49 protein-coding genes and 5 pseudogenes (1 of these 54 cut by a window edge) are annotated in these 56,932 nt (G+C 63.0%); 28 read left to right on the top strand and 26 right to left on the bottom strand.

The features are described from left to right. Both ACIPVK_RS03710 and ACIPVK_RS03705 read left to right on the top strand, forming a co-directional pair. Window positions 1-1,099 carry the 3' portion of an IS1634 family transposase gene (locus ACIPVK_RS03710; protein WP_407610631.1) on the top strand. It extends 656 nt beyond the left edge of the window, so the window shows 1,099 of its 1,755 coding nt (coding positions 657-1,755); its start codon lies off the left edge, out of view; its stop codon occupies window positions 1,097-1,099. A gap of 174 nt (window positions 1,100-1,273) precedes the next feature. Further along, window positions 1,274-2,751 (top strand): annotated as a pseudogene (locus ACIPVK_RS03705) (IS1182 family transposase). A gap of 181 nt (window positions 2,752-2,932) precedes the next feature. Here ACIPVK_RS03705 and ACIPVK_RS03700 read toward each other — a convergent pair. Next, a complete protein-coding gene (locus ACIPVK_RS03700; protein ID WP_407610630.1) occupies window positions 2,933-4,219 on the bottom strand; it encodes an SLC13 family permease in 1,287 nt (428 codons plus the stop codon). A gap of 1 nt (window position 4,220) precedes the next feature. Further along, on the bottom strand, window positions 4,221-4,970 hold the full coding sequence (locus tag ACIPVK_RS03695; protein ID WP_407610629.1) for a GntR family transcriptional regulator: 750 nt from the start codon (window positions 4,968-4,970) through the stop codon (window positions 4,221-4,223). Between the two features lie 73 nt (window positions 4,971-5,043). Between ACIPVK_RS03695 and ACIPVK_RS03690 the strand changes: the two genes are divergently transcribed. The 4 genes from ACIPVK_RS03690 (at window position 5,044) to ACIPVK_RS03675 (ending at window position 6,962) form a co-directional block, all read left to right on the top strand. After that, window positions 5,044-5,847 (top strand): amidohydrolase family protein, encoded by an 804-nt coding sequence (locus ACIPVK_RS03690; protein ID WP_407610628.1) that lies wholly within the window; start codon window positions 5,044-5,046, stop codon window positions 5,845-5,847. A gap of 43 nt (window positions 5,848-5,890) precedes the next feature. Continuing rightward, window positions 5,891-6,436, top strand: coding sequence for a DUF4230 domain-containing protein (locus ACIPVK_RS03685; RefSeq protein WP_407610627.1), 546 nt, complete (start codon window positions 5,891-5,893; stop codon window positions 6,434-6,436). A 113-nt stretch (window positions 6,437-6,549) separates the two neighbouring features. Beyond that, window positions 6,550-6,771, top strand: a complete 222-nt coding sequence (locus ACIPVK_RS03680) for a hypothetical protein (RefSeq protein ID WP_407610626.1) — start codon at window positions 6,550-6,552, stop codon at window positions 6,769-6,771. Further along, complete coding sequence (locus ACIPVK_RS03675) at window positions 6,732-6,962, top strand: hypothetical protein (protein ID WP_407610625.1); 231 nt, start codon at window positions 6,732-6,734, stop codon at window positions 6,960-6,962. Before ACIPVK_RS03680 ends, ACIPVK_RS03675 begins: the two co-directional genes overlap by 40 nt. A 548-nt stretch (window positions 6,963-7,510) precedes the next feature. Here ACIPVK_RS03675 and ACIPVK_RS03670 read toward each other — a convergent pair. From ACIPVK_RS03670 to ACIPVK_RS03645, 6 genes and pseudogenes are all read right to left on the bottom strand, one after another. Next, window positions 7,511-8,230: a maleylpyruvate isomerase family mycothiol-dependent enzyme gene (locus ACIPVK_RS03670; protein ID WP_407610624.1), complete on the bottom strand. Its 720-nt coding sequence runs from the start codon at window positions 8,228-8,230 to the stop codon at window positions 7,511-7,513. After that, on the bottom strand, window positions 8,230-9,054 hold the full coding sequence (locus tag ACIPVK_RS03665) for a fumarylacetoacetate hydrolase family protein (RefSeq protein ID WP_407610623.1): 825 nt from the start codon (window positions 9,052-9,054) through the stop codon (window positions 8,230-8,232). The genes ACIPVK_RS03670 and ACIPVK_RS03665 overlap by 1 nt, the downstream gene beginning before the upstream one ends. Next, entirely contained in the window at window positions 9,051-10,175 is a 1,125-nt protein-coding gene (locus tag ACIPVK_RS03660) for a cupin domain-containing protein (RefSeq protein WP_407610622.1), read from the bottom strand. Before ACIPVK_RS03660 ends, ACIPVK_RS03665 begins: the two co-directional genes overlap by 4 nt. 43 nt (window positions 10,176-10,218) lie before the next feature. Further along, window positions 10,219-11,562 (bottom strand): MFS transporter, encoded by a 1,344-nt coding sequence (locus ACIPVK_RS03655; protein WP_407610621.1) that lies wholly within the window; start codon window positions 11,560-11,562, stop codon window positions 10,219-10,221. Window positions 11,563-11,565: 3 nt separating this feature from the next. After that, window positions 11,566-12,213, bottom strand: coding sequence for an MBL fold metallo-hydrolase (locus tag ACIPVK_RS03650; RefSeq protein WP_407610713.1), 648 nt, complete (start codon window positions 12,211-12,213; stop codon window positions 11,566-11,568). A 168-nt stretch (window positions 12,214-12,381) separates the two neighbouring features. After that, a pseudogene (locus tag ACIPVK_RS03645) lies at window positions 12,382-12,621 on the bottom strand (MBL fold metallo-hydrolase); the annotation flags it as partial. Between the two features lie 135 nt (window positions 12,622-12,756). On the opposite strand from ACIPVK_RS03645, the gene ACIPVK_RS03640 reads away from it, so the two are divergent. Beyond that, on the top strand, window positions 12,757-13,689 hold the full coding sequence (locus ACIPVK_RS03640; RefSeq protein WP_407610620.1) for a LysR family transcriptional regulator: 933 nt from the start codon (window positions 12,757-12,759) through the stop codon (window positions 13,687-13,689). Between the two features lie 65 nt (window positions 13,690-13,754). Here the strand turns inward: ACIPVK_RS03640 and ACIPVK_RS03635 are convergent. From ACIPVK_RS03635 to ACIPVK_RS03620, 4 genes and pseudogenes are all read right to left on the bottom strand, one after another. After that, a pseudogene (locus ACIPVK_RS03635) lies at window positions 13,755-14,548 on the bottom strand (IS630 family transposase); the annotation flags it as partial. A 22-nt stretch (window positions 14,549-14,570) separates the two neighbouring features. Continuing rightward, on the bottom strand, window positions 14,571-16,103 hold the full coding sequence (locus ACIPVK_RS03630) for a carotenoid oxygenase family protein (protein ID WP_407610619.1): 1,533 nt from the start codon (window positions 16,101-16,103) through the stop codon (window positions 14,571-14,573). Between the two features lie 245 nt (window positions 16,104-16,348). After that, a complete protein-coding gene (locus ACIPVK_RS03625; RefSeq protein ID WP_407610618.1) occupies window positions 16,349-17,062 on the bottom strand; it encodes an alpha/beta fold hydrolase in 714 nt (237 codons plus the stop codon). A gap of 186 nt (window positions 17,063-17,248) precedes the next feature. Beyond that, window positions 17,249-18,151, bottom strand: coding sequence for a LysR family transcriptional regulator (locus ACIPVK_RS03620; protein ID WP_407610617.1), 903 nt, complete (start codon window positions 18,149-18,151; stop codon window positions 17,249-17,251). Between the two features lie 268 nt (window positions 18,152-18,419). Here ACIPVK_RS03620 and ACIPVK_RS03615 point away from each other — a divergent pair, with 268 nt between their 5' ends. The 7 genes from ACIPVK_RS03615 (at window position 18,420) to ACIPVK_RS03585 (ending at window position 25,738) form a co-directional block, all read left to right on the top strand. Then, a complete protein-coding gene (locus tag ACIPVK_RS03615; protein WP_407610712.1) occupies window positions 18,420-19,604 on the top strand; it encodes a CaiB/BaiF CoA transferase family protein in 1,185 nt (394 codons plus the stop codon). Beyond that, complete coding sequence (locus tag ACIPVK_RS03610; RefSeq protein WP_407610616.1) at window positions 19,601-20,806, top strand: acyl-CoA dehydrogenase family protein; 1,206 nt, start codon at window positions 19,601-19,603, stop codon at window positions 20,804-20,806. The genes ACIPVK_RS03615 and ACIPVK_RS03610 overlap by 4 nt, the downstream gene beginning before the upstream one ends. 161 nt (window positions 20,807-20,967) lie before the next feature. Then, on the top strand, window positions 20,968-21,783 hold the full coding sequence (locus tag ACIPVK_RS03605) for a 3-hydroxyacyl-CoA dehydrogenase family protein (protein WP_407610711.1): 816 nt from the start codon (window positions 20,968-20,970) through the stop codon (window positions 21,781-21,783). Between the two features lie 404 nt (window positions 21,784-22,187). Further along, window positions 22,188-23,057, top strand: coding sequence for an alpha/beta fold hydrolase (locus ACIPVK_RS03600; protein WP_407610615.1), 870 nt, complete (start codon window positions 22,188-22,190; stop codon window positions 23,055-23,057). Between the two features lie 29 nt (window positions 23,058-23,086). After that, entirely contained in the window at window positions 23,087-23,881 is a 795-nt protein-coding gene (locus tag ACIPVK_RS03595) for an ABC transporter permease (protein WP_407610614.1), read from the top strand. Next, entirely contained in the window at window positions 23,878-24,654 is a 777-nt protein-coding gene (locus tag ACIPVK_RS03590; RefSeq protein WP_407610613.1) for an ABC transporter ATP-binding protein, read from the top strand. Before ACIPVK_RS03595 ends, ACIPVK_RS03590 begins: the two co-directional genes overlap by 4 nt. Window positions 24,655-24,754: 100 nt before the next feature. After that, complete coding sequence (locus ACIPVK_RS03585; RefSeq protein ID WP_407610612.1) at window positions 24,755-25,738, top strand: ABC transporter substrate-binding protein; 984 nt, start codon at window positions 24,755-24,757, stop codon at window positions 25,736-25,738. A gap of 142 nt (window positions 25,739-25,880) precedes the next feature. Here the strand turns inward: ACIPVK_RS03585 and ACIPVK_RS03580 are convergent, their stop codons facing one another. Beyond that, window positions 25,881-26,582, bottom strand: a complete 702-nt coding sequence (locus ACIPVK_RS03580; protein WP_407610611.1) for a FadR/GntR family transcriptional regulator — start codon at window positions 26,580-26,582, stop codon at window positions 25,881-25,883. Window positions 26,583-26,880: 298 nt separating this feature from the next. Between ACIPVK_RS03580 and ACIPVK_RS03575 the strand changes: the two genes are divergently transcribed. From ACIPVK_RS03575 to ACIPVK_RS03565, 3 genes are all read left to right on the top strand, one after another. Next, a complete protein-coding gene (locus tag ACIPVK_RS03575) occupies window positions 26,881-27,675 on the top strand; it encodes an SDR family NAD(P)-dependent oxidoreductase (protein WP_407610610.1) in 795 nt (264 codons plus the stop codon). Next, window positions 27,672-29,093, top strand: a complete 1,422-nt coding sequence (locus ACIPVK_RS03570; protein ID WP_407610609.1) for an aldehyde dehydrogenase family protein — start codon at window positions 27,672-27,674, stop codon at window positions 29,091-29,093. The genes ACIPVK_RS03575 and ACIPVK_RS03570 overlap by 4 nt, the downstream gene beginning before the upstream one ends. A gap of 106 nt (window positions 29,094-29,199) precedes the next feature. Next, window positions 29,200-29,322: a hypothetical protein gene (locus ACIPVK_RS03565; protein WP_407610608.1), complete on the top strand. Its 123-nt coding sequence runs from the start codon at window positions 29,200-29,202 to the stop codon at window positions 29,320-29,322. Here the strand turns inward: ACIPVK_RS03565 and ACIPVK_RS03560 are convergent. The 5 genes from ACIPVK_RS03560 to ACIPVK_RS03540 form a co-directional block, all read right to left on the bottom strand. After that, complete coding sequence (locus tag ACIPVK_RS03560) at window positions 29,317-29,943, bottom strand: hypothetical protein (RefSeq protein ID WP_407610607.1); 627 nt, start codon at window positions 29,941-29,943, stop codon at window positions 29,317-29,319. The genes ACIPVK_RS03565 and ACIPVK_RS03560 overlap by 6 nt on opposite strands. A gap of 298 nt (window positions 29,944-30,241) precedes the next feature. Then, entirely contained in the window at window positions 30,242-30,691 is a 450-nt protein-coding gene (locus ACIPVK_RS03555) for a transposase (protein ID WP_407610606.1), read from the bottom strand. A 751-nt stretch (window positions 30,692-31,442) separates the two neighbouring features. Continuing rightward, entirely contained in the window at window positions 31,443-32,222 is a 780-nt protein-coding gene (locus ACIPVK_RS03550; protein ID WP_407610605.1) for a carbon-nitrogen hydrolase family protein, read from the bottom strand. Window positions 32,223-32,257: 35 nt separating this feature from the next. Next, complete coding sequence (locus tag ACIPVK_RS03545; RefSeq protein ID WP_407610604.1) at window positions 32,258-33,610, bottom strand: APC family permease; 1,353 nt, start codon at window positions 33,608-33,610, stop codon at window positions 32,258-32,260. Window positions 33,611-33,620: 10 nt separating this feature from the next. Further along, on the bottom strand, window positions 33,621-34,499 hold the full coding sequence (locus ACIPVK_RS03540; protein ID WP_407610603.1) for a carbon-nitrogen hydrolase family protein: 879 nt from the start codon (window positions 34,497-34,499) through the stop codon (window positions 33,621-33,623). 117 nt (window positions 34,500-34,616) lie between these two features. Between ACIPVK_RS03540 and ACIPVK_RS03535 the strand changes: the two genes are divergently transcribed. Then, window positions 34,617-35,363 (top strand): FadR/GntR family transcriptional regulator, encoded by a 747-nt coding sequence (locus tag ACIPVK_RS03535; RefSeq protein ID WP_407610602.1) that lies wholly within the window; start codon window positions 34,617-34,619, stop codon window positions 35,361-35,363. A 762-nt stretch (window positions 35,364-36,125) separates the two neighbouring features. Here ACIPVK_RS03535 and ACIPVK_RS03530 read toward each other — a convergent pair. Continuing rightward, window positions 36,126-37,784 (bottom strand): PLP-dependent aminotransferase family protein, encoded by a 1,659-nt coding sequence (locus ACIPVK_RS03530; RefSeq protein ID WP_407610601.1) that lies wholly within the window; start codon window positions 37,782-37,784, stop codon window positions 36,126-36,128. A 182-nt stretch (window positions 37,785-37,966) separates the two neighbouring features. Here ACIPVK_RS03530 and ACIPVK_RS03525 point away from each other — a divergent pair, with 182 nt between their 5' ends. Genes ACIPVK_RS03525 through ACIPVK_RS03495 form a run of 7 tightly spaced genes read left to right on the top strand, consistent with a single transcriptional unit; the run spans window position 37,967 to window position 46,174 of the window. Next, window positions 37,967-38,914 (top strand): ABC transporter permease, encoded by a 948-nt coding sequence (locus tag ACIPVK_RS03525; RefSeq protein ID WP_407610600.1) that lies wholly within the window; start codon window positions 37,967-37,969, stop codon window positions 38,912-38,914. Between the two features lies 1 nt (window position 38,915). Next, entirely contained in the window at window positions 38,916-39,911 is a 996-nt protein-coding gene (locus ACIPVK_RS03520; RefSeq protein WP_407610599.1) for an ABC transporter permease, read from the top strand. Further along, window positions 39,908-41,476, top strand: a complete 1,569-nt coding sequence (locus ACIPVK_RS03515) for an ABC transporter substrate-binding protein (RefSeq protein ID WP_407610598.1) — start codon at window positions 39,908-39,910, stop codon at window positions 41,474-41,476. Before ACIPVK_RS03520 ends, ACIPVK_RS03515 begins: the two co-directional genes overlap by 4 nt. Then, the gene (locus ACIPVK_RS03510) at window positions 41,473-42,504 is read left to right on the top strand and encodes an ABC transporter ATP-binding protein (protein ID WP_407610597.1); all 1,032 of its coding nucleotides are present in this window, start codon (window positions 41,473-41,475) and stop codon (window positions 42,502-42,504) included. Before ACIPVK_RS03515 ends, ACIPVK_RS03510 begins: the two co-directional genes overlap by 4 nt. After that, window positions 42,501-43,502 carry an ABC transporter ATP-binding protein gene (locus ACIPVK_RS03505; protein ID WP_407610596.1) on the top strand — a complete coding sequence of 334 codons (1,002 nt, stop codon included), beginning with the start codon at window positions 42,501-42,503 and terminating at the stop codon, window positions 43,500-43,502. Before ACIPVK_RS03510 ends, ACIPVK_RS03505 begins: the two co-directional genes overlap by 4 nt. A gap of 39 nt (window positions 43,503-43,541) precedes the next feature. Next, window positions 43,542-45,221 carry an amidohydrolase gene (locus ACIPVK_RS03500; RefSeq protein ID WP_407610595.1) on the top strand — a complete coding sequence of 560 codons (1,680 nt, stop codon included), beginning with the start codon at window positions 43,542-43,544 and terminating at the stop codon, window positions 45,219-45,221. Then, window positions 45,218-46,174, top strand: coding sequence for a CobW family GTP-binding protein (locus tag ACIPVK_RS03495; RefSeq protein ID WP_407610594.1), 957 nt, complete (start codon window positions 45,218-45,220; stop codon window positions 46,172-46,174). The genes ACIPVK_RS03500 and ACIPVK_RS03495 overlap by 4 nt, the downstream gene beginning before the upstream one ends. A gap of 20 nt (window positions 46,175-46,194) precedes the next feature. On the opposite strand, the gene ACIPVK_RS03490 is transcribed toward ACIPVK_RS03495, so the two are convergent. The 7 genes and pseudogenes from ACIPVK_RS03490 to ACIPVK_RS03460 all read right to left on the bottom strand — a co-directional run bounded on the left by ACIPVK_RS03490 (window position 46,195) and on the right by ACIPVK_RS03460 (window position 54,065). Then, window positions 46,195-47,103, bottom strand: coding sequence for an IS982 family transposase (locus ACIPVK_RS03490; protein ID WP_407610593.1), 909 nt, complete (start codon window positions 47,101-47,103; stop codon window positions 46,195-46,197). Between the two features lie 28 nt (window positions 47,104-47,131). Further along, window positions 47,132-47,467 (bottom strand): annotated as a pseudogene (locus ACIPVK_RS03485) (transposase); the annotation flags it as partial. A gap of 439 nt (window positions 47,468-47,906) precedes the next feature. Next, on the bottom strand, window positions 47,907-50,417 hold the full coding sequence (locus ACIPVK_RS03480; RefSeq protein ID WP_407610592.1) for a tyrosine-type recombinase/integrase: 2,511 nt from the start codon (window positions 50,415-50,417) through the stop codon (window positions 47,907-47,909). Next, window positions 50,414-50,977 (bottom strand): tyrosine-type recombinase/integrase, encoded by a 564-nt coding sequence (locus ACIPVK_RS03475; protein WP_407610591.1) that lies wholly within the window; start codon window positions 50,975-50,977, stop codon window positions 50,414-50,416. Before ACIPVK_RS03475 ends, ACIPVK_RS03480 begins: the two co-directional genes overlap by 4 nt. Next, window positions 50,893-51,711 carry a site-specific integrase gene (locus ACIPVK_RS03470; protein WP_407610590.1) on the bottom strand — a complete coding sequence of 273 codons (819 nt, stop codon included), beginning with the start codon at window positions 51,709-51,711 and terminating at the stop codon, window positions 50,893-50,895. Before ACIPVK_RS03470 ends, ACIPVK_RS03475 begins: the two co-directional genes overlap by 85 nt. A gap of 76 nt (window positions 51,712-51,787) precedes the next feature. Beyond that, window positions 51,788-52,099 (bottom strand): annotated as a pseudogene (locus tag ACIPVK_RS03465) (transposase); the annotation flags it as partial. Window positions 52,100-52,880: 781 nt separating this feature from the next. Then, entirely contained in the window at window positions 52,881-54,065 is a 1,185-nt protein-coding gene (locus tag ACIPVK_RS03460) for an acyl-CoA dehydrogenase family protein (RefSeq protein WP_407610589.1), read from the bottom strand. A gap of 228 nt (window positions 54,066-54,293) precedes the next feature. Between ACIPVK_RS03460 and ACIPVK_RS03455 the strand changes: the two genes are divergently transcribed. Genes ACIPVK_RS03455 through ACIPVK_RS03445 form a run of 3 tightly spaced genes read left to right on the top strand, consistent with a single transcriptional unit; the run spans window position 54,294 to window position 56,894 of the window. Beyond that, a complete protein-coding gene (locus ACIPVK_RS03455; protein ID WP_407610588.1) occupies window positions 54,294-54,845 on the top strand; it encodes a MaoC family dehydratase in 552 nt (183 codons plus the stop codon). 1 nt (window position 54,846) lies between these two features. Continuing rightward, window positions 54,847-55,740: an HpcH/HpaI aldolase/citrate lyase family protein gene (locus ACIPVK_RS03450; protein ID WP_407610587.1), complete on the top strand. Its 894-nt coding sequence runs from the start codon at window positions 54,847-54,849 to the stop codon at window positions 55,738-55,740. Beyond that, the gene (locus ACIPVK_RS03445; protein WP_407610586.1) at window positions 55,737-56,894 is read left to right on the top strand and encodes a CaiB/BaiF CoA transferase family protein; all 1,158 of its coding nucleotides are present in this window, start codon (window positions 55,737-55,739) and stop codon (window positions 56,892-56,894) included. The genes ACIPVK_RS03450 and ACIPVK_RS03445 overlap by 4 nt, the downstream gene beginning before the upstream one ends. Window positions 56,895-56,932 lie beyond the last annotated feature (38 nt).

Genomic DNA, 56,932 nt, shown 5'->3' with positions numbered 1-56,932 from the left:
CGGCATGCTCGCCACCCGCGCCGGCCTGCCCATCGCGGTGCGTGTCTTGCCCGGCAACACCTCCGACCCGGCCGCATTCATCCAGATCGCCGAAGAAATCCAGGACCTCTCCGGCGTCCAGGACCTGGTCATGGTCGGAGACCGCGGCATGGTCACCAACGCCCGGGTCGAAGACCTCAAGAAAGACACCGACTTCTCGTGGGTCACCGCCCTGCGCAACACCGCCATCCAACAGCTCGCCGAGGACGACGGACCCCTGCAGGTGAGCCTGTTCGACGAACAGAACCTCGCCGAAATCACCCACCCCGACTACCCGCACGAACGCCTCATCGCCTGCCGCAACCCGCCCCTGGCCGCCAAGCGCGCCCACCAGCGCGAAGAGCTGCTCACCGCCACCGAGGAAAAACTCGAGGCCGTCAAGAAGGCGGTGGAAGCAGGGCGCCTGAAAACCGCCGGGGCCACCGGGGTGCGGGTCGGGAAAATCGTGGGCACCTACAAGATGCAAAAGCACTTCCACCTGGTCATCGCCGACAAGAAGTTCACCTACGAACGCAACCAGGACTCCATCAAGCGCGAGGCCGACCTCGACGGCATCTATGTCATCCGCACCAACGTCCCGCAAGGCACCATGGACGCCCCCGAAGCGGTGCGGACCTACAAGTCCCTGGCCAACGTCGAGAAGATCTTCAAGACCCTCAAGACCCGGGACCTGGGCATCCGCCCCATCCGCCACTACACCGCCGAACGCACCCGCGCCCACGTGTTCCTCTGCATGCTCGCAGCCCACCTCACCTGGCACCTGCGCACCGCCCTGGCGCCGCTGACGTTCACCGACGAAAACCGCCCCGTTCCCGAGGAACCGGTCGCCAAGGTCCAACGCTCGGCCGCCGCCGCACACAAGGCCAGCACCCGGAAACTCGACGACGGGCGCACCGCCACCAGCTACCAGGACCTGCTCGCCCACCTGGGAACCCGGACCCGGAACACCACCCGCGTCCCGGGCACCGAGAAGACCTTCGAACTGCTTTCAATGCCCACGCCCCGCCAACACAAAGCCATGGACCTCATCGACCACCACATCCGTACCTACAGAAAGTAGCCAGAGAGCCCGGAGCACTGACGCCAGGAACCCCGACAAACCGCGGCTCCTGGCGTTTCAGCTACGTAACTTCTAGGTGCGGGGGTCAGTAACCGGCAAACGGTGATTCGAGGAATCCTTAAAACGCCGGAGGATTAACCGGGGTTCCGCGCCGGCACTGGGATAATTGGGGGCATGGATACCTCTTCTTCGTTGCCGCAGGATGGTTTGTTTGACGAGTCCTTGGTGGAGCGGATCGAGGTCCCGGCCGATGACCGGATCGATCTGAACGGCGGGGCGAGGAAGCGGTTCAGGGCCTTCGATTCGGATGCGGTGATGCTGGTGCCGCCGTCCCTGGACGAATGGCTGCCCGAGGGCCACCTGGCACGGTTCCTGGCCGAGCTGGTGGAGAACGAGCTGGATCTGGACCGGTTCCATGCCTCGTATGCGAAGGCGAAGGGACAGCCTCCGTATGATCCGCGGTTGATGTTGCGGATCCTGCTCTACGGCTACTGCACCGGGGTCCGGTCCTCCCGCGAGCTTGGGCGGGCCTGCACCGATGTGGTGTCGTTCAGGTGGCTGTCGGCGCAGCAGGCCCCGGATTTCCGGTCCATCGCCCGCTTTTCGCGAACGCCACCTGGCGGCCTTCGCCAACGTGTTCCTGCAGGCCCTGGAACTCTGCCGGGCCGCGGGGATGGTGAAGCTGGGGAAGGTGGCCCTGGACGGGACGAAGGTGCGGGCGAACGCCTCGAGGCACAAGGCGATGTCCTATGCCCGGCTCACGGAGAAGCAGAAGGTCCTGGCCCGGGAAGTCAGCGACCTGCTGGCCGAGGCCAAGACCGTTGATGCCAGCGAGGACGCGAAGTTCGGGCCGGGCAAGCGCGGGGACGAGCTGCCGGTGGAGTTGGCGAACCGGCAGGCGCGGTCCCGGGCGATGGCCATTGCGAGGGCCTCCATCGAGGAGGAGGCCCTCGGCCAGGGCGCGGGCGGAGGCCGAGGAGAAGGCGGCCGGGCGCGGGGACGACGATGACGACGTGACCGCCGCCGGGGACAAGGCCGCCAAGGATGCGGTGCCCAGGCCCAAGGCGCAGCGGAACTTCACGGACCCGGATGTGCGGATCATGAAGCAGGCCTCCGGCGCCTTTTCCTATTGCTACAACGGCCAGGCCGTCGTGGATGAATACCGGCAGGTCATTGTCGCCGCGGAGCTGAACCAGGCGGCCAACGACTACGGACAGCTGGTTCCGATGGTCGAGAAGGCCCTGGAAAACCTGGGGCGGATGCCCCAGAAGTGGTTGGCGGACACCGGCTACTGCTCGAAGGCGAACCTCGAGATTGCGCGGGACCTGGAGGCTGAGCATGGCACCAAGTTCTTCATTTCCGCCGGGCGCATGAAGCACTCCACCCCGATCCCGGAGGCACCCAGGGGCAGGATCCCTGCCAACGCCACCGATGGCGAGCGGATGGCCCGGAAGCTGAAGACGAAGATCGGGAAGAAGGTCTATTCCCGGCGCAAGGTCATCGTGGAACCGGTCTTCGGGCAGATCCACACCCGGCAGGGCAAGCACCTGTTGTTGCGCGGGCTGGAAAAGGCGGCCCTCGAGTGGAAGCTGCTCGCTGCCTGCCACAACCTGATGAAGCTGCACAGCTACCGGGTCGCATCGGCTGCGTAGCGGCAACGTTGGTGGGGGCATGCGCTGCGCGCAGGCCCCCACCAGACCCCGGTCTGGTCCCAAGGAACCCCGAAACCCGGAATTCGTCACCTCCGGTCGGCAGGCGCCCTAATCAAGCCATCCGTGGCCAGGTTTCCCGAAGACACGGTGCCGACCGTCAAAGCGATACTGACCCACGCACCTAGAGGACCACGAAGAAGAACCAGGCCAGCAACGGTGCGGCGAGGATCATCAGCATGCCCCAGAGCATCATTCCCTTGAACGTCTTGTCGCGCAGATCCTCTTCCGTGTTGGCGACGACCAATGCCCCGCCGGTGGAGAAAGGGCTGGAATCCACCGCGGAGGCGGCAATGCACAGGGCGATGATGAAGCCCATGGGTTCCAGGGCTCCGCTGACCAGCAGTGGTGCCGCCAGCGGAACCAGGACCACGAACATGGCGTTGGTCGATGCGAAGGCCGAGACGACGCCGGCGACGACCAGCATCAACAGCCCTGCAAGCAGCGGCGTGCCGATACCCGCTACGGAATTGGCCAAGCCGTCGATGACCCCGGCGGTGTCGAGCATGCTGATGTAGGTGACGATCCCACCGATCAACAGGATCACGCCCCAGCCGATGTGGCTGACACCTTCCTTCGAGTCCTGGGGATACAGTGCCGAGAGGATGACGGCCGCCCCGAGGGCAAGGAATCCCACGTCGAGCTTGAAGCCCAGCCCGCCCACCAAGACCCCCACCATCAGCAGGACCGTAACCACTTGTGGGAGGGCCCAGGTCTTGGCCTTGGTTTCGACCGCCATGGCGGTCGAACCGGAACCACCGGAGAGGTCATCGAGTGTATCGCGGTATGCGTCTGTCTCACGGGCGCGCCGCATTAATTCGCGTCCGCCGAGAAGGAAGAAGGCCACTGCGTTGATCAGCAGGTTCGCAATGAAGGTCCAGAGGAAAAGCTGTCCGGCATCGATGCTCACGCCGATCTTGTCCAGCACGCCGTCGACAATGCTGAAGTACACGGCAATCGGGGAGAATCCACCGGCATTGGTGCCGTTGATGATGGACAGCCCGATGAGCAGGGGATTGATGCGGTAGCGGTTGGCGAAGGCGAGCCCTACAGGGATCAGGATAGCGTTGGTTGCCGCCGAGAGAGCACCGGAACCGGTAATGATGGCGGCCAGGACGAAGAAGACCCACGGTACCAGCGCCACCCGGCCGCGGACGGCGCCGACTGCCCCGCTGACGATTCGATCGACGGTGCCGTTGGCACGCGCCATGCCAAAGAGGTAGGTGACACCCAACAGGGTGATCAGGAGACCTCCGGGGAACCCGGAGGCGATCTCGGAGGCGCTTTGGCCGTAATACGCGATGCCAAGCACGAAGGCCACCACGAGGGCAACCGCGCCCATGTTGATATTGCGCCACATGGCCACGCCGAAGATCAGGATCAGGCCGAATACGGCCACAAGTTCTTGCATATTAGCTAATCTCTACTCGATATCGGAAGGAATTCGCGACCCCGTGGGATTCCCGGTATTCCATGATTTCACCGGCATGTGTCAGCGCAGATCGACTGATCCGCACCAGCGCCGTGTCCGGTGCCACGGACAGCAACGCGGCCTGTGTCGCGGTGGCGGCCACCACCGAAAGCTCCTCGGTGGCGCTTCCGACGACGACGCACGCCAGGCGTTCATAGGCCGGATACAGTAGGGGCCCTAGATCCGACAAGTCGGCTTGTGCGACCGCGTCGAATCGCGGTAGGGGCAGCCAGATGTCTTCTATCAGGAAGGGATGCTCGTTCCACAGCCTGAGCCGACGCATGTGCAGCAGCCCGGAACCAAGACGCACATTGAGTGCGGCTGCAAGGACCGAATCGGCAGTTTCCGGAGTGCGGGAAAGAATGCGGCTTAGCGGCGTCTGCCCTTCTTGCCCCTGGACGCGGAAAAAGCGATAGAGCGAATTCTGGAAGGAAGCCCGGCGCACGAACGTGCCGCGTCCCTGCTGACGTTCCAGGATCCCCTCGGTCGCCAGTTCACCTAGGACGCGGCGCAACGTGCCGATTGAAATTTCATAGCTATCAGCGAGCGAGGATTCGGGCGGTAGCGGGGTTGTTCCGTTCCACTCGCCTGCCCGGATGCGCCGAAGCAGGTCGTCCTTGATCCTGGCGTGGAGCGGGAGCCTGGGGTCAGGGCCGACCCCGGGCCCGGGGTCCTCTTCTATCGATTTCATGTGACCCACAGTACATCCCATTCCTGTATAGGTCTATTCCTTTGAAGGTTTAGAGGTCATCTAGGATGGATGGATGCCTGAGACTAGTTTTCTGACCACGGACACCCATGCCCACGTATTTCAACCGGGACTGCCGGTGACGAGCCATGCCCGCTACACACCCGATTACGAGGCCACCGTCGAACAGTACCTCGAGGTGCTGAACGAGAATGGAATGGACCGGGGCGTGTTGGTCCAGCCCAGCTTCCTGGGACATGATAATTCCTACCTGATCGGAGCTATGGCGAAGGCACCGGACCGTCTGCGTGGGGTCATCGTCATTGACGCAACCAGACCCGACCTCGAGCTGTCGCGCGGGAATGTTGCCGGGCTCGATGCCGCCGGCATCCGCGGAGTCCGGCTGAACCTGCTCGGAGTGCCGCTACCGGACCTGTGCTCGCCCGACTGGCAGACTGCCGCATTGGAGCTCGCGCGACAGGAATGGCACCTGGAGATCCAAGCCTCGGGAGCCCAGTGGATGCAGTTGGCTGATCAGCTCAGGACCTGGCCGTCGAAGGTGGTGATCGACCATCTTGGGCTGACCTCGAGCACAGAGCCCGAGGCCACGGCCCTGCTGCTTGAGCTGGCGGCCCTCGGGCATGTGTGGATCAAGGTCTCAGGCCCCTATCGTTCGGAAGCCGGCGAAGCCACGGCCATGGTTCGAAAGCTCAAGGAAGCAGGGACCACGCAACGACTCGTGTTCGGCAGCGACTGGCCATTCACCCGCCACGAAGACCAAGCCTATGCCTCGCTCAAGGACTGGGCAGCGCAACAGCTGGGCACCGAGCTGGCATCCCAGGCTTTCACCCTCAATGCGGCACGGCTCTTCGGCTGGTAACACGCCTAAGCCTTGATCTCCCCTTGGCTACGTACCACTTGGTGTGGCTGGCGCGTTTGGGGTCAATCTGCTCCCATGGCAACAGAATGAACGGAACCGGCCCGCGCTGCTGAAGTCGATCCAGAACATCAGCCAGTTCCACGGTGCGGTCGGCCACTTCGAAGTGGTGGTTGATGACGGGGGAGAAGACAACGGGTGGGTACCTGATGTCATCTTGGGACGCCGGACGCTTGTTGTGGCACAGGGCACCGTCAACGCATATGTTGAGATGTCCGGTTTCGCCGACGAAGACCTGACGCTGTCTGAGGACGGCAGGTCGTTAAAGGTCAGGTTGCCTGATGCTCAGCTCGACAAACCGAACATCAACCACGAAAAGTCCTACGTAGCCAGCCAGGAGCGGGGCGCGGTTGAACGGATCAAGGATGCGCTGGAGACGCCGAAGCAAGAAAAGTTCTATCAGGATGCCGAGAAGAAGATAACGGCTGCAGCGAAGGAATCAGGGCCGCGGAAGAGGGCGCTCGAGAACACCAAATCCATGCTGACAGGGATGTCAGGTTCACTCGAAATTGAAGTCACCTTCGTCGAGTAGCCCGCCGGGCCTCGACAGGCTCGGCCAGCGCGGCTTCGAGCAGGATCAAGAAGCCTGCCGCCGCGCTGCCGCCTGCAGTGGTTTCAACAACGGACCAACGAAAGGATGCGGCAATGGCAAACACCACCTTCAGCAAAGAGGAAAAGGCTGCAATGCGGGCCGTGGCGACCGAGGTGAAAGTAGCCAAGGCGGGCGCCGACATGGAGGCCGCCTGCCTCGCCGCCATCACTGAAATGAGCGGCACGGACCAGGAACTGGCGCAAACCTGCACGATCTCGTCAAGGAAAACACCACCTTGGGTGCCAAGGCCTGGTACGGCATGCCGGCGTACATGAACGCCGACGGCAAGGTGGTGGTGTTCTTCCAGGTCGCCGCCACGTTCAAGTACCGGAACGCCACAATCGGATTCCAGGAGGACGCGAAGCTTGACGACGGCAACACTTGTCCCAGCTCCTTCGCCGTGACCAAGCCAGACGCCGCCGACAAGAAGCAACTGGTGGCGCTGCTGAAGAAGGCCGTCGGGTAACCGAGGGCACAGTGGGCTACTGGCCGCTCGCCCGCTGTAGGCCGAGCGCCCCGCTATACCCCGGGCGCTGGACTCAGCGTTGGAAACTAACAGGTAGATTTGCGACGGCGTGCCAAGGCTGGCAATGCTTCCTCCAGCTTTCCGCTTCGAGCGGCATCGCAAGTGAATTTTTGTCGATCACAAATGTAGAATTCTCAGAGTTGCCCGCACTTTTGTCAACGACGAGGCGTCCCGGCAGCCAGCCGAAAAGCTCTTCAAGCTTGTTAGCGAGACGAGTTTTCAGTCGCAGTTAAACGCGAGTTTCCTCAAAGGCGAGGTGTGCACACTGACATTGGCTACCCTTGTAGCGAAGGACAAGGACGCCTGCCCCATGAAGGCTGATTCCGACTCGATTACCGTATGGACACCCTTGCGTCAGGACCACAACCAATAAACCACAAAGTGGAAATCCCGGTGCCTCCCGACATTTGGGTGGCGCCAGGATTTCTATTTTGGGCCCGGTCACTGTTCCAGCTGCAACGAAGCCGAACCCGTTCAGGAAACTGCGCCTAGATCCAGACGGGTGCCGGCAGTGTTGCGTCGATGCCGCTGCGGCCGGCGGCCCAGGCGGTTATTTCGGCCAGTGTGCCTGTGATGGTCGCGGCGTCCGGGTTGGAAACGTCCCCGAAGCCCCTTTCGCTTCCCCTGGGGGCTATAACGAGTCCGTTGTCGGTGCCGCGGGTTTTCCAGGCTGCGGTGATGTCGTCCAGCAGCCGTTCCAGGATCGGTGCCGGGATGTCGTTGAAGCCGGCTCCGTTGTTGAGGTCGACGGCGTGGAGCCAGACTTCGCGGGTGCGCATCCACACGGTTTCGGAGGCGGGGACGGTGCGGCCTTGGGCGGTTTTGACGTGGTTGGACCAGCTCGCGTCGGGCAGGTCGCGCCATTCCACGTTCAGGTGCACGGAGGAGTGGTCAAAGAGGTTGCGCAGGGCAATGGGGCTGAGCGTGGCGCCGAAGTCGATTTCCTGGTTGCGTGCTTGGGGGGAGGGGTACATGGGTGTTTCCACCCCTGTGGCGGCCCATTCAACGAGCCGGGCAATCGCGCGGGCGTTGTAGCCGACATGGGCAGCGACGTGGCGGCGGGTCCAGCCGGGCAAGAGGGAATCGCCGTCGAGCTCGTCGTCGCTGAGTTCGTTGAGTTTGCGGGCGAAGAACGCGGTGCCGCGCCGCGCCTGCAGGAGTGCGTCCTGCAGGCGCGGATCGCTCGTCAGATCCTGGCGGGCAACCATCAGGCTTCCCTGACCACTTTGTTGCTCAGTTTGCCGAGCCCCTCGATGGTGGTGACCAGAAGCTGACCCTCGGCCAAGTACACCTGTGGCTCGCGGGCGTGGCCCACACCGCCCGGGGTGCCGGTGGCGATGACGTCGCCGGGGTTGAGGGTGATGATGGTGGAGATGTAGTGGACCAGGAATTCCGGGGTGAAGACGAGGTCTCCGGTCGGGGTCGACTGCATGATTTCTCCGTCAACGGCGGAGGTCATGAGCGGGCCGGCGCTGAACTCATCGCTCGTGACGAGGGCCGGGCCGAAGGGGGTGCTGCTTTCCCAGGTTTTTCCCTGGAGCCACTGGATGGTGCGGAACTGGTAGTCGCGCATGGAAACGTCGTTCAGCACGGCGTAGCCGGCGATGTGCTCGGCCGCGTCGGCTTCGGCGATGCGGCGTCCGGGCTTGCCGATGATCACGGCGAGTTCGGCTTCCCAGTCCACGGCGTCTGATTCCGGTGGAAGGGCCAGGTCGTCGGTGGGGCCGATCAGGGATTCGGCGTACTTGGCGAACAAGGCCGGGTGGGTGGGGATTTCCCGGCCCATTTCCTTGATGTGGTTGCGGTAGTTGTGGCCCACGCAGATGATTTTGCCGGGAGCGGGGATGACGGCGGCGAGGTCGGCGCCCTCGTAGGGGTGGGTTGCGCCGGTGGCGGCTGCCGCAACGGTTTTCCAGTCCGGGGTCTGCAGGAGATCCCCGATGCTGGCGTAGCCGTCGATTTCGGTGAGGGTGTCGTCGTCCTGGCGTACTGCCTTCATGCCATTCGGGGTCCGGAGAGTGAGAAGCTTCATGAGTTGTTGCGTCCTTCGATGTAGGTGCGGTTCAGGTTGAGGCGTTCAATGATGGGCTGGTCGCCGAACTGGAAAAGGTCGAATTCAGTTTCAGCTTCCAGAGACCAGGCTGCCCAGGACGGGACCACGATCAAGTCACCCTTTTCCAACAGGTTGCGTTCGCCGTTGATCACGATCGCACCACGGCCCTCGAAGACCTGGTAGACACTGGAGCCGACCTCGCGGACGGTCTCGGTGGATGCCCCGGCGCGCAGGCGGTGAAACTGGGCGCGGATGGTTGACATGACATCCCCTCCGGTCGTCGGGTTGACGAAGCGGACGGCGGCGTGTCCCTGGGAAACGGTGGCCGGGTTCCCCTCATCCTCCAACAAGAGCTGCTCCCGCAGTGCCCGGTCGGTGTGTTGCCAGCGGTAGGCGCCGATGGGGGAGGAGATCGTGTTTTGCAGTCCGGAGAGCGGACGCAGGCCCGGATTCGCCCACAGCCGCTCGGAGCGGGAGATGTCGGGAGTGGATTCGTCGGTGACGCGCTCGGTGCCGAATTCAAAGAAAGCCGTGTCGGTGTAGTGCACGAACGGGATGTCCAAGCCGTCGATCCACGCCATGGACTGATCGGTCTCATTGTGGTGGCCGTGGAAGTTCCAGCCCGGGGTGAGCAGGAAATCACCGCGTGACATCCGGACCGGGTCGCCATTGACAACGGTCCAGACTCCTTCGCCCTCCACCACAAAACGGAACGCGTTCTGCGAATGGCGGTGTTCCGGTGCGGTCTCGTGTCCGCCCAGGTACTGGATGGCAGCCCAAAGGGTCGGCGTCACGTAGGGCTTTCCGCCCAGACCCGGGTTCGCCAGGGCGATGGCGCGGCGTTCCCCGCCGCGGCCCACGGGCACCAGGTCACCGGAACGCTCAGCCAATGGCAGGAGCGTGTTCCACCGCCACACGTGCGGGACGGCTTTCGGCGTCGGCACCATGGGCATCAGGTCGGCGATCTGCGTCCACAACGGAATGAGGTTCTCCTGCTCGAAGTCCTGGTACAGGACTTCCAAAGCCGCAGTCTCTTCCGGGGTCGCCTCGGGCACGGCCATTCCGGCAGCGATGGATTCATGCGTTGGGTTCTGTGTCATGGTGTCGCTTTCAACTATTTGAGGCCGTTGTGCTGGTGCGGTGCTACTTGATCTCTTGGAGTTCAAGCTTTCGTCCCTCCGGAGCAAAAACGAGGGCAAGCAGGGAAATCGCCAGTGCCCCAATCCAAACCGCGCCAAGGGTGACGATGCTGCCGCCGGTTGCGAGAACGATGGCTGCTGCCACCATCGGCGTCAGTCCGGCGCCTATGGTGGAAGCTCCTTGGAAGGCAACTGATGCGCCGGTGAAACGGACTCGGGTCGGAAAAAGTTCGGCCAGGAACGCGGCCAGCGGGCCGAGGATGATGCCTTGGATTCCCTGTGCAACCATGACCGCTATTGTGAAGTTAGCGACGGTGCCGGTTTGCACAAGTAACAGCATTGGGTAGGCGAAGATCATTGCCGCAGCGATTCCGACGGCGATGATGGGTTTGCGGCCGTACCTGTCACAGAGCTTGGCGCTGATAAGGGTCATGATAAGCATTACGGCGGCGGCGAAGGCCTTGGCGGATAGTACGCCGGTTTTGTCGGCACCGTGTTCAATTGCAAAGTTCACGGCCCAAACGGTGGCGATGCCGGCGATCATCAGTTGACTCATGCCGACGAGAATGCCTAGGGATAGATTCTTTGGGTAATTGGTGAGCACATCCATGATGGGAAGGCGTCGCGTTTCAGCTTCCTTTTCGAACTCCTGAAAGAGAGGACTTTCAGTAACCTTCAAGCGCACCACCATGCCGATGAAGACCAGAACGATGCTGAATAGGAACGGCACGCGCCAGCCCCAAGAGAAGAATTGTTCATCCGGGAGCGTGGTTGCCAGTGCCATGGCAATGGCACCCAAGATGGCTCCAGCTGGCGCACCTAGGTTCGCGAAGCTGGCAGCAAATCCGCGCTTACCACCAGGGGCATGCTCGAGGGCGATCAGCATGGCGCCACCCCATTCTCCGCCGATGGCCAGACCTTGGATAATCCGGATGCTAACCAGAATGACGGGTGCCAAGACGCCGATCTGTGCGGCGGTCGGCAGCAAACCGATGACTGTGGTGCAAATACCCATGGCCAACATAGAGACCACCAGTACCCCCTTGCGCCCTAGCCGGTCGCCGAAGTGGCCAAAGATCACGGCGCCGAGCGGTCGTGCAACGTACCCTGCGGCCAATGTTGCGAAAGAGGCGAAGGTGGCCATTGCTGGGCTCATGGAGATGAAGAAGATCTTGTTAAAGACTACGGCGGCGGCTGTTGCGTAGAGCAAGAAATCGTAGAATTCGATCATCGTGCCCAGGAAACTGGAGGCAAGGATACGCCGCATCATGGGCGTGTTGATTGATTCTTGAAGAAGTTCCATGTCTCTCCGGTTTGAACTTGGTGGAACACCGTGTGTTGCAGTCATGGTTCACGCCCTTTCAGCGACGAGTGAGGAGCGGAGATTTGAGTTGGCAAAGCTGATGACATCAAGATCTTCGGGAACATAGAATGGTCCGCTGTAGCTTTCGCGGGCACTCTGCCAGGCTTCCGGGGCCGCGTTTCCAGGCACCAGATGGTGGAGAGCAAGTCGGCGTGCCCCGGCAAGGGTGGCGATTTCACCGGCTTGAACAGGCGAGGTATGCGATTTGCGGTGGTGGTCCATAGTGGCGGCGGCCGTGACCGGATCCTCTCCGACATAAGCTTGCTGAATACTGTCGAAGTCGATGGCCTCATGCAGCAACAGGTCGGTGTCACGGGCCAGCCGAACAAGGTTGCCGCACGGGGCTGTGTCACCAGAAATCGTCACCGAGCCGCCAGCTGTGTCAAAGCGGAATGCAAAAGCCGGGGCCACAGGTGGGTGCTCCACAAGGGTGGCCGTGACCGTGACAAGATCGTCAGAATAAACTTCAAAGGGCTCCATACCTGTGGGGGTCGGGTTCTCGTTGGGATGGTAACCGCTAGAACCCGGGACGGAGATGTCTTGGGGGGCAAAGAAGTCATACACGCTTGGGCGCAGCGAATCTAGCATCCGGTCAGCCACGTCCGTTGAGTACGCCTGCACCAGTGAATCGAACATGGAGCGTGTCCCGGGAGTCGCGTTTTCGGGGAATGGGAGGCTGGGCGCACTGCTGGCCCGAGGCGAAAGTGGGGGAAGCATGCTGCGATCGCCAGGGCCCATTATCGCGATCTGTTCCCTGTTGGGGGATTTGAGGTTCATGAAGCCAAAAATGGTCAAAGCGGCCAAATCGATGACGTGGTCCGAGTGTAGGTGAGTGAGGAAAATCCCTCGGAGGGAACTCATCGGAATACCCGAACGAGATAGTTGCGAGCCAGTGCTCTGCCCACAGTCCACGAGGTAAACAGCTTCGCCTACGACGACCGCCGTCGAGATTCCGGCACGTTGACTACCAGAAGCACCCCGCCACCACCGCGGTCCGCCAGCCGTGCCCAACGTAACTACGTAAGGCTTATTCTGTGGGTTCATTGCACTTCACTCCTCTTTAAGACTGGGTATCGGCAGTCCTCCAGTGGGGAGTGACGGCGATCTCCAACTACTATGACCGACGTCACCGTATTCAGTAAATGTAAAAGAGCTACAGTATAAGTTTAGAATTACAGAATGACTGACTTTACACTGCGACAACTTGAGTACTTCATTGCGGTGGCCGAAGAAGGCTCGGTGACCGCTGCCGCCCACCGATTGCACATATCGGCCGGTGCCGTTAGCCAAGCAGTTACTGACTTGGAAGTGGCATTGGGTGTGCAATTAACGATCAGACGCCCTGCCAAAGGGGTGTCCATGACCCCGGCGGGCCGCTCCGCCGCTATCCAGGTCCGAAACATTCTAGAAAAAGTGAGGGACCTGCATGACTTCACTCGCGGTATGAGGAGCGAACTCCACGGCTCCCTGCGTCTTGGCTGCTTCTCGACACTGTCACCTTGGGTCCTGCCGCCGATCGCCGCACATTTCACTGACAAGTCACCTGCCATCACCTTGGATTTTATTGAGGGTCCCTCGGACGAGTTGCAAGAAGGGGTCCTTGATGGAACTTTAGATGCAGCCCTCGTCCTCTTTCGGCACGTGCATCCAGGGCTGGAAGCGATCGAAATCGTACCCTTGCGTTTGCAACTGCTGTTGGCAGCGAATCACCCACTTGCATCATTGGAAGCGGTTCCGCTAAAGCGCCTACACGACGAACCAGCCATACTTATCGATCTGCGCCCTGCCCGAGGGCTTGTGGAGGAATTACTCCGAGGAGCCGGGTTTGAGCCAAAGGTGAAATGGCGGTTTAAGAATGTCGAGACTATTCGATCCATGGTTGCTAGGGGGTTGGGATACTCGGCGATCATGGGGCGGCCTGTCGGGGATCGTTCCTACGACGGTATGCCATTGGCCTATCGTCGAATCGCTGACGAAATCCCGCACAATGGGCTCACCCTCGTCTACCCGAAGCACTCACAACCAAGTGCCAAGTTGCGCTTTTTGCTGGACTTCTGCCGTGCTGAATTTATTGGGCAGGACGGTCAATTGTCAACGTGGGGGCCTGAATGATCCGACGGTTCGTAGCGGGATTAAGCCCGCATGCGTGAGCTACCGGGTGTTACTAGTGTAGTGTCTCAGTTTTGCTTTGTGGCTTGGAGGGCTATGCGGGCCCGGCGGACTTTTTCGATGATTGAGTCGGCGGTCGCAGTCCAAGTCAACGGCTTGGGGTTCTCGTTGTTGACTCGGATGCAGTCTTCGATCTTCTCGATCAAGTCCGGCACCGAGTGGAAGACCCCACGGCGCAGTGCTCTCTCCGTGAGATCCCTGAACCAGCGCTCCACCAGGTTCAGCCAGGAGGAGGATGTTGGGGTGAAATGCAGGTGAAACCGCGGGTTCTTCTCCAGCCAAGTTTCCACATTCGAATGCTTATGGGTCGCGTAGTTGTCCACCATGAGGTGGATTTGAAGGCCCTTGGGGGACCTCCTTCTCGATGGTTTTCAGAAACCCCAGGAATTCATCGTGACGGTGCTTGGGGACGCAGGATCCCAGAACCTTCCCGTGGTGACCTCGAAGGCAGCGAAGAGCGTGGCCGTTTCGTTGCGCTTGTAGTCATGTGTCACCGTCTCGGACCGGCCCCTGACCATCGGCAGGGACGGTTGGGAACGGTCAAGAGCCTGGATCGAGGTCTTTTCGTCCATGCAGAAATCTATCGCGTTGTTCGGCGGATTCAAATACAGCCTGCACACGTCAATGAGCTTCTCATCAAAGTTCGGATCCGTGGAGAGCTTGAACGTCTTGATCAAATGCGGCTTCAGCCCCGTGCCGCCCAAATCCGCCGTACCTGCGCCGGGGACACCCCGACCCGTGCGGCCATGATCCGTACCGACCAATGCATCTGACCCTCGGGTTTGGAATTCTGCGTCAATTCGTAACCGTTCTCTAGCCCCCTGTCATTCGCCTTCACAGACACTGATTTCCCAGTAGTTGCCCGCCAGCTGGCGGTTTTCTCCGTCAATGCGGTCGGCCTCGATCCAGCAGGCATGCGTGCCGGCAGAGATGCGTTCTGGCAGGACAATGGTGCAAATGGGGCCCGCAGCGAGGTCCGCCGCTTCGAAGATCACGCACTCGGAGCGGTCCTGGTTCATGTCGTTGACGAAGGTAATGATGTAGGCGTCGTCCTCCTTGACGAACCCGTCCTTCATGGCGACACAGACTTCGCTGCCAAAACGACCGGGACCGTATTCGTGGCGGGTGCTCGTGTTCGACAGCAGGTCGTAGCGCTTCACCCCGTCCATGACCCAGTCATGGCCCGAGAAGATCGAGTTGTAGCTGTAGCGGTTCTTCAACCCGATGAAATCGTTGGAGACTATGGGGAACTCGGTGACCTCGTCGTCGATCGGGAATTCCTTGACTTCCCCGGTGCGCATGTTGAACATCCAGCGGTACATGTGGGTATGTGTGCTCTGCTTGTCCAACTGGCGAGCGATCTTGGCATAGACGTCATTCGGGTCGCCGACAGGCGGCTTGACAGGGTTGTCCCAGATGCAGCCGTCTTGGACGACCCAGTCCCCGTCCTCGAAGCAGTTGGACAGGTGCATGACCCAGCACGCCTCGGCCTCAAACCAGCGCACGTCCTCGCTGCGCCCGAACCGCGGAATGATACCGAAGCGGGACGGCATTTCCTTGTGGAATTCGAGCTTGCGGGATCCGGCCTTGAGCATGTCGGGGTTGTAGAAGTAGGGCAGGTCGTGCAGGATCGAATAGTTCTTCGTCATGCCGATGTCGTGGGGCCAGCGCGCGCCGGGCAACTCGATGGGCACGTAGTGGACCATCTTGTCTTCCCTATTGATCACGCCGTAGTTCATGAACGGCGCCTTCTCCGGGTAGTTGAAGAAGATCATGTCGCCGGTGACGTTGTCGACCTTGGAGTGCGAGGCGACTCCGTCCGGGACCATGCTGGCCCAGTTCTTGTTCACGCCAAAGGTTTCCAGTGTCGTCGGGCTCAGGTTCCAAGGCTCGGAACCTTGCGACATGGTCGCCATGACATTTCCCGCATGCGCCATGACGTCGGTTCCCGCGTTGTCCTTCATGACGCCCATGGAACCCCAGCCGCGTCGCTGGTAATTCTGTGGCTGCAGGATGCCTGGCCAGAGCGACTTCTGGGCACCCTGTTCCGCGAGGAAGCCGGTGGTGCGCACGAACTTGTTGCGGTATTCGATTTTTCCGGCGTCGAAACGCATGGCGTGGAGCATGCCATCGCCATCAAAGGGGTGGTAGATCCCCATGGGCATCTGCGCATTGTTGTGCGAGTTGCGGATGTAGATGCCGTTCAGGTCCGAGGGGATTTTGCCGATGACCTTGAGGTGCTCGCCGCTGACGCTGTATTCGCGCCCTTGGGGACGGAACGCACCCTTGAGCCAGGGGTTGTCGGTTTCATCTTCTGTCGGAACGCTGATGAACAGCGTGTCATTTACCTCGTACATTGTTCCCCTCCGGGGCATTCGGCGCCTGTACGCACAGCAACGTCCCGAAGCGGGAAAGTGCAAGGCATGGCGGACTTTGAACGGGTCCCGTCACCGGGCGGGATGGTGGGGTCCAGCCCAAAGTGGTTGAACCAATTTGTGGTTTAAGGCTACCTTTGGCGCGTGGCCTCGTCAATGGCCCGCGTTGACTCACCGGTGGCGCTCATCAAAACGAGGTCGCTGTCGCCGCGCGGGGCTCCGGTCGCTCAGTTGCAGTCGTCGATTTCGGCGACCCATCCAAGAATCACCCTCGCCAGGGCTTCCGGTTGCTCGGAGGGAAGCATGTGCCCCGCCCCGGAAAGCGCGTGGAACTGCGCATCCACACTCTCTGCCATCAGCCGCTGCTTCTCGGCGGCAATCACCGCATCGTCCTTGGCGGCCACGACGCAGAGCGGCACGCGGGACCGGAGAAGCATGTCCCGGCGGTCGGGCCGGCGCGCCGAGGCCTCCTGGTGCGCGCTAAACCGCTCCGCCCCGTACTCCGCCAACGCCGCTTCACGCTGCGCCATCAGATCGTCCCGGTGGGCGTTGTCCGGGTGGTAGGTCTTGGCCGTCGACGCTCGCGCGATATCGCCGTAGGCGCCCTGTGCGGCCTGTTGCGCTTTCACGCGCCGCCCCGCGGCGGCAACGTCCGTATCGGCGTTGTCCAGGCTGTTGACCAGTACCAGGGCCCGGATGCGATCCGGGTACCGCTCCAGCATCGACAGGGCGACGTATCCGCCGAATGAATGCCCAACCAAGATGAATCGGGGTGGCAGGTCCGCCAGGAGCGTGGCGGCAATGCTGTCGACGTCATCCAGCGCGGGCAGTGCCGGGGTCAGGATGTGGGAGTCCTGCGGGAACGCTGCCCGCAGCGAGCCCCAGCTGCTCGGAGAGTTGTTGATGCCATGCAGCAGAACGTAGGTTGGGTCGTTGTTCATGGTGGGTATGCTCCTAGGGTTTGATTCCGGCGGCCCCGGCTGGCGCCTCGCGGTTGGCATTCTTCGACGCGGGGGCGGCTGCGTGAACGGTTGGTGGGGGTGTATCTGCGGAACCGGGATATTGGTTCAACCACTGGAGTCTACGTCCATCGCCGGCGAATCAACAGGGGGCTGGCGGCGCTGAAGTCATCCCACGCTGGGTGTCGGGATGACCCCTTCCGCAATGCGCAGGACCTCGGTGAGTGCGGGGCTGGGATCGCGCGCCTTCCAGGCCATGCGCAACAGGATCGGCTCCGTCCGATCCCGGAGCTCGACAAAGGAAACGTCGGGATTGATGACGTTCTCGGCCACGGAGGACAGGGTCAGGGAGCAGCCGATTTCCGCGGCGACCAGCGAGATGACTGTCCAGGAGTCCGGAGCCACCTGGACGATGTTCGGCGCGAAGCCGGCTCCGGCGCAGAGGCGACGGAGTCGGTCTTCCAATACCGCGCCGGGGTGTGGCGGCAGCGCCACGAAGGGCTCGTCACGCAGCTGCTCCATGGAGATTTCCCTTTCGCGGGCAAGCCGGTGCCGCGCGGGCAGGGCCAGCACCAACCGCTCGCGCGCAACGACGCGCGTCGCAACTCCCGCAGGCAACACGTCCCACCTGCCGAAGCCGATTTCCATCGCCCCGCTCATGACCTTGTCCATGGCGGGGGTGGCGTAATTCGAGCTATACAGTTCGAACTGAATGGCCGGGTGGGTAACGCGGACGACCTTGGCTAGTTGGCCGACCATTGCATGGGTGGATGCTCCCGCGAACGCAACCCTCACCAGCCCGGTCTCCCCGCGACCTGCCGCGATGACGGAGCGCTTCGCCCGGTCCACGGCCTTGAGTACGTCGCGGGCGGGTTCCACGAGGGCTGCGCCCTCGGGCGTAAGTTCAACGTTTCTCGTGTTGCGCGCAAAGAGACGGGCACCCAGATCTGCCTCCAGGCTCCGGATCGTGCGGCTAAGTACAGGTTGGGCAACGTGTAGTTGCTGGGCTGCGCGCCCGAAGTGCAGTTCGCCGGCAACGGCCAGGAACGCGGTGAGCCGAAAGAAGTCCATGGCTCATTATTCCATCAAAAACATCAATGATCGCCTCCTGCGAGCCTCAACCAAATGCTGGCGCGGATTCCCGGCCCGGGCATGGCATCGGGAGATCGGTGGCTATGCAACGGATTTCCCGGGGCAACGACTCGACTATTGTCAAGATTGTAATAATGGGACCGTAAATAGGTATTGGACGAACAAATATGCGCTCTGTCACACTGGAATGAATAGCACCATGAGAAGGAAAACTATGACTGCCCCCAGGGACCCGCACTTGGACAACATGCTTGGCCGGAACGCCACCGGGCCGCTCAGCGGCATCATCGTGGCCGATTTCAGCCGGGTGCTCGCGGGCCCCTACTGCACCATGCTGCTCGCAGACATGGGCGCCACCGTCCTGAAGATCGAGGGCCCCGGCGGAGACGACACTCGTACGTGGAAACCGCCAGTACGGGACGACCAGGCAACCTACTTCCTCTCCGTCAACAGGAACAAGCGGTCCATTGCGCTGGATTTCCGGGATCCGCAGGACCTCGCCACCGCTCAGGCCCTTGCTGCACGGGCCGACGTCATGGTCGAGAACTTCAAGCCTGAGGGGCTGGCCGGATTCGATCTGGACTACGGCAGCGTTGCGGCGTTGAACCCGTCTATCATCTACGCGTCGATCACCGGATTTGGCACCGGCGGCGGCGCCAAGCTGCCGGGCTACGACCTGCTCGTGCAGGCGATATCGGGCATGATGAGCCTTACTGGCCACCCCTCGGGGGAACCGTTTCGCTCCGGCGTCGCGGTGTTTGACGTCATGACCGGCTTGCATGCTTCCGTGGGCATCCTCGCCGCGCTGGCTCACCGCACGGCCACCGGAGAAGGGCAGCTGATCGAGGTCAATCTGCTCTCCTCTGCTCTCTCCGGCATGGTCAACCAGACCGCGGCCTATGTGACGGGGGGCGTCGTGCCCCAACGTATGGGAAACGAGCATCCAAGCCTCTACCCGTATGAACCGATGGAAACCGGCGAGGGGGAGCTCATCATCGCCATTGGCAATGATGCGCAGTTCGACCGCCTGTGCGTGGCCCTGGGCGTTCCGGCGCTTTCGGCGGATGAGCGATTTGCCACCATGCCCCGGCGCAACCTCAACCGTGATCAACTACGAATCCTGTTGCAGGACCGGCTGTCCGCACATTCTGCCGCCGAATGGTTCGACACGCTTACCGAAGTTGGCTTGCCCTGCGCGCCCATCCAGGATGTGCGCGGAGGCATCAACATGGCAACGAAACTCGGCCTGTCACCGGTGGCGATGACCGGAACGGGAAGCGCCGCGATTCCCACGGTGCGAAACCCCATTGGTTTCTCGCGGACGCCGCCCAGCTATGACATCCCCCCGCCGGCGTTGAACGCTGATGCAGAAATGATCCGAGCGTGGCTTCACCCGGCCACCAAGCCCCCCCGAGAGAATGGACAACCGTGAGTACGCATGCCGCGACATCATCGGCCGTCAATACCGATTACTACCGCCTCGCCGACCGCCTGTCGGGTGCCGAACGCGAGATCTCCGCCCGGGTGCGCGGGTTCGTTGACACGAAACTGCTTCCCGTCATCAACGACTACTGGGATAAGGCACAGTTCCCCTTCGCGCTGGTGCCGGAGATTGCCAAGCTGGGCATCATCGGCACCACCATCCAAGGCTACGGTTGCCCCGGCATGAGCCGCCTGGCCTCTGGCCTGGTTGCCATGGAAATGGCCCGCGGCGACGGGAGCATGAACACGTTCCTGGCCGTCCAGTCGGGTCTGTCCATGGGAAGCATCAACATGCTTGGCAGCGAGGAGCAAAAGCAACGCTGGCTCCCCGAGATGGCCCGGCTCTCGAAGATCGGTGCTTTCGGCCTCACCGAGCCGGACCACGGATCCGATTCCGTTGGCCTGGAAACCTCGGCGCGCCGGGAGGGCGACAGCTATGTACTCAACGGCAAGAAGCGGTGGATCGGCAATGCCAGTTTCGCGGACCTTGTCATTATCTGGGCCCGCGATGAAGCGGACCGGAAGGTCAAGGGATTCGTGCTGGAAAAGAACCCGGACGGAACCTACCCGGACGGCTACCGGACGGAGCTCATTACCGGCAAGATCGGGAAGCGGGCGGTATGGCAACCCGACATCGTCATGGAAAACCTGCGGATACCGGCGGACAACAAGCTCGCCGAGGCACATTCCTTTCGCGACGTTGGCCGGGTTCTTGCAACCACCCGCTCCGGGGCATCCTGGGAAGCACTCGGACACGCGGTGGCCGCCTACGAGATCGCGGTCAGGTATGCGGAAGAACGCATCCAGTTCGGTAAGCCGATTGCCTCCTTCCAGCTCGTGCAGAACGCCCTGGCGAACATGCTGGCCGAACTCACTGCGATGCAGCTGATCTGCTTCCGCCTCGCCGAGCTGCAATCGGACGACGAACTCACCGGGCCAATGGCCTCTCTGGCGAAAATGCACACGGCCCAAAAGGGCCGGTGGATTGTCTCGCAAGCGCGGGACATCCTGGGCGGCAACGGCCTGCTGCTGGAAAACCACGTGGCACGCCACCTCACCGACATGGAGGTCGTCCACACCTACGAAGGCACCGACTCCATCCAGTCCCTCATCCTGGGACGGGACATCACCGGCATCTCCGCCTTCGCCTAGGACGGTGCGCAACGCCGGCCGGGGCAGGGCCGGAATCCGGGATCTGACCCGAAACTTTCACACACCACGGCATGACCAAGAACAAGGAGGCGATCGTGAACCACTTCGAACCAAGCCAGCACGGCGGGCCGGTCAGTGTAGGTGTCCTGGGCGGCGGGCGCATGGGAGCGGGCATCGCCCATGCCTTCTGCGCCGCGGGGGCAGAGGTTGTCGTTCTCGAACGCACCGCGGATGCCGGCGAGTTGGCGCGCCAACGCATCGTCGATTCGTTGCGCCGTTCCGCAGACCGCGACCCGGTCGGCGAACCGTGGGAAAACGCGGCGCGGCGCCTGCGGATCGGCACCGACTACTCCGATTTCGCGGACTGCGCGCTGGTCGTGGAAGCCGTGCCGGAGGACCTGCAGCTCAAGTCAGCGGCACTGGCAGCGGTTGAGGGGCACCTTGCCGCCGAGGCCATGCTGGCGACGAACACCTCCTCGCTATCCATTGGCCAGCTGGCCCGTGGGCTGCGCCGGCCGGAGCGCTTCTGCGGGCTGCACTTCTTCAACCCCGTCCCCGTTTCCACCCTCGTAGAGGTGGTGCTGCCGCACGGTGCGGACTTGCAACTGGAGGCGGAAGCACGCGGCTGGGTTGGCATGCTGGGCAAAACCGCCGTGGTGGTCCGTGATTCGCCGGGCTTTGCCACCTCACGCCTGGGAGTCTTGCTGGCGCTGGAAGCCATGCGGATGCTCGAGGAAGGCGTTGCGGCGCCGGAGGACATCGACGCTGCCATGGTTCAGGGCTACCGCCACGCCACCGGGCCGCTGAGGACCACGGACCTGGTGGGACTGGATGTCCGGCTCGGTATCGCCGAGTACCTCCAGGCAACGCTCGGGGATCGTTTCGCCCCGCCCCAGGTGCTACGCGAGAAAGTGGCCCGCGGGGAGTTGGGCCGCAAGAGCGGCAAGGGCTTTTACGACTGGGGATCCCATGGGTAGGCCTCGTCGAGAGCGGACGCGTACTTGGCGTGGAAGCGCGGTGGAGAGCCTTGACGAGGTTCGATACACCCTTGACGTGACATGCGGCACAGTATACAATTTTTATTGGTTCAACCACTTCGTTCTGGCGCATTCCATGCCGAAACACCGCTGGATGGAAGGTCGAGGTCCGCGGCATCCCGAGCCCGGAAAAGGTGGACAAGTTGCATCCTCCGGGCCCAGGCCGCGCCACCGGTTCGGCCATGCGGACACTGGTCCACCCCAACAGGCCGGCGGCTGGGCAACAAGACCTCTCCGGGCCACCGTTCCCTCCGAACGACCTGCGGTTGACGACTCAGGCATGGAACGGGACCCGAAAATACCGGCATCCCCCAAACACCTCAAAAACAACGAAGGACCACCCTATGGAACAGGCACCAGCACTTCCCGAGCACTACATCCGTGGTGATTCGGACACCACCATTTTCATGCTTCACGGCGCGTACGGCGACGGACGATATTTCGAGAACACGGCATCGGTCCTTGCCGCGGCCGGCTACCGCGTGGTCGTATGGACCTGCCCCGGCTACGGCCAGGAAACACCCGTGGAGAACTTCTCCATCGAGTACGCGGCCGCTGCTGCCCGCACTCTGATCGAGGCCAAGGCGACCGCCACCAACATCCTTCTGGGCCATTCCATGGGTTGCCTCATCGCGCCCGAGGCGGCAAGGCTGTCCGGGACGCGCATTGACGGCATCATCCTCTCCTGCGCATCGGTGGGCTTCCAGAACCGCGCTCCGGAGGACCAGAAGCGGTTCTTGGCCGAACGGATTGCCCCCATCACCGAGCAGGGCCTCACGGTCGCCGAATACGCACCGGCCCTGCTCACGAAGATGATGGCACCAGGTGCCCACGGTGGACTGGTGGACAAGGTGCGGAACGTCATCAGCGAGATGAAGACCGAGACCTTCATGGCCTCCATGAAGGCGATCACCTCCTATGTCAGCGAAGCGGCCATCGCCGCAATCACCGTACCCACACTGCTTGTTTCCGGGGAATTCGACACGGCATGCCCCCCGGCAGGCATGGAGAAGCTGCACGCAATCATTCCGGGCAGTGAATACCTCATGGTTGAAGGATCGGGACACTACCCGTTCGCCGAGTGCGCGGATACTTTCCATGAATACATACTGGAATTCCTCAACCGGCGTTTCGCGAACGAAGCGGCGGTGTCCGGGGATGCCAGGCTTCGTGCGGAAGACACCGTGAACTCCCAGGCAGGAGAATCGTCATGAGTACGAAATCGATTGCTGCCCCGGCGGAAGTGGTCACCCTGCGCAAGGACGGGAAGAAAAAAAAGAAGTCGCTCCTGGAGAGGTACTGGCCCGCCGTCACCATGTTCGTCGTGCTCGTCGGCCTGCTCTGGGTCGGCTCGTTGTACTTCGATGAGTTCATCTTCCCCGGCCCGCTGAAGATCTGGGACGCGATCCTTGAGATCCTCGGCAACGAAGGCCCCCAGATACTCCTCACGCTCGGCCGCTTCCTGCTGGCCCTGCTGTCGGCGATTGTCGCCGGTTGGCTGGTTGGTCTGCTCATGGGTGCCTTCCGCAACGTTTTCGGACGCCTGGTGCAGCCTTTCATCTCGGTCATTCAGGCGATCCCGTCGCTATCCTGGGTCCTGCTGGTGATCCTGTGGTTTTCGCAGGTCGAACTGCGCATCTGGTTCGTGACCTTCATTCTGGCTTTTCCGTTCTTCGTGATCGCCGTCTACGAAGGTATCCGCGATATGGACAAGGATGTACTGGAGGCTGTGGAACAGTTCCGGCCAACGAAGATGCAGGTCCTGACCAAGCTCCTGGCCCCGCAATCGTTCGTCAACCTGATCACCGTTCTGCGCTCGACCTCGGCGATGACCTTGAAGATCATGATCTTCGTGGAGCTCCTCGGTGCCAGCAACGGCATCGGACAACGCATGGGCCTGGCCCAATCCAGCTTCCGAATCGACCTGATTTTCGGATGGACGGTCATCCTGATCGTTGCGAATTTCCTGTTGCTGAAGGTCATCGGCTTGATCGAAGGCAAATTGTTGTCATGGCGAAGTGAGGCGGTAGTACGATGAACACCGAAAATAACGATGTTGTCATCGACTTCAAGAACGTGGTCCACGAATTCGGTCACGTCGTTGCGGTCGAGGACCTGAACCTGCAGGTGAAAAAGGGCGAGCGGGTGGCAATACTCGGCCGAACCGGTGCCGGAAAGTCCACGGTCATGAACCTGCTCGTCGGCAACATGAGCCCCACGAAGGGGACCATCCGCGTCAACGGCAAGGACCCATACGCCGAACACAACGCCCTGCAGGGCAAGATCGGCATGGCCTTCCAGGGGCCGCGGCTGCTGCCGTGGAGGACCGCCGAAGCCAACGTTGCCATCGGCCAGGAGATCCTCAAGGTGAAGAAGAGCGAGCGGCTGGCGAACGCCCATAAATGGTTGGCCAAGATGCAGCTCAAGGATGCGGCAAAAATGTATCCGAACCAGCTTTCCGGAGGCATGCGCCAGCGCGTATCCCTCGCCCGGGCCTTCGCCATCGATCCTGCCTTCGTCCTGTTGGACGAGAGCTTCTCGGCATTGGACGAGGTCACGGCGCGTGAACTGCGTGACGATTTCGTGGCATTGGCCGATGCCGAGCAGAAGACCGCCGTCATCGTCACGCACAATATCGAGGAAGCCTTCGCCATCGCGCACCGGGTCATCCTGCTCGGGCGTCCGGCTCGGATCCTCGCGGAGTACCGCTCCGCGGAGGAACCGCGGGTGGGAACCCCGGAGTTCACCCGGTTGCGCAAAACCATCCACGACCTGATGGTTTCGGCAACCGCGCAGACCACTTCCCCATAAGCAACGACGGTGGGGGCTGTGCAGCCCCCACCTTAGCCACACCCTTGATATCCGAAGTAAGACGAGCGGACCACATCACCGCCGAACAGGGAGAATGAAAATGAAGCGTTTCAAACGTTTGCTGCAGCTTGCGGCGATGGGGTTCGCGGGCCTGCTGCTCGTGACCGCCTGTGGATCCGGCGACGGTTCCACAGGCCAGGGGGATCCGAGTGAGACGGAGACCATCTCCTACGGTTCCTGGGTGACGGGGGCCCCGGCGGTGTCGAACATGTGGACCCATTTCCTGGCGGAGATGCCCGAAATCCAGGAGAAGCACGGCATTAAGTTTGAGAACACGGATTACTCCAGCCTGCAGACCCTCTACACGGACCTGTCCCGTGGCCGTGTGCAGGGGGTGAGCGCGGGCCCATCGACGATGGCGGCTACCGCGGCACAGGGGGCACCGGTCCGCATGGTGGGCGGTGTCGCCAGATCGACAGCCGCGATTATGTCCACCGGCAAGGCATGGGACGCGCAGTCCCTGAAGGGGTCCCGGATGGTGGCCCCGACCGGCACGGCAACCTGGAGCGAGGTTCAGGCCCAGATCGAGGACACCCTCGGGCTGAAGCCCGGGGACTATGAACTGGTCACCTCCCAGGACCTGGGCGGAGCGATGACGCAATTGGCTGCCGGCTCGGCGGACTATGCCATGGTGTGGGGTGAGTACATCCCCAACGCCCTGCAGAAGTTCAAGAACGTCAAGGTCATCGCCGATCCGGAAACCTTGGCCGGGGAAGGCAACAAGCCGTTCTGGCAGTTCAGCGTCACGGTTCATAAGTCAGTATCGGACGAGGCTGCTGCGGGGCTAATGGCCTCGATCGAGGAAGTCGTTGCGTGGATGAAGGCCCATCCGGAGGAAGTCGAGAAATATGCAGTGTCCCAGAAGCAGGTCAAGGGTATTGCGTTGGACATGATCGAGGGCCGGCAGAATTTCGATGTGACACCGATGGACGCGGACCTGAAGGCCGAGCTGGAGGCCGACTTCCAGAATCTGGTGGACATGGGCAAGATGGAAAAGATGCCTCCGGCATCATTCTTGGAATAGCAACGAGCGCGCGCATGGATCTCCAGCGGCGGGCCGGTCAGCATGCCGGTCCGGAACGTCACTGCCCTCACGGCATCGTCGTGGCTGGAGTCGGCCATGCGCCGGGGTCCGCAGCGAGGGGCCACCGTGCCCTCGCTGCGGATCAGTGGAAGTGGTTCTGCTGGACCGAACGCGCGGCTTCCAAGACTGCATCCATGTGGGCAGCCATCAGCGACTCCGCCGCCGGACCGTCGCCGGACTGGATGGCTTCGAAGATATCCAGGTGCTGCCTCTCCCAAACGGGCCGTTCCTCCGGTATGTCCACGAGGATGGATTCAGCACGCCGGGGGCCGCTGATCAGGATGCGCAATACCCCGTCGAATACCGGATTCTGCGTAGCCTTCCCGATTTCCCGGTGGAAGGACGTGCTCTCGCCAGGGCTTCCGTCCTTCGCGCCGGATCGTGTATACGTGGTCAGTGGTGCCATCGCCCGCAGGTTTTCCTCGGTGCGTCGTTCCGCCGCCAGCCTGGCGACATACGGCTCGAGTGCCCTGCGGACTTCGAGGATCTTGGGAATGGACCCACCGCGTGCGACAACGGTCTCTGCCACCCGGACTACGGCGTCATCGGTGGCGGAGGCCGTGAGGAAGATCCCGGCACCGTGCCGGATCTCAATGAGGCCGACTGCTTCCAGAGAGGACAAGGCTTGCCGGACCGAATGCCTGGAGACACCCATCTCCTCGGCCAGTTTGCGCTCGGGCGGCAACGCCTGGCCAGGCACGTACGCGCCATCCTGAATCTGATCAAGGAGATCGTCTCTGACCTGCTCATGGATGGGAGTTCCGCCGTAGCTAAACTTCTTCATTCCCGGTCAACTCCAATTGTTCAGGTAGGTGGCGAACCCTTTCATCACCAAGCAGGCGACGCTACTTCGGGCCAGATCGGTAGAATCGATCAGCTGCCCAAGGGCGTACCCCTGCGGACCCAAGGTGCCAGGGTATCCACCACCCACCCTAGCAAGCCAACCGCCAGTTGGCTGAACCAAAGTTATATCCGTTCACCCTTCGTGCAAGTGCCGACCGGCCGGCCACGGCCGCTGCGGATCCACGTGCAGCCCGCAGCGGGAATGAGCCCTATTGCGGATACCCAGAAAGCAGGAACCAATGACCAGAAGTCTAGAAAACAGAGTCGTGATCATCAGCGGGGCCGCCATGGGGCAAGGCGCGGCCCATGCCAAACTGCTCAGCGAAGCCGGTGCGAGCGTACTGCTCGGCGACATCAACCAGGCATTGGGGGAGTCTGTTGCCCAAGAGATCCGGGATTCCGGGGGAAAAGCGCAGTTCGTCAAGCTCGACGTGTCAAAAGCCGACGATTGGGAACGGGCTGTGAAAGCTGCCCACGACGCTTTCGGCCCGGTCACCGGCCTGGTCAACAATGCCGGTATTTCGGTCAAGGGAACGGTACTCGACTGCGAGGACGAGGTATGGCAGAAGGTCATCAGCGTGAACCAGACTGGGGTTTTCTATGGGATGAGGACCGTGGCTCCCGCGATCATTGCGGCCGGCGGAGGAGCTATCGTCAACACGTCATCCACTCTGGGCTTCCACGCCTCACCGGTGGCGTTTGCCTACCAGGCCACCAAGGGCGCGGTGCGCACCATGACAAAGAGCGCCGCGCTGGCGCTCGGCGTGCACGGAGTGCGAGTGAATGCGGTTTTCCCCGGCCTGGTGGACACCCCCTTCATCGATGGCCACCGCAACAACACGGGACTCGATGATTCCATCGGCCGGACTCCGCTGGGACGCATCGCCCAACCATCGGAGATCTCCCAGGCGGTCTTGTTCCTTCTCAGTGACGACGCCTCGTACGTGAATGGTTCCGAACTCGTCGTTGACGGTGGGATGACGGCCGGTTCACTGGGCAGCCTCACCCCTATCACTGCAAAGGATGCATCATGACCTCCGCAAAAACCTCAACGATCCACCGTCCCTCAACGGGCGAACCATACGAATCGGTTCCGGTGACGTCGCCCCAGGAGCTGGACGAGGTGTTTGCCAAGGCCCGGCGCGGGTTCCTCGCCTGGAAGCAGATCTCCGGCACGGAGAAAGGCAAGCTGCTTTTCAGGCTCGCCAACCGACTGGATGAGCTCAGTGAGGAGTTCGCCCAGATCGAGGCGCGCAACACGGGCAAGGCGATCCGTGAGACCCGGGCGGAAGCAGCTCGCATGCCCGGAACGGTGCGGTATTGGGCCGGTTGGGCGGACAAGCTCCACGGAACCACGATTCCGGTGGACCCGCATTTCCACACCTACACGGTGCGAGAACCCTACGGAGTGGTTGCTGGAATCGTCCCCTGGAATGTGCCCTACGCGTTTGCCACGCGGCGCATCGCACCGGTGATCGCCATGGGAAACGTCGTGGTGCTCAAGCCGGCCGAGGAAACGCCGCTCACGGCACTGAGGCTCGCCGAAGTGTGCCGGGAAGTCGGCATCCCCGAGGGAGTGGTGCAGGTGGTGACTGGCTCCGGGAGCGTTGGAGCCGCCATGGTCACCCATCCGGAGACCGACCTTGTCCTGTTCACCGGCTTCCACGAAACCGGGAAAATTATTGCCCGCGCGGCTGCAGACAACCTCACCCCCACCATCCAGGAGCTGGGAGGAAAGTCACCGAACATCGTCTTCGCGGATGCCAACCTCGATGAGGCACTTGACGCCGCCATGGTCAGCGTTTTCAGCTCTACCGGACAGATGTGCTTTGCCGGCTCGCGCCTGCTGCTCCACGAGTCCATCCACGACGACTTTGTGGCCCGACTCGCGGAACGCGTCAATGCGCTCAAGGTCGGAGATCCCGAAGACGAGAACACCCAGGTCGGCCCCCACGTGACCCGCCGCCAATGCGAAAAGACACTGGCGATGATCCAGTCAGGCATCGACGAGGGGGCGACGGTTGCCGCCCAGTCAAAGCTTCCCGGTGGAGTCCTGGCCAATGGCTACTTCGCCCCGCCCACCATCTTCACCAATGTCAGCTCCGATATGGAAATCGTCCGGAAGGAAATTTTTGGCCCGGTCATGACGGTCTTCAAATTCAAGGACGACGCCGAGGCGCTGGAAATCGCGAATGACACCAGCTTCGGGTTGGCCGCCGGTGTCTGGACGTCCGATCTCTCTCGGGCCCACCGGATGGCACAGGGCATCCATGCCGGACGCATCTGGGTCAACACGTACCGGATCATCAACGACATGGTGCCCGGCGGAGGGTATGGCGAATCTGGCTACGGGGCCGAAGGCGGGACTGAAACGCTGAGTTCACTCACCCGCTCCAAGAGCGTGCAGATCGCGCTTAATGCCGGCCTCATTGCGGGGCAGCCACGCATCTGAACACAACAGGGCAGTGGCTGCAGTGGACACCCCTCCCCGCATCAAGCACGGGTGCCCAGGAGCTCGGCCGCGTCGGACCAAGGCCAGCCTCCACATAGGAGCCAGCATGTCACCCGCACGAGGGGCCGGGCGGGTGGCCAAGGCGACCGAACAGCCGGGCATCACCGCCGTAGGGCTGCGTGCAGTCGTGGCCTGGGCGGAAGGAACCGGCTTCCGCCTTGGCCTATGAAACCCCGACCTGTGAGGTAACGAACCTCATAGATGCCCCAGATGTCCCGGCAGGAGAGCCTTCCGCGATCATCATGATCGATGGTTTCAATGTCCCGCCGGTGCGGCAGATCGCGAAAGGGGCCCGAATGAGGAGCCGACCCGGATGCGCTTCGACGGTGTCATCAAGGTACAGAAGTTCCGCGCCTGAAAACCTTTCGATGTATTTGGCGAGGGATTTCAGGATCTCCTCGGCGGTCTTTTCCCACACGAAGGGCTTGGGATCGTCGTTCCAGGTTTCAATCCAGGCCTTCACATCGCGTTCCAGGGCCGGGACGCTTTTGCGGACCCTCGGCGCAGCAACTGGTCGGTGATGAACCCGAACCAGCGTTCGACCTGGTTGATCCAGGACGAGCCGGTTGGCGTGAAATGCGTGGGAAAGCGCGGATGGGCGCCAGCCTGTCGTTGACGGACGGGTCTCGTGGGCGGCGAGATTGTCGCAGACCAGATGCACGCCCAGCTCCCGGGGCGCCGCATTGTCGATGGCAACGAACTTCTGGAACACCACGGCACGGTGGCGACGGTGGAGTTCGGAGATCACGGTGCCGTCGGCGATGTGGAACGCGGCAAACAGGCTCGTCACCCCGTGCCGGCATGGTCGTGGCAGCTGCGCTCGGGCATGCCGGGCACCATGGGCAGCTCCGGCCGGGACCGGCCCAACGACTGCATCGCGGGACGCGCAACACCAGGGCATTCTCCGGCGGATGGTGATAGAGCCCCATGACATAGACGACCTTGTCCACTAACCGCTGGTCGGTGGAGGTCTTGAAGCCGTCGGATAGGTGGGGGCTTGAGTTCGCACGTCCGCCAGGTCCTGCCGATGGCCGATTTGGAGAGCCCGGACCTGGCGGCCATCGATGCCCTGGACTAGAGAAGTTACGTTAGACAGATCGCCAGGGACCGTTGTCCTCGGCGAGCTTCTGGATGTCGGTGTTGCGCAGCGCGGTGACCCACCGGAAGTCGGTGTCCTTGCTGAGGTCCTCGACGCGGGCGTTGGTGATCATGCCGCGGTCCCCGACCACGACCAGGTCATGGACTCCGGAGAGGTCCTGGATCTCCTCGGAGATCTGGATGAACGCGGCCGGGTCCGCGGTGTTCCCGGGGAACACGCGCACCGCGCTGGGCAGCCCGGCGCGGGTGGCGAGCATGCCGTATTCGATCTGCTCGCACCCGCGCTTCCTGTCCCGCGAGTACCCGAACTTGGCCAGGGGGTTGTGGGTTCCGGTGACCCACGAGGCGGACAGAACAAACAGGGCCAGGCGCTCGGGCCCCAGGTGGGTGCGGGCCAGCTGCTTCTCGATGCGCGGCTGCTGTTCCAGCAGCCAGTCCATGGCGGCGTAGAGTTCATCGGAGGAGACCGGACCCAGGTCGTCGCCCAGGGTGGTGTCGGCGAACCAGTCCAGGGTGGCGAGCTTGGAGGTGGGCTTGCAGATCCTCGCGGCCAGCAGCCCCTGAAACGTTAGGCTGCACGACCAGTGCTGTTGCCTAGTCGGTTCGTGATACGGAGTTGAGGAGCAGCGTGCAGTCCGCGTGGTTGGTGCGGGTGGCTTCGGCGATGTAGCTATTGTCAGGACTGGACCGCGAAATTCCGGGCTTTCCGTGGTCCAACTTAGATGAGACAGGACACCAACGCGGACGAACCTCAGCAATACGAGACATTGCGCTCCAGATCCCGGCACCTGTCCTCGCCCAGGCGCTCGGCTACCACCACACCAGCACCACCAGGATCGCCGCCGAAGCCGGATCGCCCTGGGCCGGCTATGCGCCAGGGGCCCACGAGCAACCAGACACAGCCGAGACCGAGATATCGCACGAATACAGGCCACCTGAATAGCGGCCCCTACCAGTATGAAAACGTCAGGTTACCCCGGGCGACGGCGACGACAGTCTTGGTGTCGGCGAAAACCTCCGGATCCAATGCCTTGCCCAGTTTGTTCCAGCGGCGATGCAGGACGACGTGGAGTTCTTCCCGGGGGAGCGGATCGCATGGTTTCGTCGCAAGTTCCCCGTACGTCCGTCGGCTACCGATGAGTGGTTCTGCGCGCGGGGGCTGTGGCCCGCGGAATTCCGTCGACCAACTGCCTACAACCGCCGCTGTCGGAACATAGGGAACGACGTCCGGACACGTTTCACCGTTTCCATCGAGATTTCCACTGCCCGCATCCCTGGTGCGAGGCCGAGATCGGCTTCAATGACCCCCATCGGATCAACCAGAATACTTCGGCCCACGGAGACCGGCGGTGCCTGGCACACCCCCGCCACGTACACGCCGTTTTCGATAGCGCGCGCGGTGTTCAGTGCCAGCCACTGCTCGGTCTTGTTTCTTCCGGGCACCCAGGCTGAGCAGACCAACAGGACCTGGGCGCCAGCGTCCGCCAGTGACCTGGCCAGCTCCGGGAAACGCAGGTCATAGCAGGTCATCAGGCCGAAGATCGTTCCGCCGGTTTCAAACACCACGGGGCTTGTGGACGGCCCCGGCTTGATAAATGCTGATTCCCCGAAACCCTGCGCGTCGAAGAGATGGATCTTTCGATAGATGGCCAACCGGTTCCCATCGGGGCCGAAAGCCACCAGGGTGTTGTAGGCCTTGTCCGGCTCGTCCGCGATTTCCACGACGCCCGCCACCAGTGCGATGCGGTGGCGGCGGGCGATGTTGGACAGTTCATGGCAGATGGGGCCGTCCAGCGGCTGGGCCACCTCGGGGAACGTGGCGTCCACCTTCTTTTTCTCGTAGGTGGAGTATTCCGGGAAGGCCACCAGCGAGGCACCGTCACGGGCGGCTTCGGCGGCGGACCGGCCGATCGCGGAGAGGTTTGCCTTGATGTCGGTGCCCGACTCCAGCTGTCCGAGGGCTATCCTCATGGTGCTTCCTTCCCTTTGGCACGAGGCGGCGCGGGTCAGGCGGCCGACTCAAGCGTCGCCTTCTCCGTGGCCGTCATTTCCGGCGGTGCCGATCTGAAACCGCGCGTGATCAGGGCCAAGACCACCACGCCCAGCGCCAGCCAAGACAGTCCCAGCGTAATTGCGTTTCCGTCCAGCTGGGAGAGCAGGTAGGCGCAGACGATGGTTCCCACCACCGGGACCACCACGTAGGACACGAAGTTCAACTGGTTCCCTGCACGGCGCTGGCGCACGAAGTGGAAGACCACCGAAGCATTGACCAACGTGAAAGCAGCGAAGGCACCGAAGTTGATAAACGACGTCGACGTTGCCACGTCCAGGAAGATCGCAATCAGGCCGATGATTCCGGTGATGATCAGGTTGGCCACCGGGGTGTGGAACTTCGCGTTGAGGCGTCCGAACAGGGCCTTGGGCAGGACTGAATCACGGCCCATGGCATACAGCAGGCGAGAGGCACTGGCCTGCGCCGCCAGGCCGGAAGCGAATTGCGCCACCACCAGACCGGCAAGGAACACCGCGCCGAACAGCTGCCCGCCAATCTGCAGCGCGATGGAGCTCGCGGCGGAGGCCGAGTCCGCGAACACTCCGCCTGGATGGACCAGCTGGGTTACGTAGGAGACGGTAACGAAGATGCCGCCGCCGATCAGGGCGATGAGCATGATGGCGCGCGGCATGTTCTTGCGCGGTTCGATCGTCTCCTCGGTGAGGGTGGTGACGGCGTCGAACCCGAGGAACGAGTACGCGGCAATGGCCGCACCGGCGGAGATGGTGGCGAAGCTGGAGGTGTCGTTGAAGAACGGCTGCGTGCTGGCCAGGCCGCCGGCGCCGGAGGTGGAAACCACATTGCCGATGGACAGCGCCACAAAGAACACGATGACCAGCAGCTGGAAGGCCATCAGCACGTAGTTGGCCTTGTCTGCCACCTTGATGCCCAGGATGTTAAGCGCGGTGGTAATGAGGATGAAGCCCACGATCCAGAGCCCGATGGGGATGCCGGGGAACTGCGCGCTCAGGTAGGAGCCTCCAATGAGCCAGATGACCATGGGCAGGAAGAGATAGTCCAGCAGAATGGCCCAACCCACCAGGAACCCCACCCTGGGGTCGATGGACCTGCGGACGTACGTGTAGGCCGAGCCGGCGACGGGATACGCGATAGCCATCCGGCCGTAGCTGTGCGCCGTGAACAGCATGGCGACGAGTGCCAGCAGGTATGCGGCCGGTGCTGCGCCCTCGGTGGCTTCGGCGATGATGCCGAAGATGCCCAGGACGATCAGCGGTGTCAGGTACGCCAGGCCGAAGAGGACAAGCGAGGGGAGTTTCAGCGTGCGCGTCAGGGTCGGTGTTGTCACGGTGTTTCCTTTAGGCGTTGGAGGACTGGGGCGGCCAGGTGGCCGGGCTGATCCGGCCCTGGTAAACGGGCAGTTCGATGGCGTCTTCACCATCGCGGAATTGGGACCAGGGTCGGTTGAGGTTTTCGGTGCCGTGGGTCCTGACGTGTTCGACGGAGGCAAGGTCCAGTTCCGCCGTGAGCAGCATCGGTGCGTCGTCGGCGGCCTCGGCGAGAGTGTTGCCTTCCGGGTCGACGATGATGCTCAGGCCTTTGCCGGTGGGACCGGCGCAGTTGACGCTGACCACGAAGACCTGGTTCACGATGGCGTTGGCCTTCGCGAGCACCAGTTCCTGCCGCCTGTCAGGGGTGGTGGTCTTGACGACGTTGAGAATGACTTCGGCGCCCATCCAGGCAAGCTGGCGTGACACTTCCGGGAACCACGCGTCGTAGCAAATGTTTAGGCCTACCCTGCCGACACCGGCCAGATCCACCGTGGTGAACCGATCTCCGGGATCGTAAGGCTCGAACGGGCGCCACGGGAAAACCTTCCGGTAATAGCCGGCCAGTTCTCCCTCCGGGGACAGAACCAGCTGGGTGTTGAACAGCTGCCCTTCCGGTCCCCGCTCACACACGCTCCCGGGGACAAGCCATATGCCCAGGTCCGCGGCAAGCTGCCGGAGTTCGTTGACCCGGGGGCCATCCAGCGGTTCGGCCGAGTCCTGGAGAACCTCCGTGCGCTGCAGGTCCGGGTTGGAATCCGCAAACAGATGCAGCTCCGGAAAAACCACCAGCCTGCTGTGCGGCTGGACGGCGAGAGCGGCTTCGACTTCGTCCGCGAACGCCGAGACGGGTTCGCCGATCAGCCGGGGCCGTGCCTGGGCCGCGATCAGGGGTAGGGTGCGTTGCATGTTTTTCTCCACGGTCGGGGTGTGATCTGTACTATATTAGATCAGAATGATCCAATTATGGGAAGCGCAAGAATAGGCCATAAAGTAGCGGATATGGCCCATCAGTTGGAGGACACCGTGAAAACTTCGCCCATCGGCGCCGGCAGGCTGGCCGGACTCGACCGCCGCAGCGCCATTGACGCGGTCCGCCTGCGCATTGGCATGGCAATCACGCTGGGGCTGCTGAAGCCTGGCGAGCGGCTGCCGGACCAGGAGGACGTGGCCCTGGGCCTGTCCGTCAGCCCGATCACCGCCCGGCGCGCATTGGCGAGTCTGGCGGAACAGGGCGTGGTGGTCCGCCGGCGAGGCCGCGACGGCGGGACTTTCGTGGCCGACGAACCTCCGCAGAGCGTCCTGGCCGAACTCTCGGCATCACCGGCCGAGTCCCGGGCCGTGAACCGGCTGGTGGACCAAAGGCTTCTATTCGAATGCGCCGTGACACACTACGCAGCGGCTAACGCCACCACAAGGCAACTGGATGAGCTCGACCGGCTGACCCGCGACATGGCTGACTCGACGAATTGGTCCGACTACCACCAAGCGGACGAACAGTTCCATCATCTGGTGGGCACCGCCTCTGGGCTCGGCACCGCCGTAGAGGCATACCACGAGACGTTGACAGAACTCTATGCCTATTTCATTCCCTACCCCATCGAAGTGCTGCACAAATCAAACCACGATCACAAGGCGTTGGTGGCGGCCCTGCGTGTCGGCGACAGCGACGGGGCGGTGGAGATTTCCCGCAAGCACGTGGACATTCTGCATCGGACGATGTTCATGGGCCTGACGGACGGCGGAACCCAGTCCGCCGCCGGGCGGTACTAGCAACGACCGGCATACTGCCCCAGAGCTCCGTGCGTGCTGCAAAGGGAGGGATTCCGGTGTGGAGTGCGGCCTCAGTCGATGTCCGGCAGACGATCCGGTTTTGGGCTTGTTTGAAGTTAGCAGGCGCCTTGGACAAGGCCAGGAAGGCATTGAGTTCTTGCAGCGTCGGCATTGTGGAGATGTCCAGCCCGGAGGGTTGTGGATCCATGGTTCACCCTTTCACCCTCGGGCGCAGCCATGGCGGCGAGAGAGTTGTGCTAAGTCGACTTGGCTCCAAGCCTATGGTGGATCGTCGGACGGGCTTGCCATCACGGTCATTTGTCCAACACCCAGGGCTTCGATGGTGGAGGCGGACACTGTTCAGGAGGCAAGGGGAATTTCAACGAGACGCGGGACCTATTGGCAGATAACGACCCGCTCCTGGAGAACCACGCCGCCCGGTGCATAACCCACAAGAAAGTTGTCTCCGAGCCCGTTCGTCAAATGACCACTGACCCATGCACCTAGGAGGGCGGCGCCGGTGGTACGTGTGTCACCGGGTCCGGACCCGGTCGCCGCGAGACAGCGACGACAGACATGATGATGGCCTCCGGCATGCGGTCAGGCTGATTCGATGCGATAGCCGATACACATAACCGTTCGCGCCGGAACTTGCTCGCCAAGACTGGGACCATCGCGAAACCTTGCCCGGAACACATGTCCTGCCAGACCCCTGGTGGCGGTATGCGTGTCGTAGGGCCGCCGCCGTGAAATCTCCAATCTCTACTTTTCTACTTTCATATGAACTGGCGGGATCGACGGTAGAGACAACGATGAATTGGAGGGCAGCAACGCCGCCAAGCGTCGCATGCCCTCGGGGATCCGTTCAGCGTTGATCACGCCGAAGCCAACCCGGATAAAACTATTCCCGTCCTCCGGGTTGGAGAAATAACGGTTGCCTGAATCGATCAGGATTCCGTGTTCACGGGCGTCGGCCGCAATCTCGAGCGACGGCCTCGCGACTCCCGTGCGTAGCCACAGCCCGGTCCCTCCAGGCGGCAGAATCTGACCCGGCGGAAACCACTCGAGTGCAGCTTCCGCGGCAGCCTGCCAGCGCAATCCCAAGTCGTTACGATAACGGCGGTACGAGCGGGCAAGATCCCCTGCCTCCATCAACAATGCAATGGCACGCTGGATGTGTCCCGGCGGTTGGCGATGGGCATATCGACGGCGTTGGCGTAGAGCGGCAATGAGCTTCCTGGGGCCCACCACGTACCCCATGCGCAATCCAGGGGCCAGGGTCTTGGAGAGTGTTCCCACGTAGACGGTTCTGCCGTTCGGGTCCAGGCTGGCCATGCAGGGGCTGGTTTGGCCCTGGTATCGAAGCTCGGCGTCGTAGTCGTCCTCGATGATTAGGAAGTCCTGCTCCTCGGCCTGGGCAATCATCTGCAGGCGTCGCTCCAACGACAGTGTCACGTTCGTCGGGTGCTGGTGGCTCGGGGTGACGTAGAGCAGCCGCGCCCCGTTGTAGTCCGATTGCGGGATGGCACCCTGAGCGTCAACCGGAACATCGATCATCCGGGCCCCAACGCGGTGGAACACGTGCCGCGCATCGGTGTAGCCCGGGTTTTCCATCGCCACCCTATCGCCCCAGCGAAGAGTCGTCTCCGCAAGCAGCTGCAGGCCCTGCTGGCTGCCCATGGTGATCAGCATGTTCTCCGGAGAAACCCGCAGGCCGCGCACCGTAAGGATTCGCGTGCACAATGCCTGCAGGAGCAAAGGATCGTCTTCCAGGCGGTCATCCAGGCTCGCATACCGGTGCTCGGAACCCAGCGCCTTCTTCAAGGCTCGCAGCCATGCCTCGTCCGGGAAGAACGCAGGGTCGTGCTGGCCCGTAACAAACGGGAAGTCGAAGTATTTCCATTGCCGCTCGCGCTGGAGCTCGGGCCATGGGGACTCACGTCCCGCGCTGGCCCATCGATCCCATTGGACCGATTCTTCCCAACGGTCGCCGCCGCCGCCGGCCGACTCGGGTTCGAGGAACTGGGCTATCGCCGGTAAGCGCTCGCTGACAAATACGCCACGCCGATCGGAAGGAACCAGATATCCCTCATCAATGAGTGCGTGATAGGCGCTCTGCACAGTCGTTCGAGAAACGCCCAAGTCATAGGCAAATTTTCGACTTGATGGAACGCGCGCGCCTGCAGGCCAGCTCCCCCGGACAATCAACTGTGCCACTGTCCTGCGCACCCGTGTCGCCAACAGAGTTCCGGCCGGCGCGGGGAGCAAAGCCATTCGAGCCGCGCGCGGCTGACCTGTCAACGGGCGCGGCTCTTGCAACGGGTTCATCCCACCACGATCCCACATAAGCATCTCGCTGTCACGATTGAAACTGGACTGCTGTAGATGAAGAAAACTGGATCTTGTGATGACCAGCTTCATGCGCCTAGGCTGTGATGACCGCCACAAGCGACCAGGAGTGATCGCGGGATTCAGTACATCCGACCTCGGTGTGCAGACCGCATCCACAGCGCCCAGGGACCGGCATCGCTCTCCCGCCGCCCACCGCCCCTAAGCATCAATTTCCCGAATGGTGTCCACCCACATTCCCAGGAGAAACACGCATGATTAGATACTTGGCCAAGAGGACCGGAACGGCGCTGTTCGTGCTTTTCGCGCTCTCCCTTCTTGTCTTCAGCATGGTCCGGCTCATCCCCGGAGACCCTGCCGCGCAGTACCTGAACACCTCAGACCCTGATCCCGAGGCGCTGGCTGCAATCCGCGAGCAGCTTGGGCTGACCCGCCCCTGGTACGAGCAATTCGTCGTGTGGCTCGGCGGAGTGCTGAGCGGTGACTTCGGGACCTCGCTCACCCGCCCCTTCGACATCACCACCCAGATCGCCGAACGTCTCCCGGCAAGCGTCGAGCTCGCCGTCATCGCCACCATCTTCTCCCTGCTCATCGGCATTCCGTTCGGGGCGCTTTCAGCAGTCCGCAGCGGAAAGATCGCCGATTCGGTGATTCGTGCAGCGTCGTTCCTGTTCCTCTCGGTGCCCGCCTTCGTGGTCGGCACGGTGTTGATCCTGGCGAACTCCCGGACGCTGAAGTTCCCGCTCATTGGCTACACCCCGCTGTGGGAGGACCCGGTCCGCTCGGTGGTCCAGATGCTCGTCCCCTCCATGGTGCTGGCGCTCCCGATGGGTGCGATCCTGTGCCGCTACACCCGCAACACGCTGCTTGACTCGCTGTCGCAGGACTACATCCGAACAGCTCGGGCCAAAGGTGCCAATACATCTCGCCTTGTAATCCGACATGCCCTGCGCAACGCCCTGGTTCCTGTTACAACCGTGGTTGGCCTCCAGCTGGGAACAATGATCGGCGGAACCATCATCGTCGAGGCGATCTTCGCGTTGCCCGGCATGGGTTCGATGCTCATCGAGGCCCTGAACTCGACTGACTACCCGACCATCCAAGGCTGTGTACTGGTGCTCGGCGCCGTCTACATCGCCATCAACCTCGCCGTTGATCTGCTCTACCCGCTAATCGACCCACGCATCCGGACGGTGAACTGAGATGACAACCGCCAATCACACCCGTCCCGCGGAACTAGGCACTCCTGCCGTCCCCGCAGCCATCAGACGCTTCGGAGGTGCGTTGAGGGCCAATCCCTCATTGGCCTTCGGGCTGGGGCTGATTGCAGCCATGTCCGTTGCCGCCGCAGTCACCGCGCTGTTAAGCCCCTACAGCGTCACCCAAATCAACGACCTGCCGTTCGCCGGCCCCACGCCGGAACATTGGCTGGGCACCGACAACCTTGCACGCGACAACTTCACCCGGCTGGCCGCAGCAACCCTCACCGGATTGCTCATCTCCTTCGCCTCCACCATGCTCGCGGCCCTGATCGGTTCCGGGCTCGGGCTGCTGTCTGGTTACTTTGGTGGGCTTCTTGACTCCTTTGTAATGCGTGGAGTCGACGTACTGCTTGCGATTCCCTCGATCTTGCTGGCGCTTGTCACCCGTGTGATATTCGGTCCTGGAATTTGGACCCTGATCATCTCCTTGGCCATCATTTCGGCCCCGGGATTCGCCCGTGTCATGCGCGCTCCTGCCATCAGCCTTCGGGAACGCGACTTCGTCACCTCAGCGGAAATTTCCGGCGTAGGCCGACTGAAGATCGCAGCGACGCACTTATTGCCAAACTCACTGACTCCGCTGTTCGTGCAGTTTGCCGCCACCGCTTCCATGGTGGTGCTCGTCGAGGCCATCCTTAGCTTCCTGGGGCAGGGCGTGTTGCCGCCTGATCCGTCAGCCGGGCGCATGATCGCCGATTCGACCCGGTTCATGGCCAGGGAACCGATGCTCATCCTGCTGCCAGCAGCGGTGATCATTGCGATGACCATCGCCTGGAACCTCATCGCGGACGGCCTGCAAAAACTTCTTTCCCCGCGCGATGGGGCCTTGAACATTTCCACTGCCCCACTGCTGGCCATCATTCGCCACCGCAAAATCGCCGATGTGACGCTCCCCGGGGCCGTCACTCGTCGCTCCGGCCGAAAGGAAACCCCATGACCAAGCGCCACAATCGCACCGTTGCCCTGGTGCTCGCGGGACTGCTGGCACTCACCGGTTGCAGCAGCGTCGCAGTAAGCGCCGCGGACATCCCCGATGGTCCGATTCGCGGGGGCATCCTGCAATACGGCACCGACGTCCAGCCGGTGGCCGGCGGCATCGATCCCTACTCCGCGCAGGCGTTCTCCGGAATGAATTTCTGGGTACAGATCTACGAACCGCTTCTCACCCGGGACGACCAGGGAAACATCCAACCCGGCCTGGCCACCAAGTGGGAACAACTTGATGCCACCACCTACCGCTTCCATCTGCGCAAAAACGTGAAATTCAGCAATGGCGAACCCTTCACCGCACGGGATGTGAAGTATTCCCTGGAAACCATGGCCGCGTCGGGCACCCTTCAGGCCAGGCTGCTGAACGAATTCGAATCCGCCACGGTCATTGACGACCACACCGTCGATGCCCACCTTTCCGCCCCCAGCGGCGTTTTCCTGGGGGTTGTCTCCGACGTCGGAACCGGGAGCATCGTCAACAAGGATTGGTACAGCTCGGCTTCGAAGGATGAGCGGCAACGCGGTGCGGTGGGCACTGGTCCCTTCAAGTTGACCGGGTGGCAGGATAACGTGGTGCTGGAACTGCGCCGCAACGAGCACTACTGGGACCCTCAGCTGCCCTATCTCGACGGCATTGATTTCCGCATCTTCGCTGACGAACAATCCCGCCTTGCGGCACTGCGCCAAGGAAGCATGGACGCCATCTGGCTGGGCGACGAGCAATTGGCCGAGCAGGTCCAGGGCGAGGGCTTTGAAATCGGGCACAATGCAGCGACCCGTTCGCTGAGCCTTTACATTGATTCCACCAGCGGGCCCACCGAGGACACCCGGATCCGGCAGGCCATCTCCAAGGCCATGGATCGGGAGAAAATCGCCCTGCTGGCCAGTTACGGCTACGGGAAAATCGCTGGCATCGTCCCGGTTGGCGATCCGGCCGCGATCGAGCACCCGGAAGACCTGCCGAACTACACCCATGACCCCGAGGGGGCCCGCGCATTGCTCGAAGACGCCAATGCCGTCGGCACCAAGGTCACCATCACCTACCCCTCGGACGCCTCGTTCTCACGCGACATCGCCCTCTACGAAGTCATGAAGGAACAACTGCGGGCCGTGGGCATCGAACTGGTGCTCAATCCCCTGCCGTGGGCCGACACGCTTTCAACGTTCGTCTCCGGAAAATTCAAGGGCATCATTGCCATCCCCGGGGTGGCCCGCTCCGACGCCTCCGCATACTTCGCAGGCTTCCTCTCCCCAAAGGCAACGACCAACACCACCGGCGCACATGGCAAGAAAGCCACGGCACTGTGGCAGAAACTCAACACCACCATCGACCCTGCGCAGCGCAAGGAAGCACTCCAGCAGTTGGAGACCGAGGTCGCCGACCAGGTGTTGAACCTTGTTCCTTATGTAGTTACTCAACGCCAAGAGCTTTGGTCCCCGCGCTTGCAGGGATACGCCCCGGACCCGTATTCATTCCGAATCAACTTGAAGAAGGGATGGCTCGTGCCATGACCTCCACCACGCACGTTGTTCCGGCAGTAATAACCGATACCGATGCGAGGCAGGCCCTGGACATCTGGGGGCTGAACATCAACTACGGGACCGGGCCCGACGTCGTCTCCGACGTCAGCCTGCGCGTCGCCGAGGGTGAGATCCTGGGCATCATTGGCGAATCGGGCTGCGGCAAGTCGAGCGTTGGACTGGCCCTGCTGGGGTTGCTTCCGGCAGCGGCACGCACCGAGGCATATCGCCTGCGGGTGGCCGGCAAGGACCTGGTCGGGCTCGGCGAGCGAGAGCTGTCCAGGATCCGCGGCAACGACGTCTCGATGATCTTCCAAGAACCCATGAGTGCGCTGAATCCGGTGATGCGGATCGGGGACCAGATCTCCGAAGTGTTGCGCCTGCACGGGGAGCGTGACAAGCGTCGCGCCGCCGCCCGTGCCCTGGAACTGTTGACCATGGTCCAGGTCCCGGAACCGGAGTTGCGGATGCGCCAGTACCCGCACCAGATGTCCGGCGGCATGCGCCAACGGGTCATGATTGCCATTGCCATGGCGGCGAATCCCCGGTTGCTGGTTGCCGACGAGCCAACCACGGCACTGGATGTGACGGTGCAGGCGCAGATCCTGGCACTGCTGACGGAATTACGCGGCAAGACCGGCATGGGCATGGTGCTGATCTCCCACGATTTGGGCGTCATCGCGAGCACCTGCGACAGGGTGGCGGTCATGTATGCGGGGCAGATCGTGGAGGAGGGAACCCCGGCGCAGGTCATGGAAAACCCCGCGCACCCCTACACACGCGGCCTGCTGGCCTCGATCCCGCGGCGCACCCAGGCCGCGGGCACCGACTTGCCGGCGATTAGCGGCGGCATCAGGCCCGAGGACCGTTCGCTGCCGGGTTGCAGGTTCGCGGCGCGCTGCCCGATGGCCGAGGAACGCTGCGCCGAGCCGCAGCACCTGCTTGACACCCATACCCCGGGGCACACGGCACGTTGCGTCGTGTCCACCCACGAGCTAGTCACGGAGGACCGTTCATGAGCAGCCACGAGGCAGAGATCCTGGTTGAATGCCACCAGGTGGGCCAGGAATTCGCGGCGCGCGGCGGCAACGCGGTGCGCGCCCTTGATTCGGTGGACCTGCAGGTCAGACGCGGGGAAACGCTGGGCCTCGTCGGCGAGTCGGGCTGCGGCAAGTCCACGCTGGCGCGGGCCATCATGTTGTTGCGCCAGCCCAGCAGCGGGCACATCGAGTTTGACGGGCGACGCATGGACACGGTGCGTGGCCGCGAGCTCAAGCGCCAGCGCCAACGCATGCAGATGGTTTTCCAGGATCCGAACGATTCCCTGGATCCGACCTACACCGTTGCCAGGTCCATCATGGAGCCGCTGCTGGCCTCGGGGCGCAGCATGGCCGAGGCGCGCAACGAGGCCCGTGCGGCGATCCTCGAGGTTGGCATGACGGAGGAGGTTTTGTCACTTCATCCGCACGAGTTCTCGGGTGGGCAGCGCCAGCGCATCGCAATTGCCAGGGCCCTGGCCACGCATCCGGAGTTCATGGTGCTGGATGAGCCGACCAGTGCCCTGGACGTGTCGATCCAGGCGCAGATCCTGAATCTGCTGGCCAGGCTGCAGCGCGAGCGCAACCTGACCTACCTGTTCATCTCGCACAACCTGGGGGTGGTGCGGCACCTCGCGGACCGGGTCGCCGTCATGTACCTGGGGCGGGTGGTGGAAATCGGGCCCACCGCCGAGGTGTTCAACAACCCGCAGCACCCCTACACCAAGGCGCTGCTTTCGGCCGTCCCGGATCCGGAGGACACCACCACCGAGCGGATCGTGCTCACCGGGGACCTGCCTAGCCCGCGCAAGCGCTACACGGGATGCGCGTTCGCTGCCCGCTGCTGGCTGGCCAGCGAGAAGTGCCGCACCGAGCGCCCCGAGCTGACCGAGCCAGAGGACGGCTCCGCAACCCAGCGCAGTGCCTGCCACCACTCCGAACTCGTTGCACTGCCGGTGCACGCCCCGAGCTTCGCCTAACCTTCCCCGTTTTTGAAGTCAGTGAAAGGAACACATCACATGGAACAGACCATCGTCTACCCCGCCAGCATCGTTCGCACCCTGGATCCGGCACGCCCCACCGCCGCCGCGGTTGCCGTGCGCGGGGAACGGATCCGCGCCGTGGGCAGCGTCGCGGAACTCATGGCCTACCCCGGCGCCGTGCTTGACGAACGCTACGCCGATGCGGTGCTCATCCCCGGCTTCGTCGAGGCGCACAGCCACGCCAAATCCGGCGACATGTTCGCCAACGCATATGTGGGGCTGGTTGACCGCATTGCCCCGGACGGCCGAAGGTGGCAGGGATGCCGCAGTGTCGAGGACGTGCTTTCGCGTCTGAGCGAAGCAGAGGCCGAACTCGAGGACCCCGAGGCCCCGCTGCTCGCCTGGGGGCTGGACCCCATCTACTTCACCGGCCAGCGTATCTCTGCGAGCGATCTGGACAGAGTCACCACCACGCGTCCCGTCCACATCATGCACACCAGCGGGCACGTGTGCTCGGTGAACTCGGCGGCACTGCGCCGCTGCTCCATCGACGAAACAACCACCGTCACCGGTGTGGTGAAGGACGTGGCCGGCCAACCCACCGGAGAATTGCAGGAATTTGCGGCAATGGGCCTGGCGGCTTCCCTGACCGAGGGCAGCGGTTTGCTCAGTATCAGCGCTGCGGCGTTGCGGGGTTTTGCGCAGGACGGCGTCAACACCGGCACCACCACCCTGACCGACCTGGGCTCCAGGTCCCTGATGGACGACGCCGGGGTCGAACTCTACCGCTCGGTGGTTGACGGGGATTTCCCGGCCCGCCTGAACGTCTTCCACTTCGGGGTCGGCGTCGGCAAGGTCGCGCTCTCGCTGACCGAGGCCGCGCAGCAGCTGGTGAAGCTGCGCGGGCTCTCCACCGACAAGCTGCGCTTCGGCAACGTCAAGCTCATGCTCGATGGCTCCATCCAGGGCTTCACCGCGCGCCTGCTGGAACCGGGCTACCTCGGGGACCAGCCCAACGGCATCTGGGCGGTGACCCCGGAGGAATTCCGCGAGGCCTTCGAGACCTTCCACGCGGCAGGCCTGCTGGTGCATGTGCACTGCAATGGGGACCAGACCACCCAGCTGTTCCTGGACACCCTGGAGGCGGTGCTCACCGCCCACCCGCGGCCCGACCACCGGCACACCTGCACGCATTCGCAGCTGAGCACCACCGCGCAGTACCGGCGCATGGCGGCCCTGGGGGCCTGCGCCAACATCTTCGCGAACCACATCTGGGCGTGGGGGGACCAGCACATGGACATCACCGTGGGACCGGACCGGGCCTCGCGGATGAACGCCACGGCCACGGCGCTGCGCCACGGGGTGCCGATCTCCCTGCACTCGGACACCCCGGTGACCCCGCTGGGCCCGCTGCACACCATGAAGCACGCGGTCACCCGGTTGACCGTCTCCGGCCGGGTGATGGGCGAGGCCGAGCGCATCAGCGCGCAGCAGGCGCTCGAGGCAGTCACTCTGGGCGGGGCGTACATGCTGAAGATGGACCACGAGATCGGTTCACTGGAGGCCGGGAAATTCGCCGACATGGCGGTGCTCACCCGGGATCCGCTCGAGGTGCCGGGCGAGGAAATCGGCGACATCCACGTCCTGGGTACCGTGGTCGGCGGACGCCACCACGTCAGCAACGTGCGGGCCACGGCGAAGGCCGGTGCCCGGTGAGCACCCGGCTGGGCATCATCGGCGGATACCTGGGCTCGGGCAAGACAACTCTGGTCAACCTGCTGCTGGCCGGTGCCTTGCCCGGGCGCAACGCCGTGGTGGTCAACGACTTCGGGTCCGTGAACATCGATGCCGACCTGATCGCCTCGGCCCATGGTGACACCATCGAGCTGACCAACGGTTGCATCTGTTGCCAGCTCAGCGACGACGTGGCACGCACCATGACGACGCTGGCGGCACGCACCGACCTGGACAATGTGCTCTGCGAGGTCAGCGGGGTGGGCGACCCCGGCGAGCTCGCCAGCTGGGGCAGCTACCCCGGGTTCGCCCCCGGGCCGGTCCTCGTCTGTGCGGATGCCACGGACGTGGTCCGCCTGCTGCGCGATCAGTATGTCGGGGACACCGTGCACCGGCAACTGGCCGCCGCCGACGTGGTGTTGCTGACCAAGACGGATCTTGCGATCGCCGCGGAGATCGGCGCCGCGCTGGATGCCTGCTCCGCAGCGGCCCCCCAGGCCAGGTTGCTGGAACAAGACCGCTGCCATCCGGAGCGGACCGCCGCCCGCGCATTCGCCGTAGGCGCGCCGCCGGAGTCGGAGCCAGCGTGGAACGCCTCCCAAAAACCGGATCTGCATGCCGACGCCCACGCCAGCAGCACCTTGTCTGTGTCCGATCCGGTCGAGGTGGAAGACGTGGCCCGGGCACTGAAAGATCAATCCAGCCGGCTGGTGCGTGCCAAGGGAACGCTGCGTGGATTTGACGATTGCTGGCACGAGCTGCAGCTCGCCGCTGGACGGGTGGAGGTCCAGCCTCGTGCTGCCAACCGGCCAGCACCGGCGAACCCGGGCCTGGTGCTGATCGCTTCCGGGTCGGATCCAATCGGCTCGCTCGAGGCAGCTGCGACTGTGCTGGCGGGGGTTCTGGGCGCCAGCTGCCCCGCCCTTCGCTCCTAGATGATTAAGTCCTATTGAAATCAGTGGTCGTAGGCGGTCAGGGGGCGTTTTCGGGGTTCGTGGGTTTTCCAGTTGTGCCAGATTCCGGCCGATAGGGCCAGGTGCTTTGAGGCGACGCGGGCGTAGAGCCCGTCGAGGGTCCGGGCGCCGTGGTGCTCGAGCCCGAGCTGGCCCTTGATGCTGTCGAAGACGGACTCGATCCACTGGCGGATGCCGCCGAACTTCCCGAATCGGGGCTTTTCGTCCTTGCGGTCCGGCCGCACCAGGTTGGCGCCGAGGTCCTGGGTGATGAACCGCTCGAAGTCCTTTCCGGCGAAGCCCTTGTCGGCGAGGATGGCCTGTCCGTCGCGGACCAGGTGGTGGTCGTGGCGCAGCAGGGCCTCGGTGACCTCGCGTTCCCCGAGCTTCGGGTTGGCCAGTCCCCAGCTGACCGGCATGCCCTCCGGGGTGCTGATCAGGTACAGGCAGAAGCCCCAGAAGTAGCGCGAGTGCGAGGCGCAGTATCCGTAGCCGGCGTGGCCGGCCAGGTCGGAGCGCTTGACCGTTTCACGGCTGGTGCCGCACGGAATCGGGGTCGAATCGAGCAGGCGGAGGATCTCGTGCCAGGATTCGGTGTCCCGGGCCAAGGACGTGATCACCGCGGAGATCAGCGTTCCGGCGGCGCGCACGCGTTTGTTGTAGCCGGATTGCTGTGGGATCCCGGGGAACATTTCCCGCAGGTGGGTGCGGGCGTAGCGGACCCACCGCGATTCGGAGGAATGTCCGTGGAGCAGGTGCTGGGCGACCACCAGGCAGAGCAGCTCGGCGTCACTGAGGACGGTCTTGCGCCCGCGCCGCCCGGGCTGGACATGACCAAGGTCGGGCAAGACGCGGTCGGTGAGGAAGACGTAGAGTGTTGAGTTTTGGGGCTCACATACGAGGCTTAACACTCTCTCACCGACCCTTTTATGGATTTATTCAAGCCCCAAGCTGTTCCAACTGACGGAAAATTGAGCGGGCTAGGAAGCGTTTGAGGCATCGTTTGATTTCTCGGTAGCTCAGTCCTTCTGCGGTTCGACGTTCAACGTAGGCCTTGGTTTTTTCGTCTCCTCTAATCCGATGCTTGGCAATAATGTCCAAGGCCATATTCAGCTGTCGGTCGCCTCCGCGGTTGAGCCTGTGACGCGTGGTGTTACCAGAAGATGCTTGGAGTGGTGAGGCGCCGGCCAGGGCGGCGAAGGCAGCTTCGGACCGGACCCTACCGTGGTGCGAGTAGGCCGCCAGGATGATTCCCACGGTCACCGCTCCCATGCCAAATTGGTCCTGCAATCCCGGGGCCATTATCTCGTCGAGGTCAACCAGTTCGACCTCGATTTCCTTGAGACGTGTCTTGCTGGCTTTGATGGATTTTGCCAGGTCGATTGCCTCTGCCCGGGCGACCCTCTGGTCAACGGTGTCATGCTCCCGTGCCCGCCAGTCACAGATTTCCTTGACCTGTCGGTCGCTCAGCGCCTTGCGGGCGTCAATCCCCAAGTCGACCTGCCGCACCAGTGCGTTCAGTGCGTTGCGGTTTGCGGTGCGTTGGTGGTCCACCCGGCGGCGGGCCGCCAAGAGCACGCTGATGGCCGCACGTTCCCCGTCGCGACGGGGATGAAGCAACAAATCGGTCTCCTGCCCCAAAACACTCATCGCGGCAGCGACCGCGTCAATCTGGTCTTCTCCGAACTAAAATATGCAAGGTTTTGTGGCGTAATTACGGGCTTTTCGAGGCGTTTTTGGGGTCGATGTTGGTGCGGCCTGCCGTCTGGGTGAAGGTTGGCATGCCCAGCTGGGTGGTGGTGCGGCGGGCGGTGATTTGGTCCATTTCGGCCAGCTTGGCTCGGGCGCCGGCGAGGCTGACCTTCAGGCCCTCGGCTTCCCCGAGCCAGCGGTGCGTTTCGGCTTCCTTGATGCGCTCGATGAGGTTGTCGCGGATCTGGACCAGCCTGGGCCGGGCCGTGGGGTCGGGTCGCAGCAGTGGGCAGCGGATGCAGCTGTGCTCGTGGATGCAGGGGGTGTCGTAGGAGCGCCCGCAGTCGCCGACGGCGACCTTGCGGTGTTCGAAGTGGCCGATGAACTCGTCCCATTCCTCGTCGGTGGGGGTGCGGTATTCCTGGCTGGGTCGCAGGGCCCGGCGGCGGGCAATGAATTCACGGTGGCCCTTGATGACTTCCTCGGGATAGACGGAGTTGTATCCCATGGTCGTGTTGATGTCGCGGTGTCCGGCGACCAGCTGGGCAATGTGTGGTGGCATGCCGTGCATGATCGCATCGGTGATGAAGAGCCGCCGGAAATCGTGGAAGGTGTAACGCAACGGCTTCCCGCCACCGTCCCTGAACCCGATGCCGTCCAGCGCGTGATCGAGGTAGCCGCGAAGCGCTTTCTCGGAGACTGCCCGGTTTTCCAGGCGCCGGTGCCATTGGAAGAGCAGGGGCAGGGGCGGGTTGTAGACGCGCTCGTTCTTGTCGTAGGACACGACCGCTGGCACGTGGGGTTGGCCCGCACGAATCCGGGAAACAACTTGGGAGAGCACGTCGGCGAGTTCGGGTGAGATGACTAGGAGTCGTTCGGCGTCGGTCTTGGACGGGGCGATCTGCAGCAGGGGTATCAGTGCCCCGGTGTCGGGCAGCTGGTATTGGATCAAGCTGTGGTGCGAGAGCTCGCCGAGTTCCTCGATGCGGATGCCGGTGTGCCGCAGCACCTCGACCATCGCCCACGTCCAGAAGGCGCGGTGTTCCTCGAACATGAGGTCAACGCGTGGTCCGCCGTCCGGTGGTTCTGCCCAGATGTGTTTGCCGCCCGGTAGCTTCATGACCGAGCGGCGCAGCGTAAGGCCGGCTGACGTAAAGCTGTCGCCGGGTTCGGTGCGTTTGGCGGCCGAGAGTCGTGCGTCGGTGAGTTCGCGCTCGGATTGCACCCACGAGACCAACGCGGGCAACACCGGCAGGCGTTCGCGGGTGCGTTGGTCGGTCCGGGATTTGCGGGCCATACGGGCCTTCTTGTGGGAGACGTCGGTGGCGTTGACCGGGCATCGGACCGCCCATGGTCCCCAGCGGGTGGGGTCGTCGTCGGCCCACTCGGCCAGGTCCAGGTAAAAAACGCGCACCGCCGAAAGAACGCTGCGCCCATCAAGACGCTCCAAGGTTTTCTGGATTTTTTCACCGTTGGCCGTGGTGCTGGTGAAGGTACGGGTCATGACCCTCTTTTTCCATGAAGCGGAGACGTCGCGTGGAAGTTTCAACGAATCAATCCCCGGGTGGTGGGCCTCCAGATCGGCCCAGAACAACTTGCCCGACAGGTAGGCCATGTGTTGCAGCGAGGAGAAATCCAAGGCCAGCTGGCGTTCACGCAGGTAGTCCACAAGCACGTCCCTCACCGGGCGGCATGTGATGTTGTAGCGGTCGATGAGCTGTTCGCAGGTCGGTTGCCCGTTGCCGGAGAACATCTCCAGCGCGGCCGGCGCTTCCTCTCCCAGGATTCCATGCCAGCGGAGCAGTTGATAGAACAGAGTGCCGTGGAGATTCTTGTGGGCTTTCCTTGGAAGTCCGGCCATGATCTCCGCCAGTTCAACGCAGTCGCCGACTTCGATGTTGGCAACAAGTCCGCCCTTGGCCGCCATGATCGCAGCGATGTGGGTCAGTGCCTGCTGACTGACTGACAATCCCACCTGCTCGGTGAGACACGTGTGCTTCATGGCAGTAAACGTCTGCTGATCGCGTGTGCGGGCCATCTCCAGTGCCAACGATCGACGGGCCGGAGCGAAGCTCAACAACCAACCCAGGCTTGGACGGATGACATCTGCGCAAATCAGGACGAGCAGTCCAAGACTCAGGCGCGGTGCAGGGGAATTGGCCGACCCTCGGCCTGTGTATTCGGCGGTGAACAAGTCCCGCCAGTCGGTGGCGGCCTCGGCCCCGCTGGCTTCCCAGCGCTGCTGCCACGTTTCCCCCGGGAACGATGAGAGCCAACCCAGCACCGCCAACACCCCGGCTGTCCGTGGCCGTTGGCTGCCGGAATTCTCCAGCCTGAACGGCAACGTGAGAACCCGTTCAAGCACCGCCGCGCGGTCCAGGCAGGTCGAAGGCCATGAGGATCCGGAAACACGGGAGTGGAACCCTGCCTTCAACTGCGCGCCTGTTGGTGCCACCGTCCTGCCCGCCGCGGATTGGCCCGCAGCCGTGCTGCTCTTCACCGGAGTGCCGGTCAACTGGCCGTTCCCGCTCATGAAGGGTCCTTTCCGAAGAGAATTTCCAGACTCTCGGGCCGGTATTCCGGGGCAGGAGTCGGGCCCTGGTCACGCGTCAGCTGCCGGGCATGGAAGGCCAGAACCCCGGCAATGACTTCCTCGGTGACCGGATTCAGATACCGCTGAGTAGTCGACAAAAAAGCATGACCAAGGACCCATTGCACGTCCGTCAACGGCATCTGCGGATCCCGTGCCATCCGGTACGCGGCCGTATGCCGCAGGTCATGCAACGACCAATGAGTGCCCAACGAGGCATTCACCCGGTCAAACATCGCGCGGGCCGCATCATAGGTCAAGGCCCTGAACGGGCGACGCAGCGTCCACCACAACGGCTCGTCCCGGCCCGACGGAACCAGGCCCTGGATCTGTGCTTGGTAAAGCCGCAACCAAACAAAGGCATCCGGGGCAGCCGGCAGCGGTTGCAGCGCTCCGGTGCCCTTGCGGATCACGGTGATCAGTTGCTGCCCGGGATCCGCATCGGCGACCGTGGCACCCAGCAACTCCGAGGCCCGGGCCCCGGTCGAGACCCAGAACGCCACCAACGCCCGGTCCCGGTCGAGACCCAGAACGCCACCAACGCCCGGTCCCGGTGGGAGCCCAAGGCCGCGAACAACCGGTCGAATTGCTGATCGGGGATCGCCTTGGGCGCCACGGTGACGACCTTGGGCCGGTAGCGGCCCCGGCGTTTCCCGCCGAATCCTTCGGTGGAGTTGTGCGGTGCCCGCCCCCGGGAGCCTGCCCGGGATCGAGCCAGCGGAAAGGGGTTGAGCATCGGCCCGGTCCCGGCCTCCAGATGGAAGTCGTAGAAACTACGCAGCACGCTTTCGCAATGCGCCACGGTGACCGCGGCGTACCGATCGCCCTCCGGGGTGGCGCCGGGACCCGGTGCCACTTCTTCTGCCCCAGCTGCCGTCTCGGGTATCGGGCCGCCGCCGTCCGGATGCCGCCAATGGGGGCGCACCGGTTTGCGGGTGACCTGCAGCCAGCGGCAGAAATCACGTCCCTCGACCCGGGTCGCCTGGTCCCACTCCACCTCGAGCGCAGCCAGGAACCTGAACCACCGCAACAGGTCCATGCCGTAGGAGCGCAACGTCTTGGCCGACCGGCCGCAGGCCAAAAGCTCGGCGAAGTAGGCCGCCGCCGGCCCGATGCTTTCCCCGGTGGCGTCAACCAGCCGGAAGGGTTCGAAGGGTTCGCCGGTCGCCACCAGCGCCCCCGACGGGGGTACCTCCAGCCGGGCCAGGACCCGGGGGACGTTCTCTTGGTTGTCCATGGGAACAGAACCTAGCCGATGCCCACCGGCTGCTCCTATGGTTGTTCCGGATGGGCTTGGGTAGTTCGGTTAACACGTCATTCTTCCCAATGCCATGACGGGACTTTTTCTTGGGCGGCTTCACCGCCACCACCCGTACTCCTTCAACGATCAGGGCACGGCGGATGGAAGAACCGTAGGAGTTGGTCCCCTCGATGGCGGCCAGGATTTCACCGGTGGTGTTCCTGCGGATCCAGGCGGTGGCGCGGTTCATGCCAGGCTTGGTGACGGGGAATGCTTCACAACCCACGCGGGCTCCGGTGGCGGTGTCGATGATGGCGTAGGTGTGGGTGCGCGAGTGGGTGTCGATGCCGATGACGTATCGGTAGTTTTCTGCCACGATGGTCATGACGGTGATCCTTCTTCCAGTCGGTTGCCGTTGGTGGTGGCATCGGTCTGGTGTTGAAGTCTTGTCCGGCAGATCTCTAACGAGACACGCACCGCGAAGGTGTGGTCAACCTTTTATCAAGCCAGGGCAAGGGGTCAGGCTGATGCCGCCCCCGGAGACGGACGGGTCGGTGAGAAGTCACCTGAAGTCCAGGGACTGATGTCCAGTGAGTCACGTCGTCGAGGGTGGCACCTATCCTGCCAGCGGGTACCAGACCTGCCAAGATCCATTAGAGATGTCCTGCGACGGCACCGATTAGGACTTATTCATCTGTGAGATAACGTCCCACTCAATTTCAGCCAACCAACTTTGGTCGGACCTCACCGGGGGTGAACCCCGTGTCCTGGATGCAGCTCGGCGTCCTCTCATCAGACCATGCGACCAGGGTCTGGGACCTGAAGTGCTGGAGTTACCGGCTGTTTTGGGATCGCCGGGAAAATCATCAGCAGCGCACGGCAGAAAAGATTGCTGGTCCCCGATGCCGCACCCGAATCACATCTTTTCACCAACCTCATCGAAAGCACCGCGCGCCTACGCCGTTGCTGGCGAAAAGGGCATCTCGAGGCATAAGACTCGTGCACTGCACAGGCCCATCGAGATGAAAGAAACCCTTCCCGGGAGATGGAACCTGGCGTTGGGCCAGCGACATGGCGATCACGGCCTGTCTGGAAACCGCCCAGGCCGTCGTTCCTGGGACAATCAAGAAATCAGCCGCCTGCCGGCAACCGATGACATGTCGAGGCTAGTAGGAGCGCGGCAGGCCGAGGACCTTGGTGCCGATGAAGGCCTTGATGAGGTTGTTGTTCACCGGGGCGACCTGGAACATGCGGGTCTCGCGGAACTTGCGCTCGATGTCGTATTCGTCGACGAAGCCGTAGCCGCCGTGGGTGTTCAGCGCGGCATTCGCGGCGTCCCAGCTGGCCTCCGAGGCCAGGTGCTTGGCCATGTTGGCCTCGGCGCCGCACGGTTCGCCGGCGTCGAAGAGGCGGGCCGCTTCGTAGCGCATCATGTCGGCGGCGCGCACCTTCATGTAGGCGTCCACGATGGGGAACTGGACGCCCTGGTTGGCGCCGATGGGCTTGTCAAAGACGATGCGGGAATTGGCCCAGGCGGTGGAGCGCTCGGTGAACCAGTAGCCGTCGCCGATGGCCTCGGAGGCGAGCAGGATGCGCTCGGCGTTCCAGCCGTCGATCACGTAGCGGAAGCCCTTGCCGACCTCGCCGATCACGGCCGAGGCTGGTACGCGCATGCCGTGGTAGTGCAGCTGGTTGGTGGCGTAGTTGAACATGGTGCGCACCTTGGTCACCTGAAGGGTGTCCGGCTGTTCGGCGCGGACCTGGCGCAGGTCCACCAGGAACAGGGTCAGGCCGCGGGTCTTGTCCTCGCCCTTGGGTGAGGTGCGGGCGAGCACCAGGAGGAGGTCGGATTCCTCGATGCGGCTGGTCCAGGACTTGTGCCCGGTGAGCACGTAGTCGTCACCGTCACGCACGGCGGCCATCTCGATGCTGGTGGTGTCCGAGCCGGCCTTGTCCTCGGTGATGGAGAAGGCCTGCAGGCGCAAGGTGCCCTTGGCGATTTCCGGCAGGTAGGCCTGCTTCTGTTCGAGGCTGCCGTGGCGCAGCAACGCTCCCATGGTGTACATCTGGGCGTGGCATGCCGCCGAGTGGCCGCCGGAGTGGTTGATCTCCTCCATGATGACGCTGGCCTCGGTCAGCCCGTAGCCCAGTCCGCCGTATTCGGTGGGGATCAGGGCCGCCAGCAGGCCCGAGGCGGTGAGCCGGTCGACGAACTCCTGCGGGTAGGCCCGCTCCTGGTCGGTCTTGCGCCAGTACTCGTCCTTGAAGTCTGCGCAGAGGTCGCGAACGGTGCTGCGCAGTTCGTCCAGGCCTGGCTTCGCGGTCGTGTTGGTTTCTAGCACGGCGGTCATCTCGTCCCCTTGATGGTGGAAAGTGGTTCCCGGGCGGAGCCGGGAAGTTTGCGTTGTAGAACACGGTACAGAAAATATTTTGTTCCCACAACCCCTTTCTCTAAACTGGCCCATGTCAAGGGAATCCTTGACTTTGCGGGCAGCTATGGATCAAGCTTGACTAAGGCAGTGAATATATTTTGAACTACAGAGGTCGTTGCAGAAGCCTCGGCACAGATGGAGGAACCCATGGAAAATATTGTTGCTAGCGAAGCCCGCGTCGTCGAGGGCTGGACCGGACGATTGTTCGAGGACTTCACCCCGGGGGACATCTACTACCACCCGTTCGGCAAGACGGTGACCGAGAACGACAACCAAATCTTCACCCTGTCGACGCAGAACGTGGCCAAAACCCACCTGGACAAGAACTTCGCCGCCCAGACGGAGTTTGGCCTTCCCCTGGTGAACTCCACCTTCACCCTGGCCCTGGTCACCGGCCAGTCGACCATCGACCTGTCCATGAATGTGTTTGCGAACATGGGATGGGACGAAGTGCGCATGCCCAACCCCGTGTACGAGGGTGACACCATCTACTCGCGTTCCAAGGTGCTGGCCACCCGCGAATCGAAGTCGCGCCCCAACCTGGGCCTGGTCACCGTGGCCACCGAGGGGTACAACCAGGACGGAAAGATCGTCATCAGCTACCGCCGCACCTTCATGGTCTACCGGCAGGGGCACCTGCCGTCTGTCGAATCGGCCCGCCCGGACGAGTCAAGCCTGCCGAACGTCGAGGAAAACTAGCATGCCCGGCACGCTGCAAACCGAAGCCGGCCAAACCGCTTCCGGTTCCCACCTCGCGGCGAACGCCCTGACCTGGCTCTTCGTGCCGGGGGACCGCCCCGAACGCTACGCGAAGGCCGTCGCCTCCGGGGCGGACGCGGTCATCATCGATCTCGAGGACGCGGTCGATGCCGCCGCCAAGGCCAAGGCGCGCAACATGGTGGAAGGATTCCTGGACGAGGGGACCGCCGGGGTGTTCGTGCGCATCAACGATGAAAGCACCGAGTACTTCGCCGACGATGTGGCAATGCTCGAACGCGCAGCCTCCTGTGAAGGGCATGGCCTGTTGGGGGTCCTGCTGCCCAAGGCGGAAACACGCGGGGGCATCGAATCGGTTCGCGCCCGCCTCGCCGACGGAATCGGCCTGGTCGCCATCATTGAATCGGCGGCGGGGGTGCACAACGCCCACCAGCTGGCGGCCACGCCGGGACTGGACCGCCTTGCCTTCGGGGCACTGGATTACGCGTTGGACTTGGGGCTTGGCCCCGAGCCGCGGGCACTGGACCACGCCCGTTCGGTGCTGGTGCTGGCCTCCAAGGTCGCCGGGCTTCCGGCACCGCTGGACGCACCGTCCTTGGCCATCAAGGATGCCGAACAGCTGCGGCTCGACGCCGTGCTCAGCCGGAACTTCGGATTCGGGGGCAAGCTGTGCATCCACCCGGGCCAGCTGGCCCAGGTCCTGGCGGCGTTCAGCCCGAGTGAGGACGAGCTTGCCTGGGCCCGCCGGGTGGTTGACGTCGCAGCCGAGGGGGCCGCGCAGATCGATGGACGGATGATCGACCGGCCGGTCATTGAACAAGCCAGGCAAATGCTGGCCCGCGCCGAACAACTCACGACGAGCAAGGACAGAAAATGAAGAACCTCCCCCTGGAAGGCATCACCGTCGTATCCCTGGAACAGGCCGTCGCGGCTCCCTTCGCGACGCGCCAATTGGCCGACCTCGGCGCCAGGGTCATCAAGATCGAACGCGACAGCGGGGATTTCGCCCGCGGCTACGACCAAAGCGTGGACGGCATGGCCAGCTACTTCGTGTGGCTGAACCGTTCCAAGGAATCGGTCGTGCTGGACCTGAAAAGCGACGAAGGCCAGCAGGCCCTTCACGAGTTGATCCGGGGCGCGGACGTCCTGGTGCAGAACCTGGCACCCGGGGCACTCGAACGCCTGGGCTTCGGTCCGGATGCGGCCCTGGAAATCAATCCCCGGCTGATCCACACCTCCATTTCCGGCTACGGCACCGGCGGATCCTACGAACACAAGAAGGCCTATGACCTGCTCGTGCAGTGCGAGGCCGGGTTGCTGTCGGTGACCGGCAGCGAGGCCGAGCCGGCCAAGGTCGGCATCTCCGTGGCCGATGTCAGCGCCGGGATGTACGCCTACACCGGGATCCTCACGGCCCTGTTCAACCGCGTCAAGACCGGCAAGGGCGAGGTCCTGGAGATCTCGATGCTCGAGGCCCTCGCCGAATGGATGGGACAGCCCTACTTCTATGCCGAGTACTCCGGGAAGCAGCAGCCGCGCACCGGAGCCCAGCACGCAACCATTGCACCCTACGGCCCGTTCGAGGCCTCCGGCGGCACGGTGTTCTTCGGGATCCAGAACGAACGCGAATGGCAGGGCTTCTGCGCCGAGGTGCTCGGAGACGCACCATTGGGCCGGGACGAGCGTTTTGCCAACAACACGCTGCGCGTGGCCAACCGCGAGGCCCTGCACGAGGCGATCAATGCCGTGTTTGGACGACTCGAGGTTGAGCAGGCGGTGGCGCGCCTGGATGAGGCGGGGATCGCCAATGCCCGGATGCGCAACATGCACGAATTGTCCGAACATCCGCAGCTGGAAGAACGCGGACGCTGGGTGGACGTTGGTTCACCGGTCGGCCCGCTGCGTTCCCTGCGTCCGCCGGTGACGGCACGGAACTCGGCGATCCGCATGGACCCGGTCCCGGCGCTCGGGGAACACACCGAGCGGGTCCTGGCGGAGCTGCGCATGGCGCGCAGCGAAGCGGCGGGCTGAGTCCGCCGCCATCCATTCGATACCCTAGAGTCCGGGGC

Origin of the sequence: Paeniglutamicibacter sp. MACA_103, assembly GCF_045798555.1 — a bacterium.
Lineage (GTDB): Bacteria > Actinomycetota > Actinomycetes > Actinomycetales > Micrococcaceae > Paeniglutamicibacter.
This window is presented reverse-complemented; position numbering and strand designations above follow the sequence as displayed.

What these genes read in the sequence shown, in the direction of transcription:
- ACIPVK_RS03700 (WP_407610630.1), bottom strand. Translation starts at nt 4,219, where the DNA reads ATGCAAGAACTTGTGGCCGTATTCGGCCTGATCCTGATCTTCGGCGTG.
- ACIPVK_RS03695 (WP_407610629.1), bottom strand. Translation starts at nt 4,970, where the DNA reads ATGAAATCGATAGAAGAGGACCCCGGGCCCGGGGTCGGCCCTGACCCC.
- ACIPVK_RS03690 (WP_407610628.1), top strand. Translation starts at nt 5,044, where the DNA reads ATGCCTGAGACTAGTTTTCTGACCACGGACACCCATGCCCACGTATTT.
- ACIPVK_RS03680 (WP_407610626.1), top strand. Translation starts at nt 6,550, where the DNA reads ATGGCAAACACCACCTTCAGCAAAGAGGAAAAGGCTGCAATGCGGGCC.
- ACIPVK_RS03670 (WP_407610624.1), bottom strand. Translation starts at nt 8,230, where the DNA reads ATGGTTGCCCGCCAGGATCTGACGAGCGATCCGCGCCTGCAGGACGCA.
- ACIPVK_RS03665 (WP_407610623.1), bottom strand. Translation starts at nt 9,054, where the DNA reads ATGAAGCTTCTCACTCTCCGGACCCCGAATGGCATGAAGGCAGTACGC.
- ACIPVK_RS03660 (WP_407610622.1), bottom strand. Translation starts at nt 10,175, where the DNA reads ATGACACAGAACCCAACGCATGAATCCATCGCTGCCGGAATGGCCGTG.
- ACIPVK_RS03655 (WP_407610621.1), bottom strand. Translation starts at nt 11,562, where the DNA reads ATGACTGCAACACACGGTGTTCCACCAAGTTCAAACCGGAGAGACATG.
- ACIPVK_RS03650 (WP_407610713.1), bottom strand. Translation starts at nt 12,213, where the DNA reads ATGTTCGATTCACTGGTGCAGGCGTACTCAACGGACGTGGCTGACCGG.
- ACIPVK_RS03640 (WP_407610620.1), top strand. Translation starts at nt 12,757, where the DNA reads ATGACTGACTTTACACTGCGACAACTTGAGTACTTCATTGCGGTGGCC.
- ACIPVK_RS03630 (WP_407610619.1), bottom strand. Translation starts at nt 16,103, where the DNA reads ATGTACGAGGTAAATGACACGCTGTTCATCAGCGTTCCGACAGAAGAT.
- ACIPVK_RS03625 (WP_407610618.1), bottom strand. Translation starts at nt 17,062, where the DNA reads ATGAACAACGACCCAACCTACGTTCTGCTGCATGGCATCAACAACTCT.
- ACIPVK_RS03620 (WP_407610617.1), bottom strand. Translation starts at nt 18,151, where the DNA reads ATGGACTTCTTTCGGCTCACCGCGTTCCTGGCCGTTGCCGGCGAACTG.
- ACIPVK_RS03615 (WP_407610712.1), top strand. Translation starts at nt 18,420, where the DNA reads ATGCTTGGCCGGAACGCCACCGGGCCGCTCAGCGGCATCATCGTGGCC.
- ACIPVK_RS03605 (WP_407610711.1), top strand. Translation starts at nt 20,968, where the DNA reads ATGGGAGCGGGCATCGCCCATGCCTTCTGCGCCGCGGGGGCAGAGGTT.
- ACIPVK_RS03600 (WP_407610615.1), top strand. Translation starts at nt 22,188, where the DNA reads ATGGAACAGGCACCAGCACTTCCCGAGCACTACATCCGTGGTGATTCG.
- ACIPVK_RS03590 (WP_407610613.1), top strand. Translation starts at nt 23,878, where the DNA reads ATGAACACCGAAAATAACGATGTTGTCATCGACTTCAAGAACGTGGTC.
- ACIPVK_RS03585 (WP_407610612.1), top strand. Translation starts at nt 24,755, where the DNA reads ATGAAGCGTTTCAAACGTTTGCTGCAGCTTGCGGCGATGGGGTTCGCG.
- ACIPVK_RS03580 (WP_407610611.1), bottom strand. Translation starts at nt 26,582, where the DNA reads ATGAAGAAGTTTAGCTACGGCGGAACTCCCATCCATGAGCAGGTCAGA.
- ACIPVK_RS03575 (WP_407610610.1), top strand. Translation starts at nt 26,881, where the DNA reads ATGACCAGAAGTCTAGAAAACAGAGTCGTGATCATCAGCGGGGCCGCC.
- ACIPVK_RS03570 (WP_407610609.1), top strand. Translation starts at nt 27,672, where the DNA reads ATGACCTCCGCAAAAACCTCAACGATCCACCGTCCCTCAACGGGCGAA.
- ACIPVK_RS03565 (WP_407610608.1), top strand. Translation starts at nt 29,200, where the DNA reads ATGTCACCCGCACGAGGGGCCGGGCGGGTGGCCAAGGCGACCGAACAG.
- ACIPVK_RS03555 (WP_407610606.1), bottom strand. Translation starts at nt 30,691, where the DNA reads ATGGACTGGCTGCTGGAACAGCAGCCGCGCATCGAGAAGCAGCTGGCC.
- ACIPVK_RS03550 (WP_407610605.1), bottom strand. Translation starts at nt 32,222, where the DNA reads ATGAGGATAGCCCTCGGACAGCTGGAGTCGGGCACCGACATCAAGGCA.
- ACIPVK_RS03540 (WP_407610603.1), bottom strand. Translation starts at nt 34,499, where the DNA reads ATGCAACGCACCCTACCCCTGATCGCGGCCCAGGCACGGCCCCGGCTG.
- ACIPVK_RS03530 (WP_407610601.1), bottom strand. Translation starts at nt 37,784, where the DNA reads ATGAAGCTGGTCATCACAAGATCCAGTTTTCTTCATCTACAGCAGTCC.
- ACIPVK_RS03525 (WP_407610600.1), top strand. Translation starts at nt 37,967, where the DNA reads ATGATTAGATACTTGGCCAAGAGGACCGGAACGGCGCTGTTCGTGCTT.
- ACIPVK_RS03520 (WP_407610599.1), top strand. Translation starts at nt 38,916, where the DNA reads ATGACAACCGCCAATCACACCCGTCCCGCGGAACTAGGCACTCCTGCC.
- ACIPVK_RS03515 (WP_407610598.1), top strand. Translation starts at nt 39,908, where the DNA reads ATGACCAAGCGCCACAATCGCACCGTTGCCCTGGTGCTCGCGGGACTG.
- ACIPVK_RS03510 (WP_407610597.1), top strand. Translation starts at nt 41,473, where the DNA reads ATGACCTCCACCACGCACGTTGTTCCGGCAGTAATAACCGATACCGAT.
- ACIPVK_RS03505 (WP_407610596.1), top strand. Translation starts at nt 42,501, where the DNA reads ATGAGCAGCCACGAGGCAGAGATCCTGGTTGAATGCCACCAGGTGGGC.
- ACIPVK_RS03500 (WP_407610595.1), top strand. Translation starts at nt 43,542, where the DNA reads ATGGAACAGACCATCGTCTACCCCGCCAGCATCGTTCGCACCCTGGAT.
- ACIPVK_RS03480 (WP_407610592.1), bottom strand. Translation starts at nt 50,417, where the DNA reads ATGAGCGGGAACGGCCAGTTGACCGGCACTCCGGTGAAGAGCAGCACG.
- ACIPVK_RS03470 (WP_407610590.1), bottom strand. Translation starts at nt 51,711, where the DNA reads ATGGACAACCAAGAGAACGTCCCCCGGGTCCTGGCCCGGCTGGAGGTA.
- ACIPVK_RS03460 (WP_407610589.1), bottom strand. Translation starts at nt 54,065, where the DNA reads ATGACCGCCGTGCTAGAAACCAACACGACCGCGAAGCCAGGCCTGGAC.
- ACIPVK_RS03455 (WP_407610588.1), top strand. Translation starts at nt 54,294, where the DNA reads ATGGAAAATATTGTTGCTAGCGAAGCCCGCGTCGTCGAGGGCTGGACC.
- ACIPVK_RS03450 (WP_407610587.1), top strand. Translation starts at nt 54,847, where the DNA reads ATGCCCGGCACGCTGCAAACCGAAGCCGGCCAAACCGCTTCCGGTTCC.
- ACIPVK_RS03445 (WP_407610586.1), top strand. Translation starts at nt 55,737, where the DNA reads ATGAAGAACCTCCCCCTGGAAGGCATCACCGTCGTATCCCTGGAACAG.